We start from the raw sequence: 57,671 nt of genomic DNA on the forward strand, positions 1-57,671 counted from the left end.
AAATCGTGTCTTGACTTCCTTCTCATCGATTTCGGAATCTTTGTTCACCCGATTCAGCAAAATTTCCAAACGTCCTGCGGGATCTACACCGATCGTAGAGAAAAGACTTAAAGATCGATTGAGCATCCGCATCGACACTGTATCAGGGTTTAAAACATAGTAGATTCGGTCTGCTTCTTCGAGCGCTGTATATGTCAATGTTGTAATTTCTGTCGGTAGATCTACAAATATGTAGTCGTAGTATAAACGGGCTGCCCGAAGAACTCGCTCAACGTGTTCTTCCATAACCATTTCACTCACATCTACGTCAGCAGGGCTAGCTAACAATTCTACTTGCGAAAATGGCTCTACAACAGTCACACTTCGAAGGTGGTTATCGTTTAATTCGTGTAAAACGGGTGTTAAGTCCGTTAGATTGCGAGTGCTTTCTACTTTCAGATAAGTTTCCATACCACCGTACTGTAGATTCAAGTCAACTAAAAGGACACTTGAGCTTGAGTCTAACTGTAACGTTTGGGCAAGCGTTGAAGCGAGCAAACTTCTACCTGATCCCCCTTTACCACTGTAAAAAGCGATCACTTGTCCACGTCCCCAAGTAAAGCCTTTATTCCCATCATTTTCGGAGTCATCACTCTCTAAAGATTTAACTGCACGGGTGAGAACATCCTCAATCGCAGTGATTTCATCGGGGAAGAATAAAGTATCGAATGCCCCAGCTCTACTTACATCACGAATCCGTGTGGAGTCTCTTGACTCAGTAAAGTAGATGATTTCGACCTTTTCAACTTCATTCTGGATATACGGGATTAATTGCATCCCCGTAGCCTCACCACTTGACTCGTGAACAATCACTAAGTCAGGTTGTAACCGTGAAATTTCTCTACGAACTTCTTGAGGACTAATGTGAATAAACTGGGGAAATAGATGTTTGATTCGTTCTCGTATGTCTGAAGCAAGTGCATGATCATCTGTAACAACTAGCAGTTTTACATCTGGAAACATAGCTAAAAGAAGCCTCCCTACTCCAAATATCCATCTAAAGATATACACATTGATCTAAGTCCATTCTTGTAAAGCTGTGTGGTATTTCGTTTAGGGCGACTTAGTATGAAACTCTACAACGAATGGAATTAAAAATAGAACAAATGAAAAATCTCACTTTATTATGATTATTCCTTTGCTCCTATAACTATATTTCTCATAATTAACTTTAATTCTACAATAAATTACTTAACTACACTAATTTTAGCAAGTTGACACTCAATTGGCAACAGTCTAATTTACATAATTTCACCGCATATAACAAAATCGGGAATCAACTTCCCGATTTTGTCACATATTGGTCTTTACTACCTTTCCAGGGATAATTCCGAAAAAAATTGAAGATAATCACGACACTCAGGATATAGGCAGCAATAGGAATATATAGAAGGTAGATCAAGGATATGAATAAATATGATCCACTTCCAAATCGATCTTGCAAACGCTCAAATAAATAGGCAAAATCGGTTTTGGCAGTTTCACCTTGAATCTCTTTACGATAAATCCGATACTGAGGAGTTAATGCTGAAAGGAAATATAGGAAGGGTAAAGCTAGAAATAATCCGTTTAGCCAACTAGGATTTAACCAAAGAGTAATAATAAGTGCTATGGAACTAACCACAATAGCAGTCCAGCTACCCGCAAATTTCCGGCCCTTTTTCTTCGTAATATCTTCTTTCATCTGACTTAACTCTTCACTTAACTCGGGATCATCGACTGACAACGCTGCAGCTCGATTCAGATATACTTCTGCCATCGTCATATCCACCTGATCCGTTGGATAACGCCCTGCTGACAGATAAGGATGACCTGTTGAAATTACACGCCAACTACTACAAGCAGTAGACAGGTATGCCTTTGCTAATTCTTTTTTATAGTTTTGATTATCAGGTTCTTCATGTAAACACTGTTCCAACATCTTGATGCCATCTCGAATTCGCTTCGTTTTTACATATAATGAACCTAATGTATATTTATAACCAGTGTGAACAGGATCTAGCCCTAAAGCATGTTTATATTGCTCTTCTGCTCGATCTAACTTACCTAGCTTTTCGAATACTTGTCCAAGCACATAAGCAAACTTGGGGTTTTGTGGATCTAGGTCACTAGCTCGCACCATCGGTTGGATTGCTTCCTCTATTTCACCAAAATGAAAGCGTGCTTGTCCTAATAGAGCCCATGCATCTGCACGATTTTTCACTTGATCTGTGAGTTGAAGCGCTAGAAATAAAGCATCTGCAACTTTACCTTGTTCTAAGTGATCTTCTGCCAAACGCAGTTTTTCTTCCCATTCTTCTGTGACAATCCCTGAAGCTTCTTGATTATTTTCATGAATTCTTTCTTTATTGTTGCTCTCAACCATTGCTTGATGTAGGTCCAGATCATACTTTTTCTTTTTATCTTCATCAAGTAAGATCGTTTCCATCTCTTCAAGGATCTGCATCATTCGCTCTGCTTCTTGGCGCCGCTCAATCTGGGGTGCGTTTGTCCGTTGACTCCATAAACGCAGTTGCTGATGAATAAGCTTTTTAATCTCTTCTACAGAAGCTGATGGTGAGAGATCAAAAATCTCATAAAAGTTTTGCATGACTACAACGTTCCTTTATGTCAGTTTTTAGCTGATCGCTAACTTACCAACACGAATTTGTTTTTCTTTCACTTCTTCTTCCGTGAGGTTTGACTTCCGTTCAATATCCAGTTCACCTAGTAAGGTTTCTGTATTGGAATCAATCACTGATACATGAATAATTCCATCACTATCGTATTCGAAAATCACTTCCAGCGGTGCACCTTTGGGGTATTCAGGTAAATCGATCATTCCTTCACCCACGATTTTCACATATTCTAGTTCTGAGTCTTCTCCCTCAGTCACTTGAATGTGAAGTTTACTTTGTTGATCCACTGTTGTGGTATAATGACCGCTCACCTTACTTGGGATCACAGTATCTTTTTTGAGAACAATGGAGTTGACTTCTTCTCCCTGATCGTTGAGTGCCACGACCCCCATACTGTGGGAGTTTACATCTTGTACTTCTACGATGGGAAATGCTTGACTCAGATGCATGTCAACCTTTCCTTCTTTCAAGTGAAGGATGGTTCCTTGAATAGCTGCTCCCATCGATACTACTTCATCCGGGTTCACATCTAAGGATGGTTTAATCCCTGTAACCCGTTCAATCATTTCTGGAACCATTCGCATGCGTGTGGAACCTCCAACCATTAAAACACGGTCAATCTCATTCCACTCCAGATTGGCATCCTCAAGGACAAACTCCATGATTTTCTGAGTCTGGTGAAGCAAGCTAGCGGTCAACTCTTCAAACTTCTCCCTAGTTAAGGTGACCGAGACGTTTAATCCATTGGCAGACAAGAAAACATTGGTACGTTCCCGGGAAGATAAGGTTTTCTTTGCAATTTCAGACTTATCTCGTAAATCTTGTTCTAACATAGGATCATCGAGGAGGTCAATGCCACCTTGTTTCTTAAACTCTTCATTAAGATAACTCATAATTGTGTTATCCCAATCAAAACCACCTAGGTTTTTAGCACCACCTGTGGAGAGTACACGTAATCCCATTGGACTCAATTGCATGATGGTCACATCAAACGTTCCACCACCCAAGTCATAAACCAAAATCGTTTGCTCTTGATCCAATTTATCCAAACCATACGCCAGTGCAGCCGCTGTAGGCTCATTGATAATACGTAAAACATTTAAACCAGCAATTCTCCCTGCATCCTGAGTTGCTTTTCGTTGAGCGTCATCAAAATAAGCAGGCACTGTAACAACTGCATCATCAATTTTTTCGCCCAAAAGGGTTTCCGCATCTTCTTTTAAACGTCTTAAGATCATGGCAGAAATTTCTTCTGGTGTATATGCTTCAGCATTCTCTGTACGAAATTTCCACGCTTTATCTCCAAGTTGCCTTTTCACAAACTGAATCACATTAAAAGGACTTGCGACCGCCGAACGTTTTGCTATGCTACCAACGATGGGATCTTCTCCATCAAATAGAACGACAGAGGGGGTAATTCTCTCTCCTTCACGGTTAGTCAAAATTTCCGGTTTCCCGTATTTATTGACAATAGCGATCGCTGAGTAAGTGGTCCCCAGGTCGATCCCTACGACTCTGCCCATCACAATTCACTCCTTTATTCCTCTCAACCACTTTTTTATAGACGTAATAAGTCTAATAGTTGTTTTCTCTCTTCGATAATTTCTTTTGATAAACTTCCAGACTTTTGCATAACCACTTCACGAATCACTTTTCCACTTTTTTGTTCTGTTGCGACCACTTCAATCACACCGTTAAGGTCATATTTCAAAGTGACTTCGATCACTAATTCTCCAGCCTTGTGAGGCGGTAAGTCTGTAATTTGCACTCGACCAATTAAATCTATCTCTGGAGAGTTAGGATCTTCATGTTCTCCCTGTAGAACTTCGATCTCGACCTTTTGTTGATTATCTTCACTGGTAGCATAATAACGAGTACGTTCCACTGGGAGTGTTGTATAACGAGGAATGATAATGCTATTCACAAAACTTGATTGATCAGCAGTAAGAGCTTTGACACCTAAACTATGAGAAGCAATATCTTTAATAACGAGTCGTTTTAAGGTATCAGTTAACTCATTACTCACCCGGTTCTCACATTCATCTTCTGTCAAGATGAATGATTGAATGGCTGCTCCCATCGCTACACATTCGTCAGGATTAAGAGTACGGGCTGCCTCTTTACCTGTTACCCGTTTAATCATGTCCTGAACTACAGGGATTCGGCTTGAGCCTCCAGCAAGGAGAATGGTATCTACATCTTTCCATTCTAGTTGAGTTGCCTCTAATACTTTATTCATGTAGTCTTCAGTTTTTGTGACCACATCATGAATTAATTCACCAAAAGATTGTCGATCCAAGTCTACACGTAAAGCCTGGTCTTTGTGGACTAATGTGAGAGCCAGTTGATTGCGAAAAGAGAGATCTCTCTTCGCAATTTCTGCTTTATCCCACAAATCTTGCCTTGAACGACGATCTTTCCGTAAATCGATTCCATATGTATCGATAAATTCTTGAGCCAAATAATTAACAATACCTTCATCAACATCTTTTCCACCCAGATGAGAGTCCCCAATGGTAGCCAAAATCTCAAATCGATTACCATTGATTTTCATCAAGGTAACATCAAAGGTTCCCCCTCCAAAATCATATACCATCACATATTGTTTGGAGTGTTCACTTCGACCCATTCCATACGCAAGAGCTGCTGCTGTTGGTTCATTGATGATCCTCAATACCTCAAGACCGGCGATTTGACCGGCCTGTTTGGTGCATTCACGTTGCGCATCTTTGAAGTAAGCAGGAACACTGATCACCACTTTTTTGATTTCTTTCCCCAGATACTCTTCTGCATCATTTTTTAATTTCTTTAGCAACATCGCAGATAAATCCTCAGGGAAATAATCACGACCGTCTATATTAAAACGGTAAGAGGGATTCCCCATTTCCCGTTTTAAAAATTGTACGACTCGTGTAGGATCAGTCATGGCTAAATTACGAGCCTCTCTGCCCACTACAGGTGTTCCATCGTGCTCAAAGAAGATCATGGAAGGCGTGGTTCGTTCGCCTTCTCGATTGGGGATGATTTCAGATTTCCCATATGAATTGATATAGGCAATAGCCGAAAAGGTTGTCCCCAAATCGATTCCTACAACTAAGTCATGACTCAATGGAACGCACTCCTTTCGACTTCCACACAACTTTTACGGCTGGTACTTTTTAATGATAACTTCTGTTGGGCGTAAGATTAGTTCTTTTAATCTAAACCCGTGACGAACAATATCTACGATTCGATTATCTTCTGCTAGATTATTGGTTGGTTCAACTTTTATAGCTTTCTGGGTCTTAGGATCAAAGAATTCAGAAGTGGTATAAAGAGGCTCGACTCCACGACGATATAAAATCTCGATCAATTCGCCACTTAATGTCTTCAAAATCTCAGTAAGCTCTGGTGATACGGATCCATGGCGATAGATACTCTCCATTCGATCAAAATGCAAGATGAGATCAATGTACAATGGACGAAGTTGATTCAGTTCCTGATCTTGTTTTAACTCTTCCATCTCTTGATACAAGCGGTCAAAAGCTGCTTCTTTGGTTTTATCGTAACTCAACCGACTCGACACCACTTGAACCAGAGAAGAAAAGTTAGATTGTAGGTTATTCAACATAGATACAACCTGTGTGTTTTCTTGCTGTACCACTTGGGGTAGACTGTCTTGTCGAACCTCTCTTAGCGCACCACGGTCTTTCCCTAACTGAAGACGAGTATCAGTAAAAGAGAATGGCTGACTCTGCTCCGTAGTTCTTTGGTTCTCCTTCCTGGGTTTCATAGCTTTACCTCCTGATCTGTTTAAAAAATGAAACCTAGCAAAGTAAAACTATTAGTACTTATGAACATTGATTCATAAGATGCCATGGAATATATATCTGTCAATACCTCTTATATAATTTTACTAGTAAATGAAAGAGTGTCGCAAGTATATAGGGAAGAAGAAATCACATTTATCTTGTTATCTTCATAATATCTTTCCCAAAAGTAATGTTACAGATATAAATCCTCTCAACTAGCTAGTTCAAACACGAAGGAAAAATAGAGTTGAAAACTTGGCGAAGTGTAATGCGCAAAGGTTGTCCCGTTTTCTGTCTACCTTTGTTCATTGAATGATACGAATCTTTCTGATGGGGAAAATCGGAACAATTAGGGTGATTTTTCAAACCTAAAATTGGAAGAATGCTGCTCAACTTCCAACATTACCTCAGGGCAATTATAGTCTGTTTTATGTTGGAAAACAAGCAATATTTACTAATCGTAAAGATGTAGATTCACCTAATTTCATTAATAAAACCGCTACAACTGCGATCTTATGGAGTATGCTCATCACCTGCAATCCAATATTAGAGTATAGAAAAAGAGATCCCATTCTTTGTACATCATGAGACCTCATTTCCGTGCGAGCATGACTCCATTTGATTGAGTTCCCCAACTAAAGATCAGCTTAACTATTCATGCTCGTTTTCAACTTGATAATCTTCCAATCTTACTTCTTCATAACAGGAAGGGCAATAAAGCTTTCCGTTATGAAACCAAGGGCGATTCGTCTCTTCGTCACAACGACTACACGTCAATGAATTCATCGGTTCTCCTCCTAATCAACCGATTTAGTTAACCAAGTTTTTGATTAAAAACGGACTCATAATAGATGAAAAATAACATTTTATACCTTTTAAAAAATTATACAAGATTTGCTATTTCCCTCCTACATTTTTCAAGTTCGGGTCGATGACCCTTTTCCCTACTGCTCATTGTTGAAAACGCTTTACATCGAATTACTTGATATTAATGGGTGAAGGGGCACAGTAACAGCTTTCGATCTCAATATTTTTAAAGCTAAATTTTGCCGAAATCATACACAAAAGTCGTTCCCAAATCTATAACATAAGATAAAAAATGCAGTGATGCCCAAAAGCAACACCGCATTTTCAACAAGTTATGCACAAGAAAAGCATCCTTTGTGTATAACTTGTGGATAACTCGTTCATTTTTTTAACAAATTTGTAACATCAACATAGATACAAATGAGTTTAGTTACACTTCTCGCATATGAGGGAAAAGGAGGACATCACGAATGGAAGAACTGTTGGTCAACAACATGACCAATCGATCAATCCCAATGCCTAACCCACCAGTTGGTGGCATGCCATACTCTAACGCCTCGATGAAATCTTCATCCATTGGATGTGCTTCATCGTTGCCTTGAGCCCTTTCTTTTACTTGTGATTCGAAGCGCTCCCGCTGATCAATGGGATCATTCAGCTCAGTAAAAGCATTTGCATGCTCACGACCAACGATAAACAACTCAAATCGATCCGTAAAACGAGGATCTTCCTGATTCTTTTTTGCCAGTGGGGAAATGGCTACAGGATGACCATACACAAAAGTAGGTTGAATTAATGTTGCTTCGATTTTTTGCTCAAAGAACTCATTAACTACATGTCCGAAGCTCATGGTTTCTGCCACCTCAACCCCATGCTCTTTAGCCAAAGAACGAGCTTCCTCATCACTCATCTGTTGAGTAAAGTCAATGCCACAGTGTTCTTGAATCAGATCCGTCATCGATTTCCGTGTCCAACCAGGTGAAAGATCAATCTCTTCACCTTGGTAGTTGATCTGGGTCGTTCCTAAGACTTCTTGCGCTGCGTGAGAAACGATATTCTCTGTGAGATCCATAATATCATGGAAATCCGCATAAGCCTCATACAGTTCCAACATGGTAAACTCAGGGTTATGACGTGTTGAAATTCCCTCATTTCTGTATACGCGTCCGATCTCATATACTTTCTCGATTCCACCAATAATTAAGCGTTTGAGGTGAAGTTCGAGCGCGATTCGCATATAAAGAGTCATATCTAATGCATTATGATGGGTGATAAAAGGACGTGCCTCGGCTCCACCAGCAATTGGATGCATGGTTGGGGTTTCTACTTCCAAAAATCCTTGTTGATCTAAGTAGCGACGGATACTTGCAATAATTCGGCTCCGAGTGATAAAAGTATCTTTCACTTCAGGGTTCATAATTAGATCAAGGTAACGTTTTCGATATCTTTGTTCAACATCTTTTAAGCCATGATACTTCTCTGGTAGTGGACGCAAAGATTTACTAAGGAAAGTGACTTGATCCGCTTTTACACTCACCTCTCCACGCTTGGTTTTAAAAACAACACCTGAGATTCCAATGTAGTCACCGATATCAGAGGAGTGAAAAGTCTCATATTGTTCTTCTCCAACTCGATCTTTCCGTACATAGATTTGAATTTTTCCCGATCGGTCTTGAATATGGGCAAAAGAAGCTTTCCCCTGAACTCTTTTTGTCATCAACCGACCTGCGATTGTTACAGGTTCAGCCATGTCATCTAATTCTTCTTTACCAAACGGTTCATATTTGGACAAGATTTCTTGTGCTGTATGGCTACGAACAAATTTTTGTCCAAATGGATCAATTCCCCGTTGGCGAAGTTCATCTAATTTATCACGCCGTACCTGTAGTAATTCGTTTACTGGTTCATTTGTCATGCCTTATTTTCACTCCTTCATTTACAATAGGTCAGCCAATGATCACACGGCTCGAGCTTGATCAGTAGAAGAATCATCATACTGTTCCGCAAAGCCTAGTAATAACTGAGCCATACCATCACGGGTTTCCTCAGCATTAATCTGATCTTTTATCCGAGAAGCTCCTTTTAAACCTTTTAAATACCATGCAGCATGTTTACGCATTTCCCGTACAGCCACTCGTTCTCCACGAAGAGCAATCAGACGGTCCATGTGTAAAAGAGCAATCTTCATTTTCTCTTGAGCGCTCGGCTCTGGTAAGAGTTCGCCTGTAGTCAAATATTGAACAGTTCGATACAACATCCACGGATTGCCCAAAGCGGCCCGACCAATCATGACACCATCGCACCCTGTAGTCTCTAACATCCGTTTGGCATCTTCAGGAGTAAATACATCCCCATTGCCAATCACAGGAATATCAACAGCCTCTTTCACTTGCCGGATGATCTCCCAGTCTGCTTTCCCTTTATACATCTGAACTCGTGTCCGACCATGGACGGAAACAGCTTTACCACCCGAACGCTCAACCGCTTTCGCATTATCAACAGCATAGATATGCTCTTCATCCCAACCGATCCGCATCTTTACAGTGACTGGCTTTGAAACCACTTGAACGACAGCTGAAACCATTTCCTCAATCTTATTAGGGTCCAGCAACCATTTTGCACCTGCATCACAACGGGTCACCTTGGGTACTGGACACCCCATATTAATATCAATAATATCCGCATTGGTTTGCTGATCGACAACTTTAGCAGCCTCGACCAAATTTTCTTTGTCCCCACCAAAAATTTGTAAGCTGAGCGGCTTTTCCCGTTCATCAACAAATAACATTTCCTGTGTCCGCTTATTTCCATGTAAAATCGCTTTATCACTTACCATCTCTGCACAGACCAAGCCTGTTCCAAACTCTTTCGCAATTAAGCGGAATGCAGGGTTACATACACCTGCCATAGGGGCCAAAACCACTTGATTTTCCATTTGAATCTCGCCGATTTTAAGCATGTTTATATCCTCCCTTCTAACTCTATATGAGCATTTTCAGTCACATATAGATCCAGATTCTATTAGGTCACTATCTCTATTTCTCTGTCTCACTCTTGTAGCTGATCCACAAAAGTCGTTTGTCGGAGAAATATCTCCTTTGCTAAGTTCTTTGAATCAAGCCACCTGACTACCAGTTTATTCAGGTTGTATGGCTCAAGTCGAGTTCCTAATTGTTATGAAGTCGATACCATTCGTTTAAGTGATTTAAGTGGATAAAAACGAGTAATTGGAATGAAACTGCAGCTTGGATGGGAGCAACCTAATTTCTTGCTCTACTTGCAACTGAGCCGCCCGATGTCCTACAGTCTGATCCGAGTCTGGAATCATGATTTCAGAGTTAAGTTCTGCAAGCGGAACCATTACAAATGCTCGTTCTATCATCCGTGGATGAGGAATTTGCAAATCGTCATGCTGGATGATTCGTTGATCATAAAGTAATATATCGATGTCAATCGTTCTAGGTCCCCAACGCACCTCTCGTACCCGATGCATTTTCTTCTCAATCTGTAATAGTGAAGAAAGTAGCTGAAAGGGGGACAATGTGGTATGAACTTCAACGACCATATTATAAAAAGAAGGTTGGTCTTCATATCCGACTGGAGCCGTCTTGTACACAGATGAAATGCGTGTAACACAAATGCCATGGGTATAATGGATAGATTCAATCGCCTGTTGAAGCTGAGAGAGTGGATCACCTAGATTAGCTCCCAACCCTAAATAAGCAGTTACAATTCGACTCATGTCCGACTCCTTCGAATTTCTACACCTACCGCTTGATAATGACCTGGAATCGGTGGATCAGGCTTCGTCACCCGAACCATGATTTCTTCAATCGGGTATTGACTCAAACACTTGTCAGCAATTCGTTCAGCTAGAGTTTCAACAAGTTTCACCTGAGTCCCTTCTACTTCTTCTTTGACTGTTTGATAGATCTCAGCATAGTTGACTGTTTGCTTGAGATCATCAGACCGCCCTGCGGGACATAGATCAAGCCCTAGCTCCAAATCGACCATGAATCGTTGCCCCAATCTGTTCTCCTCGGGGAATGCACCATGATAGGCGTAAAAGTACATATGATTGAAAAAGATCTTGTCCATCACTTCGCCTCCAAAGATCCACCAAATAACATTGCATCCATCATCCGACAAACACGAACAATTTCTTTCACATCATGGACTCGAACGATTGAACATCCTTGTGCAACACCAAAAGCTACCGTTGCAGCTGTTCCTTCCAATCGTTCATCAGGAGGCAAATCCAAGGTCTTTCCAATCATCGATTTGCGCGAAGTCCCCAATAGGACCGGATATCCTAACTCAACCAATTGATGAAGATGCCTCATTACTGTTAGATTTTGTTCATAACTTTTAGCAAATCCAATTCCAGGATCTATAATAATTCGTTCTTCTTGTACTCCTGCTTCCTGTACAATCTGGACCGACTCTTCTAAGTCGTTCAATAGATCTTTCATCAGTGACTGATACTTAGCCTCTTTTCGATTATGCATCAATACGATGGGAACATCATACTGTGCAACTACAGATGCCATATCAGGGTCGTATTTAGCCCCCCAGATATCATTAATTACATGTGCACCCGCAATGATTGCTTGTCTTGCTACTTCAGCCTTATAGGTATCAACAGAAATCGGAAGATCCACTTCCTGCGCTACCCTCTCCACGACTGGAATCACTCGCTCTAATTCCTCTTCCAAAGAAACTGGTGTCGAAGTAGGGCGAGTCGACTCACCACCGATGTCGATCAAATCCGCTCCATCAGCCTGCAACTTTCTTGCATGCTCTACTGCTAAATCAAGCTGATGATATCTTCCTCCATCCGAGAACGAGTCAGGGGTTACATTGAGAATTCCCATCACTAACGTCCGACCGTGCCGAGGAAATTGATATTTACCTATTTGTAGATAAGATTTACTCATTGATTGTGTGCCTCCATGCACCAGTAAATTCGTTATATCATCATGTCCAATTTCCATAAAAGGAGGTGCCTTCATATGTTATATAAACTAACAGACGGCTCCTTGAAACACGAGGCTAAAAAAGTTAATCTATCAGACATCATAGCCATATATGCATCACTTTACTTCCATTTATAAAAAAGTCCCCAACCATGGACTTCATAGAAAGAAAAAAATTCGGGTATCAAAAGAAAATGTCTCATGGTGAAAAGTCATTTTTCCCTTCGCATGAATCGAATAGTTAGGAGCAAATAGCCATCAGTAGCGAGAAGCGGGGAAAGAATTTCATTATTATCAGTTTACACTTTTATCTATCAACGATTTACTCACTCAATATCGCCAAAATATCAAAACTCTTTTCTTCTCACGTAGATATTGAGCTCTATTATAAGTAAATCCATCATAATGTTCAATAAACATCTATTCATCACTTCTAATCACATTATTTTAACACATGGAAAATAAATCTTCATCCCAAAATATAGGGGGGAGTAGAACCCTCCTAAAATAAAAAGCCACCCCATGGTATTTGGGATGGCGGAGATTAATTTTATTCTTTTTCATCGAAATGATATAAAGGAGTAGTAAGATAACGTTCACCATTACTTGGAATCACTGCTAACACTTTTTTACCTGCTCCTAAACGTCGAGCCAGTTGGATCGCAGCAGAGACTGCGGCCCCTGAAGAGATTCCTCCTAATACTCCTTCTTCTTTAGCCATACGACGTGCCCATTTGAAGGCCTCTTCATCTTCGATCTTCATAATTTCATCATAGACATCTGTATTTAAAATGGTAGGAACAAATCCTGCACCGATTCCTTGAATCCCATGTTTACCTGGTTGTCCTCCAGACAAAACGGGAGAGGTCGCAGGCTCAACAGCTACTACATGTAAATGGGGAATTTTTTGTTTAAGAACTTCTCCTACACCTGTGATCGTACCACCTGTGCCTACACCAGCTACAAACCCATCCAATTTTCCATCCATTTGTTCAAGAATTTCCAATGCTGTTGTTTCAATATGGACTTTTACATTATCACTATTTTTAAACTGCTGAGGCATAAAATAATTGGGGTATTCTTTGGCCATAGCTTCTGCTTTATCAATCGCACCTTTCATTCCTTCAGCACCTGGTGTGAGAACTAATTCTGCCCCATACGCACGTAACAAATTACGACGTTCAATGCTCATCGTCTCAGGCATAACTAGAATCGCTCGATATCCTTTAGCAGCAGCCACCATCGCCAGACCAATTCCAGTGTTCCCACTTGTTGGCTCTAAAATGGTATCACCCGGTTTTAATTCACCTCGTTTCTCTGCTTCTTCAATCATGCTGAGGGCGATTCGGTCTTTTACACTACCTCCTGGATTAAAAAACTCCAGCTTCAAATAAATATCTGCATCTGACTTTCCAACGATTCTATTCAGTCGGACGATCGGTGTTTGTCCGATTAAATCTAGAATGTGATTAGCTACTCTCATGTATAGGCCTCCCTATTCCGAGTAATCGAGTAGGATTTAATGGCTTTATCATATCAATCTATAAAAGGAATTGTCAATTATTTTCTACAATTAGTTCCTGTAGTTCTGTTCGATTAAATACATATTGCTCATTACAAAAATGACAGGTCACTTCTGCTTGACCCAAGTCTTCGATTATGGATTGAATCTCTTTATCCCCCAGCCCTTTTAACATCGATCTAACCTTATCCCTTGAACAATGACATTGAAATTGAATAGATTTTCGCTCTAGAACATCTATATCATTTCCCATAATCTGTTGTAGCAAGGCTTCAGGAGTGATCCCTTCTTGTAAAAGATTTGTAATTGAAGTAATGGAACTGATCCTTTCCTCTAGTCTTCCAATTGTCTCATCAGATGCATCTGGTAAAACTTGGACAAAATAGCCCCCAGCCGTTAAAATTTGGTCACGATTGACAAGAACACCTAATCCGACTGATGAAGGAGTCTGTTCTGAGGTTGTAAAGTAATAGGTAAAGTCTTCAGCTAATTCTCCAGATATGATGGGAGATGTTCCTCGAGAAGGTTCCTGTAAACCTACATCTTTAACTATGTAGATAGATCCTTGTCCTACAGCTGTAGCCACATCGAGCTTTCCTTTTTGATTCAGAGGAAGTAAGACTTCTGGATGCTCTACATAACCTCTAACATTTCCTTTCCCATCTGCATCTACCATCATCTGTCCTAAAGGACCATCTCCACGCACATGAATGGTAAGATGATGATGTTCCTCTTTTAAAGTAAGCCCCATCATCGCTCCCATGGTAGCTGTTCTCCCTAGTGCAGCACTTGCTACTGGAAAGGTGGTATGTCTCCGTTGTAACTCCTGTACTAAGTGTGTGGTTGTAGTAGCAAAACCCCTTACCTGTTTATCTGCAGAGATTGCACGAACTACATAATCGCTCATACTATATTTCCTCCTCATTATATTGGGTCAGTAGTATCGATCTTTGCAAACAAAAAGGAAACCCCCATTTCAGCTAGGAATTTCCCCTCTATACATAAAACATTGGTAATCGACATGATTGATTCAAACAATCCACTATTTTTGGTTTCGCTCGTAGATCACCTTTAAACCTTCGAGAGTCAAATTGGAGTTGACATCATCAATCGTTTTTGCCTCCATACATAGAAGAGGTGCCAATCCACCTGTAGCGATGACTGTGGGGCGTTTACTAAATTGTTCTTTCATGCGTGATACGATCCCATCCACCAATCCTACATAACCATAGTAAATCCCAGACTGTACAGCTAAGATCGTATTTCTACCAATCACCTGCTCAGGCTTTACAATTTCTACTCGTGTTAATTTTGCTGCTCGTTGATAAAGAGCTTCTGATGAGATGGTCACACCTGGAGTGATCGCTCCACCTAAATAGCTCCCTTGTTCATCAACACAGCAAAAGGTAGTCGCAGTTCCAAAGTCGACAATGATCAGAGGAGCACCATAAATCTCAATCGCTGCAACAGCATTTGCGATTCGGTCCGCTCCCACCTCACGTGGATTTTCCACTTGAATATTTAATCCTGTTTTTACTCCTGGACCTAAAACCAGTGGAGTTTGATGAAAATATTTCTCTATCATTCGACGCAATACATTCGTTAGCGGAGGAACAACAGATGAGATAATGACACCAGAGATTTCATGAATCTCTAGTCCTACATGTTGGAGCAAGTTGGAAAGCTTCATTCCATACTCATCATCCGTCGCATTTCGATCTGTTTTGATCCGCCAGTGATGGTATAGATGATCCTGCTCATAACAGCCAAGTACGATATTAGTATTTCCTACATCCATCACGAGTAAAATGCTTTTTTTGTGCGACATCTTGCCACCTACTTTTCTGATGAATCATGTTTATCATATCAACCTTTAATCTTTTGTTACAAGAAAACTTTTATCCGAAGAACAGTAAAATCAATAAGGAAATGATTACTGATTCCCTCCAAAGAAAAAAAGAGACGTTAGAGAACGCCTCTTTTTTATGCTTATTCAGGTTTCTTTTTATCAGAGTCAGAGTCTTCTTGCTTAGGTTCTTCGTCTGCTTTTTGATCAGTTGCTTCTACTGATTCTGATTTAGGTGCTTCCGTAGGTAGAGTTTCTGGTTTAGATGAAATAGTTGGAAGATCTGAAGTTGAAGGTTGACTTTCACTGTTTTCCTCTTCCTTCGCTTCAGTGTTTGACTCATCCTTTCCTTGGATGTTCACTTTCACATCTTTCGGAGGATCTACAATTTTCCCTGTTTCGAGCAATTGTTTAATTTGCTCTTCATCCAACGTCTCTCGAACAAGCAATGTTTGAGCTAAAAGCTCCAGTTGATCACGACGCTCGAGTAGCAAGTTTTTCGCACGATTGTAGCAATCACGGATCATCTCTTGCATTTCCATATCGATCTCGTAAGCAACTTGATCACTGTAATTTTGTTCATGTCCTAAGTCTCTGCCAAGGAAAACCTGTCCTTGCGATCGTCCGAACAACATGGTGGCTAACTTATCACTCATTCCGTATTCGGTAATCATCGCCCGAACAATTCCAGTCGCCTTTTCAAAGTCATTGCTAGCTCCTGTACTAATCTCACCAAAAATAATCTCTTCGGCTACACGACCACCTAGAAGACCTGTTACTCGATCTAAGAGCTCGCTCTTAGTGGCTAAATAGCGGTCTTCTTTTGGTAACATCATCGCATATCCGCCGGCTTGACCTCTTGGTACGATCGTAACTTTGTGAACCACATCAGCATTTTCCAGATAGAAACCAGTAATCACATGACCTGCTTCATGATAAGCAACGATATTACGCTCTTTTTCACTGATTACACGGCTCTTTTTCTGTGGTCCGGCAATGACGCGGTCAATCGCTTCATCGACCTCTTCCATCGTAATGACCTTCTTGTTCCCACGAGCAGCTAATAAGGCCGCCTCGTTTAATAGGTTTTCAAGGTCAGCACCAGAAAAGCCAGTGGTGCGTTGAGCTACTACACTCAACTTCACATCATCAGCAAGCGGTTTATTACGTGCGTGAACTTTTAGTACAGCTTCACGTCCTTTGACATCTGGACGATTCACTAAAATTTGACGGTCAAAACGACCTGGACGAAGTAACGCAGGGTCTAAAATGTCAGGGCGGTTGGTAGCTGCGATCATGATAATACCAGCGTTTGCATCAAATCCATCCATTTCCACCAATAACTGGTTCAATGTTTGTTCACGCTCATCATGACCTCCGCCTAAGCCAGCCCCCCGCTGACGACCAACAGCGTCAATTTCATCAATAAAGATAATACATGGTGCATTTTTCTTCGCTTGTTCAAATAAGTCACGAACACGGGACGCACCCACACCTACAAACATTTCAACAAAATCGGAACCACTAATGGAGAAAAACGGAACTTTTGCTTCACCCGCAACGGCACGAGCAAGTAATGTTTTCCCTGTACCTGGAGGTCCTACAAGTAAAACCCCTTTAGGAATTCTTGCACCGATCGAAGCGAAACGGCGATTATCTTTTAGGAAATCGACGATTTCTACAAGTTCAGCTTTCTCTTCATCAGCACCTGCTACATCATCAAAGGTGACCCTCTTCTTCTCTTCGTTGTATAACTTAGCTTTGCTCTTCCCAAAGTTCATCACACGACTACCGCCGCCTTGTGCTTGATTGAGCAAGAAAAAGAATAGAAGAATAATAATCACAAAAGGCACAATGGATGTAAAGACAGTTAACCAGATTGAATCACTCTTCTGTGGTTCAACTCTGTATGCTACACCTGCGTCTTTAAGATCACGAATCGTTGTTTCTTCACTATATAGACCGTGTGTAACAAATTTTTTATTTTTTTCGCTTGTTATTGTACCCTCAATATAATAAGTACCACCATCCGGACGAACAACTATGTCGGACAACTCTTTATTTTTAAGCTTGGCGACATACTCATTGTATTTGAGGTCAGTCGTACCTTCAGCTGTATTGGCGACCATATTGATTACGCCAAGGGTTACCAGGATGAGGATTAGATATAGTACTCCGTTCCTGAGGAAGAAGTTTTTCATCCCTAGCCTCCTCTCAGTCCACTTTTTTCATTGTATCATAGTCTTTCTTTGACTAACAATAGACCAAACTATGAACGGTATACCTCTTCCTTAAGAACGCCGATATAAGGGAGGTTTCTGTATTTTTCATCATAGTCAAGCCCATATCCTACTACAAAATCATCAGGAATCGTAAAACCACAATAATCTGGCTTTAATCCAACTGTCCGACGTTCAGGCTTATTGAGTAAGGTAACAACTTTGACAGATGCGGCTTTTCTTCCTTTGAGTAAATCGATGATATAACTGAGGGTAAGACCTGTATCAATAATATCTTCGACAATCAAAACATGGCGTCCTTCGACCGTTGTATCCAAATCTTTTAAAATCCGGACAACTCCAGATGATTGCGTAGAGGAACCATAGCTTGATACTGCCATAAAGTCGATCCCTAAAGGAGTGTCTATTTTTCGAATAAGATCTGCCATAAATGGTAAAGCCCCTTTTAAGATACAGATACAAAGAGGATTCAGATCTTTATACTCCTCTGTCAAACCTTTTCCTAACTCTTCAACTTTTTTTTGAATCTCCGCTTCTGTGAAAAGTATTTCCTTCATTTCGTGATGCATGGGCAGCCTCCTAAGATGAGATCTCACTATTATAAGTAAAGGCAACTGTGATCATTCCACAATCCAACGCATGGTTAAATAGGACTTCGTTTTAGACGTGATTTGTGCATCCTTTGAGCGTCGGATTCCCGGCACCCAGATGATCGTCTCTCCTGAAAGGACTACTGGGTGAACATGACGATGTTGACGCGGAATCTTGGCTTCCATAAATAAGTTCTTTAGCTTCTTCGTTCCATCCATACCTATACACGTCATACGATCCCCAGGTTGACGAGATCGTACATATAATCTGTCTAGTAGTTGCTCAGCATCGAAAACAGCCCAATCACAACAGGAATCTATCTCAGAAAGCGCCTTATTGGAAACGATTACTTCTATTTTACCCAATAACCCCTCTAGTGAAGTCACACCCGGTATCGAAAGAGAGATTTTATCATGGACACTTTTCGAAGCAGATACACGTTTTCCCTTTGTTTTCTTTTGAAGATGCAGTACTTGATACTCTTTCTGTGCAACCCAGTCTCCCGGAAGATGTACAGTAACTGAAGGATGGTTATGAGCCGCGACATATCGAACTTGTTCAACAGATTCGAGGGTTGCCTCATGAACTCCTTGCCTTAAATAACAATTTAATATTAGTTTAACTGTTCGTCGTTGTAAAGCAACAGGGAGTTGAAGAAAAGGTGTCAAAGCAATTGTTATGTAATCCTTTTCCTTTTTCAAGAGAATTTCTGATAATGATTTTTGTACAAGATCATCCCAAACTTCCTCTTCATCTCTGACCAGATCGCTCAGTTGTAAGATTGATTGCTTCATCTGAGGATTATAAGACTTTAATAAAGGTATAAGTTCTAAACGGACACGATTTCTAGTATATTCGGTAGATAAATTACTTAGATCCATACGTGGTTCGAGAAATTCTTGTTCACAATAATTTTCAATCATTTCTCGAGATACGTGTAAGAGGGGACGAACGAGCCGAAGACCACGCCAATGTCGAACTTGCTGTATTCCTGTTAATCCTTGAACTCCTGTTCCCCGAATCAGGCGCATCAAAACCGTTTCCACTTGATCATCTGCATGATGAGCCAAAACGCAAGTATGTATATCCCATTTTTTAGCTACTTGAAGAAACGATTCATACCGTAATTTCCTTGAAACAGCCTGTTTATTTTCTCCCGTTTGCTGAACCTGTTTCACCACATCGATTCGATCAACGGCATAAGGGATATTCCAGTCTTTACATTTTCGACAAACATACTCTTCATCCTGCTCACTGTCAGCTCCTCGTAACTGATGATTGACGTGAACTACAAACAACTTCCAATCATTTTGCCTGCTTAATTGATGTAATCCATACAGAAGCGCCATTGAATCAGGACCGCCGGATACGGCTACTAATAGTTTCTCACCATGATTAAATAATTGTTGCTGTTCAATTTGTTGCTTCAATTGCTCGAGAAACACCTGCTCAGCCCCTTAAAAATAAAAACCCGGCAGTCGCTCCGGGATCACAAAATCTATAGATTTCTCCCAACATAATCTTATTCCTTTTAACAACAAGAATCAAACTTCAAATCGCTGGTTGGGAACGCTCGATCCGATGAACACCTGGAAGTCGAATCGTAGACCACTCAGGTGCATGTCGTTCTACTTTAGATACAACAACAGTCATATCATCTCCAATATTTCCTTCACGGTGTCGAACTACTTTCTCTAACAAGAGATCCGCAAAGTCTTGAGGGTCTTTCGTGTCAATCTCTGTAATCATACGCTTAATAAAAGCATCTTTATTTTGCGTATGACGTGGAGCATCATAAATTCCATCTGTCATCATAATGACAAGATCACCTGGTTCCAATTGCATCTCAATCGGGTCAATATCAATCTCCTTTAAGATCCCAATCGGTGGATTAGCTGCTGAGACCATGTGCACTTGATTGCCCCTTTTGATAAATCCTGGGGTCGAACCCACTTTCATAAATCGGCCATGGGCTGTATTTAAATCAACCATTGCTAGATCAACCGTAGCAAACATCTCATCAGCTGTCCGTAAGCTAAGAATCGAATTCACTGTATCAACTGTTCGATCTTCGCTCATCCCTGACTGGAGCAAACGACGAAGTAGTTTTAAAGCGGCATTACTCTCATCCTGCGCACGCTTTCCATTCCCCATCCCATCACTAAGAGCTACGGCATATTTACCTGTACCCAGATTCATATAACAGTAGCTATCACCCGATACGAATCCTCCTCCTTTAGCAGCTGTAGCTGCACCTGTTTTTAATTCAAATCGTTGTGCAGAACCTAAGGTGATCGTCGCTGATGGAGAGCCATCTGTGACAACTTTCCGAAAAACTTGGATCGGTTCACCTAAAATCTCTGTCAATAAAGGAGCCACCAATTTCCTACACTCATCTAAGCCATCTCGGTGAGGCATCACCACTTCAATTTCTACTTTTCCCTCTTCTAGGTTGATGATATCTACTCGAGTAATAGATAAACCAAGCTCTTCTAGAGACTCATGAATCTGTTCTTCCTGTGCAGATAACACCTGTGTCTCATGTCTAATTTCCCCTGCTAACTTAGACATCACCTCCGCCATACCTGCTAATTGATCCGAGACGAGACGACGTGACTCTTTCATCTTCTCTCTCCAAAAAATATGTTGCTCGAGATCTAGATACTGTTCTTGAATCGATTCGATCACCTGATTGGGTCGTACACAATAATTCTCCCATAAAGGCGGAGCTGAAACGGGTTGCGATTTTCCATCCGTTTCAACCAAAGCCATTAAATCAGTCATTCCTTGATAGGTTTTCATCACATTTTGTTCCCAACAAGCTTCATATTTTCGGCAACCCTGACACGATTGGGAGATGACTTGTGATAAGATCTGTTCCACTTGATCTTCATCTTCTTGTCGATGCTTACCTGGATCCTCGCGGAAGCTAAATGATAATTCTTGAAAAAGTTCTCTAAATTGCTCAACTTTAGCAGCTGTTACATCACGTAATCGCTTGATATATTCTTGCTGAGCGTTTTGATTTTCTAATGTGCCTGGTATATACCTTTCTATCATCTGGAACAATAATCCAGGTGTGATCATAAAAAATGCAATGGCGATCAAAGACTCTTTGGAAGACATCCAGACTGCAGATGTTCCACCATCATAAAGGGTTAAGATCACTGATCCTAACATAAACCCGATCGAAACTCCAATTCGTCGTCCCTCTTTAAATAAACCAGCCAACAATCCAGCAAATGCAAGCAAACTGATTTGTAGAATGGCTTCTGGATTGGAAAGACTTAAGATCAATCCAGTGACGACCCCCATCGAAGATCCCAATAACCCACCACCAACTAAGGCAAGAACCAATATGAAATAACGTGATAGGACATGGGCAACCGATAAATCACCAACAGTCATACCCATAGCCCCAGTTAACACAGAGCCAACTAAAATAACTAAGCAAACAATCTCTTCATGTCGTAGAGAGATTCGTTTTTTTCGAACCGTGAAAATGGGGAGCGAATGGACAAAGATAAACGTTAAAATAAAACTAAGTATGAGATCTACACCAATCAAAAGTCCTTGGTACCAATCAAATGTTTGATAGTCACTGATTCGTAATAGGTGGGCCACGCCACTGCTTAATCCCACTACAAAAGGGGCATAACTAATCTGACCTTTCCCCATCCATTGAAAAACTTTTTGCATAAATAATACGCAAATAAGAGCTACCGCAATATGAATCGCATGTTGGGTGTTTACGGTCACGGCTCCCAAAATTAAGCTCCCCATAACTGCCAACCACTGTTTACGAGCCAGATGAAAAATAACAGCTAAATAGGCGATTGCAAACGGCGAGACACTATCTAGGATCGTAGCCCTTCCTAATAAGAAACCCATCCCAATCACTGGAAGATTCCATTTATAAATCATTTGATCAAACCAACGTCTTTGGCGAATCGTGTTCCAAGTGGGCTGCTTTTTCTTCATCCAACCTAACCACTTTCCTTTTTGAACGGTTTCTTGCATGACCGCCACCCCATTTCTCATTTTGTGACCCATTATAGCGAGGTGCAAACAGAAAGTTTGTCAAAAAGGCTGATTCCATAAAAGTTTTTTCCGACATTTTTTTAAAAGCAATCAATCATGATCTCATCAGTCAAACAAGCCCAAATCGTTGTAAAAAAAAGAGAAGTGCGTCCCCACTCCTGGTTGGGGACGCACTTCTCTTTTCGTCTAGGCTTGTCAAGATATGAGGAAATTAAGGGTCCGTGTGACAAAAGTTCCTATTCGATACCATTTTTTAAAAAACAACTTGGACACTCATCCATGAATAATAAAAATTAACGGTGAGATGAGGCATCAAGTGGAAACATGGTTGCCTCATGGATAAAAGGAGGAATCATCTTATGTTCTGTTTGTAACCGGATCATCGTATCCAATGTCCGTAATGCGTGAACTTGCTGCCTTCGTTTCAACTTTCCTTTTTCTACAGAGTCAGCAAACTCATCTATATCAATCAATTGGTAATGTCCATCTGAGTGGATAATTAAATCAAACAAAAGGTCTACCATCACATATCGTAATCGACCAACCTGATGCATCTCCATCACATCACAGTAATAGTAGAGAAATTCTCCCGATCGAGTAAATACTTTGGAGATCGTATATCCCTTCTTTACAAAATAGTAGGTGAGGAAAATTCTTTTCCCATCAGGATTGGGATATTGGGTAGCAAAACAATGACGACCTCGCCAATCGCGAACCAGTTCATTATAAGTTTTATTTATCGTTGTAAACTTAATTTTTTTAATGATAACATTCACACAACCACTCCCCACCCTTAAAGCCATTCTTTCGTCAAATGCATAAAAAAAAGGCGAATCTGTGTCCTACAAAGGACTCCTGTCGCCTTCTCCTCTATATGGTAGCGGCGGAGGGCCTCGAACCCCCGACCTTACGGGTATGAACCGTACGCTCTAGCCAACTGAGCTACACCGCCAAGATGGTTGCGGGGGCAGGACTTGAACCTGCGACCTTCGGGTTATGAGCCCGACGAGCTACCGACTGCTCCACCCCGCGTCATTGATTATTTAACTCTTGTCGTCGCCAACAAATATTATTATATACAGATAGGATAGTTAAGTCAATAGATTTTACTAAAAAAATTATAAGCTATTTTCACATGTTGTTTTTTGATTTGAAACGCCAGGGAATCCTTATCAAAACCAAACTTTCATGTAGTGATCACTCAACACTACTGTAAATTGAGATATGGTTGTTGTCAATGAGCATAGTCAGATTGAGATGACTCTGATTTCAGTGTTGCCCATTCACCATACTCCTACACCTGATCCGAATAATGAACATCTTGTTTGCTAGAATAAAAAACATCTTCGATCCATATGGATGGAAGATGTTATCTAATTGCCTTCGATGATATAATTTTGCTCACCTGGTTTGCTGTAACCAAGTCGATGTGCAAGCTCCAATAGATAATCTTCACTTTTCAATTTTTGAATAGCCTCTTTTAAACCAATGGTTTCTTTTTGCACAACGACTAATTCTTCTTGCTTCAAAGTCAGTTGCTCTTGTTGATCCCAGATTTGAAACTGTTGGATAATCATTTGAATACAAGCCCAACCTACAAAAACAACCATACTCACAAGCCAAATCAAGCGCCGACGTCGAACCGATGGATGTAATTTAGGCTTTTTTGTTCTCTTTTTTTCAAGAACAGGATTGGCTTGTGAGGCTCCTTGACGAAAACGAAGAATTTTATCCGCTTGATGGTGAACAGGCATATTACTCATCCTTTTTACGAAACTTTACCCACAACGTTCGAATCTTATAGAAAAACTTTTTTAAACCGCCAATCAATGGTGTCATCCAAGGAGATAACCAATGATAGAAAGGACGGAATAGCCACTTGAATGGAATAAAAATTTTCAAAGATACTTTCCCTAGAACGAACAACAGACTCCATAACCACTTGAGTAACTGAATCACCCAACGACAAATTTGGATGAGAGGTAGCCAGATGAAAGTCTGGATGACCCTCAAAATTCCCAAGATCAATTTTTCAATCACAGATACGATCCAGCGAATCCCTTGAATCACCTGTCTACTAAGCCATTGATAATATAGAAAGAGTCCCGTACAAATGGCTACGAATATATAAAACCTTAGCTCTCCCCAATTACTCCACATTAGTAAACTAAAAACTAAAGCAGCTGAAACAGTCCAATACAAAAGATCAATCAGTGAAACAACCCAGCCTCGAAGTCGAAAACGCGTTTTTAATACTCGATAGGTATCTAAAATCACTCCTAACAACAGTCCCGAACTCAGCATCAGCGCCATTGTGATCCACTGCATTTGGAGCGTCACCGAAACAACCTACCCAGTAAATTTTTTGTTTTTTCTGTTCGAGGCATGGACAGATCCAAATAGCTAAAATCTATAAAATGACCTTCGATCGCAACACGACCTTGATCTAGATCTAAGCTCTTTATATGTAACTCCTGTCCCCGAATCCCTAAAAACCCATATTCGGTTTGGAGTAAAAACTCTTCACTATCAAAACTCTCCACACTAACAACGCCTGTAACTTCAAGTGAATTTCGGTTTGTTAGTATAATTTCATGTTGATTGTTTTGATTAGATACAGTCTCTTCAACCATCATCATGTACCTCCTCCCTTGGTACATGATATGGACAAAGCCTAACAGTTAGAACTAAAGGATTCCCCTTGCTTGACGTACTCTTCCTTCAAAATAGTAAACATGCCACCAGCATCTTCTTTCTTCACCGTTTCAGATAATCTCTCCACACGTGCTACAACGACTTTATTTCCAAAACGAATCGTAATCTCATCGCCCACACTAACAACCGTCCCTGCTTTAGCTACTTTTTTATTGATCTGCACCCGACCTTGGTCACATACTTCTTTAGCTAATGTTCGGCGTTTAATCAACCGAGACACTTTTAGAAATTTATCAAGTCTCAATCCGTTCACCACTTTTCTATTTGTTGCCCTATTGATCACTTAGACTATTGATTTCGGGGTTTCCTCTTAAATTCCTGCTAAGGAATCCTCCAAGTTCATTTTCTAATAGAATTCCAGCTCTCTATAGGAATTAATAATTATTCCTTAATCATCACTTTCAGCTTCTAACTTCTTCGCTTCATTCCACCAAGTATCTAGTTTCTCCATGGAGTAATCATTAAATGACCTCCCACTTTGCATAGCTTGTTCTTCGACATATCGAAAGCGTCCTTCAAATTTACGAATGGATCGAATCAAGGCTAATTCAGGATGGACCTTCATAAAACGTGATAAAGAACCAATCAGAACAAAGAGGAGGTCACCCAACTCATCTTCCCGCTCTTCATCAGTCTGTGCCGCCATTAATTCCTGTAGCTCTTCTTCTACCTTTTCTACTACTTCTTCCGTTCGATCCCAATCAAAGCCCATTTTAGCTGCTTTCTTACTAAGCTCATACGCCTTTAAAATAGCAGGTAAGCCTTTGGGAATCTGGTCTAATTCAGATGAAGGGGAAATCGCTTGATCAGAACGCTCTTTTTTCTTGATCTGTTCCCACTTTTGTTTTACATCTTCGGCAGTTTCAGCCACTTGATCTCCAAATACATGTGGGTGACGACGGATCATTTTATCTGTCAGTCTCTCAATCACTTCATAGATATCAAAAGTACCTTCTTCGCTTGCAATTTGCGAATGTAACATCACTTGGAGTAAAACATCTCCCAATTCATCCGCCATTGCTTCTACATCTTGATCGGCGACAGCCTCTAAAAATTCATACGTCTCTTCAATCAGGTAAGGACGTAAACTTTCATGTGTTTGTTTTCGATCCCAAGGACAACCCTCTGGACTTCTCAGATGAGCAATCACTTGTGTAAGAAAATCAAAGCGACCATACAAATCTTGTTCCTGTTGCACTGGAGGAACATAGACAGATGTCAGATCTGTAAAGTCATCCCGATGATCTAGTTCATAGAGCGGAAGAGATTCGATTCTCTCCAGTGTTGGAACTCCTAGTCCTGTAGCCAGTTGAATGGGATGGTCCTCAGGGTAAGCATCCATCAATGATAACTTTAATTCTGAAGCTACTAGTCGATCATATACTTGACCCACTAATATATGTACACGTGGGTCAATTCGATCCCCATGTAATTCAGAAGCATCTACCAGTTGAAATCCTTCGATCGGATCAAAACCGAGTCGAGCAAAGGCAGTATCCAAAAAACTACCTCCACCACGAACCTCAATCTCGATCCCCTGTTGCTCTCCTTCTGCTAAAAGAATTTGTACTGCTTTTTCGGCAACCATTGGATGACCTGGAACGGCATAGATCAATATCGGTTCCTTTTCTGCGATCTGAAACAAACGATCTGCGATTTCCCGATAGACAGCTGCGAAGTTAGAATGGTTCTGATAGACAGAGTCAAACGTTTGGAACGATACCCCCTCGTTTCGTAACCATGAAACTACAGGGTGTTTTTCAGTACGCAACCAAATCGATGTATGTTGTTTGAATAACTTTAATGTGCCAAGTGGCAAGGCATCTTCGTCACCTGAACCTAGACCCACAATGACAATTTTATTTTTCGCCTCTTTCATTTTTACCCACCCCTATGAACGAAGTAAACGCCATTTCTCTAAAATCGGTAATAATTTAGCTTGTAGTTTAGGCACCTTCTCTATATCTTCTCTTGTTAATATCCCCAAGTAAAACAAAGACCAAAAATAAATGATTCCTCCCACTGCCACAGAGACCAACGATGTAACAGCCATAGCTGGGCGGTAAGACAGGAATGGTACAGTCATCTTTTGAATCAACCAGACAGAAGCGAAGGTGACGATCGCCATCCAAACCACCGCTATACAAATCCTCCCGATTTCTCGTAAGGTAATTGATAAATTGACTACTTTTAACAATGCAAATAAATTAAGAATCGTAGCAACTGCATAGGCTGCTACAGTCGCAATGGCGGCTCCTCGAATATCCCAGATCGGAATAAGCCATAGATTTAATCCCAACTTAACTAACACACCAATCAATAAGTTCCATGCAGGCAAATAGAGTCGTCCCGCTCCCTGTAAAATCCCTGTGGAAACAGCTCCCAACGTAGAAAAGAGAGTCGTAAAAGCAAGGAGCATCAAGGCCTCAGAGCCTGTTGCATCTTTAAATAACATCACATTGGTAGGTAAAGCTACCACGGCTAGCCCAATGGATGCTGGCACCCCCACGATATAAGTGAAACGAATAGCCAGTGTTGCCCGATCATCCGCTTCTTTTTCCCTTTGCTGTGCTTTAGCTTCAGCAATCGCAGGCACTATGGATAAAGAGATAGCCGTTGCAAAAAATGCAGCAAACTGAATCAAGGGTTGACCTCGGTCATAAGCCCCTTTTAAACTAATCGCTTCAGAACCCCAACCCCATTGTTCTAATAAATTAGCAACCGTAAAAGAGTCGACAAGTGAAAAGAGAGGAAGTGTCAATGCTCCCAGACAAATGGGTAGTGAAACAGCGATCAACTGGGAGATAATTTTACCCGTGTGTTCAACTGGCTCAAAGTCCTCGGTGGTTGTTTGAAGTTGAAGTGAAGAACGTTGTTTCATTCTAAAATAAAGGAGAATGATGAAAGAGCCAACAGCTCCAGTCACAGCACCGAAGATAGCACCTGCTCCTGCATAAACAACGCCATAGCCAAACTCCATAAAATACCATGCACTTATCAAAATGGTCGTGACTCGAATCAATTGTTCAACCACTTGCGATGTAGCCGTAGGAATCATATTCTGATATCCCTGAAAATAGCCACGAAAAGCGGCTAACATCGGAACGATTAAGAAAGCAAATGAAACAGATTGAATGGGAAGGGTTAATAACTCTGGTTTTCCCATCCAACCAGCAATTGAACCTGCTCCAAAAAACAATAATAAAAAAAAGATAAAACCTGTAAAAAATAACATCACTGAAGAGACACGAAATATTTTTCGAGCGGCTTGAACCTGATTAGCAGCCACCTTCTCAGAAACTAATTTCGAGATCGCTATGGGGAATCCAGCTGTTGCCAAAATTAAAAGGGTACTGTATAAGGGATATACTTGTTGATACACATACATCCCATCATCCCCAGTAATATTTTGATAAGGAATCCGATACACAGCACCTAGAATTTTAGTAATAAGAGCAGCAATCCCTAAGATCACTGTACCTTTCACAAACGTTTGTTGATCTTGTGCCATGATTTTCCCCTTTCCAACACAATGCACTGATTTTCATTATACAAAAGTGCAAGAGGTTGGCAAAGAAAAAGCAGGCAATGCCTGCATAGTGATTATGAGATGATATAATTCAAGCAGGTTCTAATGTGGATAAGATTCACTCAGAACCTGCTTGTGTTGTGAGGACGTAATCATAGATGGCTACTGTTCCATTTGTTTTCCTAGAAAGGCTGCAGCCGTACCTGCTAATTTCGTCTCTACTTCTCCCATTCGCTGTCCATCTTTTTTGGATAAAAGGATGACAGCTCCGATCGGGTCTCCTCCTGCATTAATAGGTACGATAATGTAGGATTGATACTCTTCAGGGAATCCTTTAATGATTTCAGCGCTTATCAAGGAAAATTCAGTATGCGTTCTTCTTTGTTCCATGCATGACTCTACGAGATCACTAATCGACTTTTCTAAGTACTCTCTTTTTGAAGCTCCTGCCACTGCAATCACACTATCACGATCGCAGATGAGTGTAATATGTTGGATATTTTCATAAAGTGCTTCTGCAAACTCTTGCGCAAAATCCCCTAATTCACCGATGGGAGAGTATTTTTTCAAGATCACTTCTCCATCACGATCGACAAAGATCTCTAAAGGATCCCCCTCCCGGATGCGAAGCGTCCGGCGAATTTCCTTAGGTATGACGACACGCCCGAGATCGTCGATCCGACGAACGATGCCGGTTGCTTTCATAAATGGCACTGCCTCTCTTTCATAGTAAGATTATTTCCAATCAGACCCTTGGTTCTTATTGTCCTAACGCCCATAGTATTGTTCTGCTTCCAATTTATTATTCGACAGTGATAGGTATAAAAAAAAGCAAGGCTGGAATCGCCCTGCTTACAATACTTATTTTTTGGCCGGTTCTGGTTTTGGCATAAAGGATTCATAATGAACTTCCTTGTCCAAAATCTCCATAAAAATATCCTGGCTCTTTTTACCTTTATATTCATCAGGAGCTTGTGTTACACTCTCTTTCTTCCGTTCGATCACTTTCAAAATATGATAACCATAATCCGTTTTAACTAAACCACTCACTTGATTCAAAGGCAAAGTTTTAGCAGCTTGTGCAAACTCTGGAACAAACTGATCAGCAGCCCCTTCAATTTTTCCACCTTGGTCTTTACTTCCAGGATCATCGGAGTATTCCTTTGCCAACTTAGCAAAATCGCCACCTGCATCCAATTTTTTCTTCACTTCTTCTGCACGTTTCTTAGCTTCAGCATCGGTACGGAGTGGCTCTTTCGTTTGTGCATTTTCCAAGGCAATTAAGATATGATCCACCTTCACTGCATCATATTGTTCCTTTTTAAACTGTTCATCATAATAAGCACGAAGTTGAAAGTCGCGTGCAATAAATTTGCGTAATTCCTCTTTATTGAAACCTTTACCTTTAATTGCTTCATCTACTGATTTCGGACCTTTGGGGTCTTGTGTAGCAGCCGTTTTAAATTCTTCATCAAGTTCTTTTAAAGTCTCATCAGCTTTTTTAAAATAAGTTTCTTCGTCTTTCATTTTACTTGAGATGTATAGCTGACCTGCGTATTCTTTAGACAATTGTTCTTTAATTTCACTTACCTGTTCACTCATCTCTGAGGCTGTCAACATCATACCAATCTGTGGAGAAAAGAAACTAAAAATATTGATGTAACGGTTCAGCTCACCTTCAGTGATCTGTCCTCCTTGATACTTGGCCACAACTTTTTTACTCGTTGTACTTAAGGGCTTAAATTCACCTGAGTCTTCTTGACCTTGTTGATTTTTTATATCTTCTTTCTCATCAGTACTACAACCTGTTAATAACATAGAACCGACTAGAACCGCTGATAAAAGTCCAGCCAAAATCCTTCTTCTACTCCAATGCCGCATTTTGAATTGCCCCTTTCCGTTTTGGAACCGTTTCATATTTTACCAAAAATTGCTCTACCATCGCTAGTGCAGCTTCCGGTTTCAAGCCTTTTGTTTTAAATGTGATCCCGACTCGCTGACCGGACGAAAGACGAATTCGACCTGGATATTGATTGACAAGCTGAAATAATGCCTGACCATCAATCTGATCATTCTGATCAGGAGACAATTTCATACTAATCTCACTACCTTTTTGCTCAACCACTTCAATATTGTAGTTCACTGCATAAGCTTTAATTCTCGAGACACGCAACAACGTTTGAACAGGCTCTGGTAAATCACCAAAACGATCTTCAATCTCTTCCTCTAGATCTCGAGCTTCTTGGAGTGTAGAAACAGCACGAATCTTCTTATATAATTCAATCTTTTGCTTCTCATCTTGAATGTATTCTGAAGGTAGATAAGCATCTACATTTAGTTCTATCTGTGGTTCTGCTTGCTGTTCATGCTCCACTTTCCCTTGTAACTCTGCAACAGCTTCTTTCAACATTTGACTATATAGTTCAAATCCAACGGTAGCAATGTGTCCATGTTGTTCAGCTCCTAACAGATTCCCCGCACCACGAATCGACAAGTCACGCATCGCGATTTTAAACCCAGATCCTAATTCAGTAAATTCTTTGATCGCTTGTAAACGCTTTTCAGCAGTCTCTGACAACACTTTATCCCGTTGGTAGGTAAAATAAGCATACGCAATCCGGTTGGAGCGTCCTACTCGTCCCCGTAACTGATACAATTGGGATAAGCCCATTTTATCAGCATCATAAATAATTAAAGTATTCACGTTGGGAATATCTACACCTGTTTCAATAATCGTCGTGCTGACTAATACATCATACTCCCCATCGAGAAAATCTAACATCACTTTCTCTAGTTCAGCCTCTGCCATTTGTCCATGTGCCACAGCTACTTTCGCATCAGGCACCAGCATTCGAATCTGATCCGCCATCTGATCAATGTTATGAACTTGGTTGTATAAGAAATATACTTGACCACCGCGAGCCATTTCTCGTTCTACAGCTTCACGAACCAGTGCGGCCGAATATTCCAAGACATAGGTCTGTACTGGAAAGCGATTTTCAGGTGGTGTTTCAATCACTGACAAATCTCTGACCCCCATCATCGCCATGTGCAAGGTACGGGGAATCGGAGTCGCCGAAAGAGTAAGAACATCAATATTATGTTTAATCTGTTTAATTTTCTCTTTATGTTTGACACCAAAACGCTGCTCTTCATCAATAATTAACAATCCAAGGTCTTTATAAACAATATCTTTAGATAAAAGACGATGAGTTCCGATCACAATATCAACAGTACCGTTCTTAAGCCCTTCAGTCGTCTCTTTAATCTCCTTACGAGAGCGGAATCTACTTAGCACTTGGATCTGTACCGGATATTCGGAAAAACGCTCTCTAAAAGTCTCGTAATGTTGTTGAGCCAAAATCGTAGTCGGTACAAGTACAGCTACTTGCTTGCCTTCCATGGTTGCTTTAAACGCAGCACGAATCGCCACTTCCGTCTTTCCATAACCCACATCTCCACAGAGTAAACGATCCATCGGTTGAGAGCGTTCCATATCTATTTTAATCTCATCAATCGATCTCAATTGATCAGGTGTTTCCTCATAAGGAAATAAGGTTTCGAATTCTTTTTGATAGGGAGTATCTTTAGAAAAACTATATCCCTTGGCCTCTTGTCTTCGAGCATATAACTCGATCAAATCTTGAGCAATGTCTTGAACGGATGAGCGAACCTTATTCTTTACCTTACTCCATTCACTTCCACCCAAGCTATATACCTTAGGAAGCTTCTCTTCGCTACCCACATACTTCTGAACTTGGTCAATCTGTTCGACAGGAACATAAAGTTTATCATTGCCCGCATATTGAACATGAAGATAATCTTTATGCATGCCTCCTACATTCAGTGTTTCAATCCCTGCATATCTTCCAATTCCATGGTTGACATGAACGACATAGTCACCTGGCTTTAACTCTTGATAATCTTTAATTTTTTCTGCATGATCCATTTTAACATGACGACGAGTCCGACGTTGTTTTTGTGTGAAAACTTCTCCCTCTGTCACTACAACTAAGCGAACCCCTGCCATTTCAAAACCATTTTGCAGCATCCCTACTCGAATGACAGGATGGCCTGGCAATGGTGGCTGATGAGAAGAGTCACGAGTCACTTCCATCTCATAATCAGCAAGAACCCGTTCTAGCCTTTCCAGTCGTTCTTCACTACTCGCAACAAAAACAACCCTCATGTTCGACTTATTCCAACGGTCCCACTCCGCTTTAAGAACATGCATCTGCCCATGAAACTGTTGCATTCCTCGACAAATCATTTGAATAATATTCTGTGGTTGGATTCCAGGAATCTGCCTCATAAAAAGGGAAAGATAAATTCGTTGATGTTCTTTTTTGATCACGACATCGTCATAGGAAAGAGAAATTTGTAGTTGAGGTAAAAACTCTCCCTGTTGTAAGAGAGCGGTTTGCCACTCCCCTTCCTCTTTCTCCATTTGTTTTGCACTCTCCGCAATTCGGGTTGGCTCATCTAAAATAAGGATCGAATTTTTTGGCATATAATCAAGTAAGCTCTCACAATCGGGGTAAATCTGGGAAATATACTTATAGATTCCGGTAAATAATACACCTGTCTTTAACTGTTCAATATCCCAACTGATCGCTTCTGTTAGCTTTTGTTTTAATGCAGGATCCTTGACTGTACGAAGTCGTTCTTCTAATAACTTCTCTACACGTTCTCCTGCATCATATAGAAGTTTGTCATCAGCAAATAACTCCTGTGCAGGAGGAATGACCGCTTGTTGCCATTTGGCAATGGAGCGTTGATCCGAGACAGAAAAGGGGCGAATCGAATCGACCTCATCATCAAACCATTCGACCCGGATCGGTTGAGAAAAAGCTGGAGGGTAAACATCCGCAATTCCTCCACGAATACTAAATTCACCTGTTTTTTCTACTAAATCAACCCGTTGATATCCAATTTTGACTAACCGTTCAGCAACCTCTTCAATCGGTGCGACTTCTCCCACAGTTAGATGGAGATGGCTATTTGCTACTATTTTTTTTGGAGGAAATAGTTTTCTAAGTCCTGCAAATGGAACAATTAGCACACCAGAAAACCCTTGGGATAACCGTGATAATACATCAACTCGTTCTCCCAAGGTTTCTTGCCCTGCCAATGCAATCTCTGTGGTGACCAGCTCATTAGCGGGATAAAGAAGAACATTTTCCTTTGGTAATAACTCTTGTAAATCCTCAGCTGCTTTTTGCGCTTGATTGAGGTTATGAGTAACCAATAAGATGGGGCGCTCTGTTTCCTCTACTAAGGCAGCTATATACAACATCCTCGCTGTACCTGTTAATCCCGCAACTAACTGTTCTTTTAATTTTTGTTGAAGTCCGACCACCGTTGACTGAAAATCACGATCCTGTTTTAATATATGAATCAACGGTCCCAATAGTTGTTCCTCCTCTGCGCCTCTTTATTTTCATCTACCCATATAAAAGAAGCCTTAGCTTCCAACAGCCAAGGCCGTTTTCCGTATAGTCAGAAAAAAACGGAATGATTCCTTATGATCAATGAAATAAATAAGGCTGTAAAGATAGTTCAGGAGTTCTTTCAAGTACTTCTTGACATGACTCACACACAATTCGAACTCGCTGATTTCCATTCGTATCAATGGTTATTATATCTTTCCGTTCCTCTGGGGTCAACTGATCAAAGCCTAATTGTGACTCTGTCAGATCACTTGATTCCAGTTTTCCCACCGTTGCATGACAGTAGCGACAGACATACTCAATCGCCATCTTGATGCCCCCTAATAAAAAATATTCGTTCCTAGTATCACCAGAACGAAGAAAAACATTCCTATCGAAGGCGATCAAGTGGTAGAAAAAATCATTGTAAATCAGTTTTTCAAGTCATCAATTAAGCATTGTATACATTCATCACTTCCAAAAAAGTAGAGTCCAGCCAACGATCCATGGCTTTTGCAGATCGATCCACTGCATCATCGATGGTAATTCTCTCATCCTGGTTAAAATGAGATAACACATAATCGGGTACAGGGATACGCCCCGTTGGACGTCCAATCCCAACTTTTAATCGCTTAAATTGATCCGTGCCCAAATGCTGGATGATCGACTTCATCCCATTGTGACCCCCTGAGCTTCCCTTTAAGCGAAGGCGAATTTTACCTGGTGGCATATCCAAATCATCATAAATAACACATAAATCATCCAGGTCAGCTTTCAGCCAATCCATCGCAGGGCGAACCGATTCTCCTGATAAGTTCATGTAAGTGAGTGGTTTGATCAATATTACTTTTTCACCATTGACCACACCTTCTCCCACTTCTGCTTTCCATTTTTCTTTCGAAATAGAGATTCCCCAGTGTTGACTTAACAGGTCAATCACCCAAAAACCTACGTTATGGCGAGTCAATGCGTACTTCATTCCTGGATTCCCTAATCCTACGATTACCTTCATAGTAGCCTCCAATCTACGAAGAAAAAGACGCAACAACGGGGTTGCGCCTTATGATAAGATTTTTTATTCTTCTTTTTTAGGTTCTCCTGCTTCAGCCGTAACCTCTTCAGCTGGTTCTTCAGCTTGAGGTGGAACGATCGAAGCAACAACCGTTTGTGGATCAGTAAGTAACTCAAGCCCTTTAGGTAATGAGATATCTGCTAATAAAAGTGTATCTCCAACCTCAAATGAACGAATATCAACCGTGATCTCTTCAGGAAGCTCATTAGGGAGACCTCGAACCATCATCTCACGAACGGGCTGTTGTAAAATTCCACCTGCTTTTACACCCACAGCTTCTGCTTCTCCGACAAGAACCACAGGTACTTCAGCATCGATCGGTTGGTTTAACTGTACTTCTTGAAAATCAACATGAATAATACTTGATTTCAATGGATCTCTTTGTACGTCTCTAACAATTACATGGTGATTCTTTCCGTTTATGTTCAACTCAACGAGACCAGTCAAATGTGATAAGACCTTACGAACCTCATTTTCTTCTAATTGAAGAGATGCAGATTCTTTTCCTTTTCCATAAACAATAGCAGGTACTCTTCCAGTGTTACGGAGCTTTTGTAGTTCTCCTCGGGTTAAATTTGTTCGTTTTTCTGCTTTAATGGTGACAGACATAGTTTAAAATCCCCTTTCTCTAACCACCTAATATGGGTTATATCCTATTTCAAGGGGATTCAAACATACAAACCTATGAACAAACTTTTAATCAAATAGTTTACTTACAGATTGTTCATTATGAACTCGAATAATCGCTTCCCCAATCAGTGGAGCTACAGAGAGGATTTTCGTTTTATCAAGCTGCTTGCTTTTGGGTAATGGAATCGTATCTGTTACAACCATTTCGGTAATATTAGAATCACGAATTCGGTCTATAGCTGGTCCCGATAAGACCGGATGTGTACAACAGGTGTATACTTCTTTTGCACCATGTTCAATTAAGGCATTGGCTGCTAAAGTTATCGTTCCAGCAGTATCAATAATATCGTCGATAATGATGGCTGTTTTCCCTTCCACATCACCTACGATGCTCATCACTTCCGCTACGTTTGGTTCAGGTCTCCGTTTATCAATGATAGCGATTGGAGCTTCCAAGCGCTCTGCAAGGCGACGAGCACGAATCACGCCACCATGATCTGGAGAAACCACGACCACATCTTTAAGCCCTTTTTCGCGGAAATATTCACCTAAAATAGGAACTCCCACCAAGTGATCGACAGGAATGTTAAAAAAGCCTTGGATTTGTGTAGCATGTAAATCCATGGTAATAATTCGATGCGCTCCTGCTGTTTCAATTAGATTGGCTACAAGCTTAGCTGTGATCGGATCGCGAGCACGAGTTTTACGGTCTTGACGAGCATAACCATAGTAAGGGATCACGACATTAATTGTTCCGGCTGATGCTCTTTTTAGGGCATCCACCATCACAAGAAGTTCCATCAGATGTTGGTTTACAGGATCACAGGTAGACTGGATCACGTAAACATCGGAACCACGAACACTCTCATTTAATTTAACATGTATTTCTCCATCACTAAACTTTCCTACTTGAGCATCACCCAGAGGGATCCCGATATGCTCACAAATACTCTCGGCTAGTGTTGGATTTGAATTACAGCTAAAAACTTGTAATCGGGTACGTGACATGGGAACAATGCGCCTCCAGTGTTATTCAGACTTAGAACTATCTTCAAATTTAGCCATTAACTTAGGTACGTAATCAGGTTTTGTGGTTTGACGTTCTCTTGCAATCGCAAAAGCATCAGCAGGAACATCATCCGTAATGGTTGAACCTGTTGCGATATAGGCTGACTTCTCAACTTTAACAGGTGCAACTAGGTTCACATTACATCCCACAAAAGCATGATCTTCAATCACTGTTTTATGTTTATTTTTACCATCATAGTTAACAGTTACTGCACCACAACCAATATTTACATGTTCGCCAACTTCAGCATCTCCTACATAAGCGAGATGTGATACTTTTGATCCTTTACCAATATCAGCTTTTTTTAGATCAATAAAGCAACCAATTTTCACTTGTTCAGAAAGATGTGTATGTGGACGAATATAGACATAAGGACCGACTTTTACTTGAGAGTCAAGTTGACTTTTCTCTATAACGGTATATTTAACTTTGACATCATCTTCAATACGTACATCTGTGAAGTCAGCTTGAGGACCGATCTGGCAACCTTCACCAATGATCGTCTGTCCACGTAAAAAAGTACCAGGGTGTATGACTGTATCAGATCCTATTTGGACATCGGCTTCAATATAGGTATTGGAAGGGTCTATAATCGTCACACCATTGATCATATGCCTACGCAAGATGTGCTGTCTCATATATGATTCTGCTTCTGCTAGTTGAATACGATCATTGACCCCCATGGCCTCATTGGGATCAGAGATGACTTCTGCACTAATCCGTTCTCCTTGACTATTTAAAATAGAAAGGACATCGGGTAAATAATATTCACCTTGGACATTATCATTATTAACCAAACGTAACGCTTCGAAAAGTTTTTGATTATCAAAGCAAAATGTCCCTGTGCTTACTTCCTGAATCAAACGCTCTTCCTCGGTCGCATCTTTATGTTCAACAATGCGGTCTACGCCACCCTCATCGTTACGCACAACTCGACCATACCCTGTAGGATCATCAAACCGAGCAGTTAAAACAGTGGCTGCTGCTTCCGTTTTTAGATGCTCTGCTACTAATTTTGTAAGCGTTTCCCCTGTAAATAGTGGGTGATCCCCATTTAAGACTAGTGTGATTCCCTCTTCTTCTTCGAGTACAGGTGACGCTTGCATGACTGCATGGGCAGTCCCTAATTGTTCGGTTTGCTCAACAAAAGAAACTTGATCTCCAAGATGCTCTTTGATACTCTCTGCCAAATGACCAACAACCATCACTGTTTTAGTAGTTTCAATCTCCTGAAGTACCCCGACAATATGATCGATCATTGGTTTCCCGCATACAGGATGAAGAACCTTATGTTTTTTAGACTTCATTCTCGTTCCTTTTCCTGCTGCTAGAATCACCGCATACAGATGTTGCATAGTTGAAGTGCCTCCGTTTCCTCGCAAACTTCCTTTTCGAATATATCCCAAAGTATGTAGGATTGCAACCGAAGCTCCTTTGATTATCGCATAAAAAAAGACCTCTAGTTGTATAGAGATCATATTTACTATAAATGGTCTTTATACTAAGACAAAATCAGTGGTGGATATAATGATTACCAACCTTCTAGAACGTCGGCGGCTCGATTTTCACCTTCCATAAGTTTGCATCTTACCAAGAAGAGAAGGATCGACTCCTAACTTGTGATAAATCGACACTATTGATGCTTAATAAATTCTTCTATGGGAATAATCATCCCATGATCGTTATCTATGTAGATCCCTCTTAAGAAATCATTTTGTAGCAGAGTTCTCATCATTAATGTTTCAGAGGTATATGTCATTGTAATAAAATGGGGGGACGCAAAAGGAATCTGAAGTAACTCTTCTTCATCGTACTCGTCAATTATGTCAGCTATAAAATCATAGTAAATATGCCCATCTTCAAACTCAACCACATACCTCGTCTTATTTAGCATATATCCTTTCACATTTCCAGCATGGGAAACTTGAGTAACCGATTCAATACCAAAATTCTCATCCCCAATTAATATAATTGAATGCATACCTAAAACCCTCACTTTTCCTTCTATTTCTCAATAAACTCTAATAGGTCCTCAAGATTATTAATTACTGCAAAACCTTCTTTTTGTGCTCCCTTTATTACAGATGGTTTAATATTGAATAACAGGGCATGTTTGGTATATAGCTCCAGTCCAATGACTAGAGCTATATACCAAACATGCCCTATGTAAAATCAACACTTACTAAATTGGTGACTTGATGATCACCTTTCTATCCATTAAGCATCCATCGAGATGGCTCGTTCTGAGCTTTCATTCTCATCCGTTTTCCGATACTCTTCCAAAACAGCTGATTCGATCTTTTGCCGGCTTCCTGGAGAAATCGGATGAGCAATATCTCGAAAGTCCCCATCAGGAGTACGCTTACTTGGCATAGCAACAAACATGCCGTTATTCCCATCAATCACTCGAATATCATGGACTACAAATTCACTATCAATGGTTATCGAGGCAATTGCGCGCATGCGACCTTCACGATTCACCTTACGAAGTCGAACATCTGTAATTTCCAACTGGTTACACCACCTATTTCCAAAGATGACTTGAAATAAGTATTCGAGAGCGATGAAACCAATTCCTCCTATAATTAGGGGTTTATTGGAATTTTGTTTCGACCCATACAATTTCCAATCCATAAAAAACTTTTGCCTGATTTAAGTTATTTGTTAACCCGTGCGATCACTTCCATCTCAATCAGAACATCTTTGGGTAAACGGGATACTTCTACACATGAGCGTGCAGGCTTGTGTTCGGAAAAATACTTTCCATATATGGCATTGATTTGCTCAAAATGTCCTAAGTCTTTAACAAAGAGCGTTGTTTTGACAACATCCTTCAACTGGCATCCAGCTGCCTCTAAGACCGCTTCAACATTTCTGAAAGTCTGATGGGCTTGTTTTTCAATATCTGGTTCGACTAACTCACCCTCTGGAGTTAAAGGAATTTGCCCCGAAGTAAAAATCCATTCACCCATCTGAATCGCTTGAGAATAAGGTCCGATTGCTTCTGGTGCATGTTTTGTTTCAATTCTTTTCAAGATCGCTCCTCCTTTTCCATAAATAGATTTCCCAAACCCACAGAAATCTCCCTTTTTTTGACATCCACTTCCGTCACTTGAGTGAGAGAGACAAATCCGTCTATGAGTTGTTCTTCCGCAGGTGTTTCGACCATCACACCCACTCCAACCACTTTCGCTTTAAATTCAGCAAGCAAATCGATCATACCTCTAACCGTTCCCCCAGCTTTCATAAAATCATCGATGATTAGCACATGAGAACCCTCTTCAAGACTTCGTTTGGATAATGAAAGCTGTTTCATCCGCCGACTGGACCCAGAAACCGTATTCACCGTGACGACAGAACCTTCTGTGACCCGATAGTCATAACGAACAATCACTACAGGCACCTGAAGATATTGGGCCGTCGCATAAGCCAAAGGAATCCCCTTTGTTTCAACGGTCATGATGGCATCGATTTTTTTACCAGCAAAAGCGGTAGCAAAAATTTTCCCGATATGACTCAACAACCAAGGTTCTCCCAATAAATCCGAAAGGTATAAAAAACCACCTGGTAAAATCCGCTCAGGGTTTGCTAATCGCTCACAAATTTCATCAAGTACTTGTCGAGCATGGTCAAGATCCATTTGGGGGATGTACCGAACTCCCCCAGCCGCTCCTGCCACAGTCTCCAGTCGCCCACTTCCCTCACTACTAAACACTTCATGGATAATAGCCAAATCTTCACTGATCGATGATTTGGCGGATTGATACCTTTCCGCAAAGGTAGTGAGTGGAACTAGGCGATACGGTTGGGAAAGTAATTGTTGCGTCATATCAACCAATCGTGCACTCCGTTTCCACTTTTCCATTGGGTACCTCCGAAAAAACCGAATATCATGACCGAAATATATCATTTTGTCCGGGTTTTATCAAGAACACTGTCATTACGCACACCCAGCATTCGGACTGCAAACACTTGCTGACAAAATCCCCGTAAACTATTAACGATCCTTTTCGCTCGTGATTCCCTCTTTACTAGACAAAAAACGGTTGGACCACTACCAGACATTAAAGCACCATCTGCACCGAATTGAATCATCTTTTCTTTTATCTTTCGTACTTCCGAGTACATTTCCATGGTCACAGGTTCAAGTACATTCCCAAGCATCTGCACCATCAGATCGTAATCTCTCTCTTTTACTGCCTGAATCATCGCTTCTGTCTGGGGATGCTTTTGGATCTTATTGACTCGTAAGCGTTGAAAAACATCAGCAGTGGAGACTCCATGAGTAGGCTTTGCTAAAACAACCCAACAAGGGGGTGGAGGTGGGATTGGAGTTAACAATTCTCCTCTACCTTTTGCCAAAGCCGTATGAGAATAAACACAAAAAGGAACATCTGATCCAATTTCAGCTCCCATATCTGCTAACTCCTGATCGCTTAGTCCTAGTTTCCATAAGCGATTTAACCCACGTAAAGTAGCAGCTGCATCACTGCTTCCTCCGGCTAATCCTGCAGCAACAGGAATTTTTTTGTCAATGTAGATTTGTACGCCTCGTTTAATCCCAGTTTTTTCTCTGAGTAGAGCAGCCGCTCGATAAGCCAAATTCCTCTCATCTTGAGGGACTAATCCTGAACTACTTACCAAGGTAATCGAAGAGGACTCTGTACCGATCAGATCGATTCGGTCCGCTAAGTCGATGGTGGTCATCACCATTTCCAACTCGTGATAACCGTCCGTTCGTTTATGTAACGCATCTAATGTTAAATTAATTTTTGCGGGTGCTTTTTCTGATATGTACAAAACTCTTCCTCCCATCTGCACCTTCTCTGGTTCTAGTTGTGTATGACCGCCTATCCCCGAACGAAACGAACAGAGTGTTTTTCTTATTGTATCATTTTCATAGATAAATAAACTACTTCCAATGACATCTAAAAAAGGCTGAGAGAACACCTCTCAGCCTCCAACCCCAACTCTTGCTTGAATATTTTATTGTCGTTGAGCCATCCGTTCTTCTGCCAACTGGATTGCCCGCTTGACCATGTTTCCTGCATCTCTTGCTTTGATCCCGCCCCAACCTTCTTTTTGGACGACATCGTAAAAACCCAGTTCCTTGGCCAACTCGACTTTTAAGGATTCCGACATGACACCACCACGACGTGCCAAAAAATCGCCTCCTTTAATTTTCAAGCAGAATTGAAAAGGCACTTCTAGTATGGTCTTAAGATTGAAATCGTATGTACTCAATTAGGTGGTTCTGTCCAGTCAACAATAGCAAAAAAATAGAACACAACGAGTGTGTTCTATCTATTGCGGAGATTTTACATATTTTACGGGGACTTGCTCATTTTCACTATTGAAAATGGTCAACTCGACCGACTCAGTTAAAACATCCGCGTAACTGTATGATACACGGTTAAACGCGTGTTGTTCTTCATCTAACTTCACAACGAAAACGGATGGGTAAGTCTCTTCTAATATACCCGTTCGTTCAATGGTCTTGCGGCGTCCGCTATTAGCTTTCAAACGGATCTTCTGCCCGATGTAACCGTCAAGGGTTAGCTTAATCTCTGATAGCGCATTTTTGCCCATTTGTACGACCACCTCACTTGTAGAAGATTATACTACAAATGGGTGCGAAAAGTCAAATGTAGATATTATAGCAGTGAGACAAACCACTTGTCAACGAAAAGCTTTCGTATTTTTTTAGACTGTAACATATTGGCTGCCACTGATGATGAGTTCAGTTTATGGGAATTGGCGGATCATTATTTCGTAAAACGATCCGCAACTGCACTTGCTGCATAAGATTCTGGTTTGATTTTAGCTGTATACCCTACAGAAGTTACCCAGCCAACTACTTCTTGAATTAACTTTCTGGTTTCTCCTTGTTGCCCAACATCTAAATGAATTTCCATAGGAACATCGACAGAAAAGCTAAAAAATCCTTGTTCCTTAATCAGTTCAACACATTGCAAACTATATTCCGTTTCACGGTAAATCCGGTAACGCAAATCTTTCATCGCTTTATGTCTATACTTGGTATAAAAGAAAATAGCCCCTTTTCCCATACGCTGAATAATAATGGCAGTTACAAAGGTCGTCTCAGCATCACGCGTCTGTGAATCGGTTCCAATGACAATTTTATAATCAGATTCTCGATCTTCATGGATATAGGACTGAATTTGAGCCATCACTTCTTCTAAGCTACATTGACCTTTTCGCGGATGAAAAAATATCACGGAAGTACCTCCAAAGGTAGGATGTCATGCTTTTCCTAAGCGTCGCTTCCTATTCTTTAATAGGTTTTCTGTTGGATCACCTGTGTCAATTGAGCAAATTCAGCTAGGTCTAAAGTTTCACCACGTCGTTTAGGATCAATCCCTGCTTCTACAAGCCACTGTTGTACTTCTTCTTTCGAAAATGAAGAAAGTAACCGGGCATGAAGCGTGTTTAATAACGTCTTTCTACGCTGTGCAAAGGCAGCTCGTACCACCTTAAAAAACAACTCCTCATTTTGCACATCAACAGCGGGTCGTTGGCGTAATGTCAATCTTGTTACAGCAGAATCTACTTGAGGACGCGGAATGAACACATGACTCGGAACACGTGCCACCGTTTCGGCTTCAGCAAAATATTGAACAAACACTGACAGTGAACCATAATCTTTGGTACCTGGTTTAGCTCCCAAGCGATCTGCCACTTCTTTTTGTATCATAATGACAATATTAGTTAAGGGTAAACGAGCTTCGAGTAAACGGATAATAATTGGAGACGTGACATAGTAAGGCAGATTTGCCACTACATGAATCGAATCAACATCTTGAAAATATTGATCAAATATCTCTGTAAGATCAATCGTAGTTGCATCACCATGGATAATCTCTACATGGCTTTGCTCTTGAAACAGTTGCTTGAGAACTGGAACTAAACGTTGATCCAGTTCAACTGCCACCACTTGAGAAGCTACTTCTGCTAGTCGTTCTGTCAAAGCGCCAATTCCTGGACCAATCTCTAACACTCCTGCGCGTTTGTTTAACTGTGATGCTTCCACAATTTTATCTAACACATGAGGGTCGGTGAGAAAATTTTGTCCTAAGCTCTTTTTTAATTGAATCCCATATTGCGCTAAAATATCTCGGGTACGTAGTGAAATGGGTTTACGATTCATCAGCTGTTTCCTTTCCGACCTTCTCCATCGCCTTGATTAGTTCTTCTTGTGAAATTCGTAAAACATGTAATCGGCGATAAAACTGTTTTGCATTTCCGTAGCCAATCTGGAGCACGTCGGCGATTTGCTGACGGTAACTTGCAGAATTAGGGGAACCGACAAAGCCTAAGTCAACATAATCCTCCCAAGTAAGTGGAGGAGCTTCTTCTTTACTTTCAGATCGAACCTGGGCAAGAGCTTGAATGATAGAGGTAGGTGAAGCATGTTCTACACCAATCTTATGTTTACCACGTGCTTCCTTCTGTGATAAAAAAGCATGCTTGACACCTGAGATCTCCTTAGATATGATCCGACGGATTCGCTCTCCTGCTTGGTCGGGATCTGTAAAAACAATGACTCCCCGTTTCTGTTGAGCGCGACGAATTTCTGCTAACACATGATCACCAATGGCTGACCCTCGGGTCTCAATCGTGTCTGCATCCACCGCACGTTGAACGGCCACTGTATCATTTCGTCCTTCTACCACTATGATCTCCTTAATTTTAGTCAAAAACAATAGAAATACCTCTTTCTTGAAAAAACTTAAAAATGATTATTACCAAAAACGATCACTGTCACCCATTCTCATCATTTTTCCCTTTTTTTACTATTATTCAAACACCTAAGTGTAGGGTTATTACATACCTTCCATCTTAAATAACCGCTTAGCATTATTAGTAGTCAATTGGGCAAGCTCTTCAAGAGAGAGTCCCCGAATCTGGGAGATTTGCTCAGCAACTAAACGGACATAACCAGTCTCATTTCTCTTTCCTCGATATGGGTGAGGAGCAAGATAAGGACAGTCTGTTTCCACTAAGAGGCGATCTTCTGGAACTTGGGCAGCGATTTCTTTTGGCAGATGAGCATTTTTAAATGTAACTGGACCACCCAAGCCAATCATAAAATCCAGCTCAAGGCATGCATTCATAAAATCCAGATCTCCACTAAAGCAATGCATCACACCGCCAACTTCCTCTGCATGCTCTTCTTTTAAGATCTGCAAAACATCCTCATGGGCATCACGGTCATGGATGATGATCGGATAGCCAGTCTCCTTCGCAATCGCGATCTGTTTGCGGAACACTTCTTGTTGTACTTCCTTTGGCGATGTATCCCAGTAATAATCCAATCCCATCTCCCCAAGCGCAACCACTTTCGGATGTTTAGTTAATTCACGAATCCAATTCAGATCCTCTTCCGTACAATCTTTCGCATCTTTGGGATGCCAACCCACAGAAGCATAAATAAAGTCATATTTATCGGCAAGCTCCAAAGTTGAAAGAATCGTTTTCCGATTAAATCCAACGTTTATAATCGTCGACACCCCAAACTCCTCATGGGCTCTTCGAATCACTTCATCTCGATCTTCAGCAAATTGTTCATCATTTAAGTGTGCATGACTATCAAATAACATTGTTCGATTTCCCTCCCATAAAAGCCACCTGTATCAATCGTAAGGAATCATCTGGAATCGCTCAAATGGTAACAGGATAAGATCTGCCCGTCCAACAATTTGACTGATTGGAATCGTTCCAATCACACGACTATCTGAACTGTGATTACGATTGTCTCCCATGACAAATATCTCTCCTGTTGGAACTAGCTGATAGAACCATTGATCATCATCCATTTGCTCATTCAGATAAGATTCCTTTAATAATACCCCATTGCGATATACTTTTCCGTTTTTTATCATGATCTTATCACCCGGTAACCCAATGACACGTTTAATAAAATCAATCTCTTGATCCGTATGAAAAACAATAATATCACCATATTCTGGGGGATGAACACGATATATCCATTGATTAACAATTAACAACTCACTTCCATGAAGGGTGGGTTCCATGGAATGTCCATACACCTCATACGGTGCATAAAAAAAAGTGCGAGTGATTACAGCAACGATGAGTGCAAGTACAATAGAAACAAGCCACTCAAAAGCTATTCTCCTCTTCCCCACCATGCGAGGTTCCTCCGTTGATCTCAGACATTGATACTTATTATTCTCATGAACCTTAATAAAAAACAAGTCTCCCCTGTTAGAAAAGGGAGACTTGTGAAAAGCACTTATTTGACTCGGGCACCATTCGGGATTTCTCCTGAAACCGTAGATAAGACTAACTTACCATTATCAGAGGCTGCTAAAATCATTCCTTCTGAAAGCTCACCACGTAATTTGACTGGCTTCAAATTAGTCACACAGATCACTTTTTGTCCCACTAACTCTTCAGGTTTGTAATGTTCAGCAATTCCAGACACGACCTGTCGTTGTTCAAACCCTAGATCCAGTTGGAGTTTGAGAAGGCGGTTTGCTTTTTTTACTGGTTCTGCTTGGAGAATCTCTGCCACATGTAGCTCAACTTTAGAAAAATCATCTATGCTAATAGTTTGTTTCTCTTCCATCTCTTCTTTTTCATCCTTTTGTTTTTCGTCTGGCTTTGTGGACGTAGACTGAGAAGCTCTTTCCATCATTTGAACAATCTCTGCCACTTCTTTTTCAGTATCAAGGCGTGGGAAGATGGGCTTTCCTTTGTGAATTTGAAGACCTGCTGTAAGATTTCCAAACCGCCCTAGACTGTCCCAAGTAGTGAGAGACTTATCCGTAATCCCTAATTGTTCCCACATTTGTCCTGGTGCTTGCGTCATAAATGGCTGAATCATCACACTCGCAAAACGAAGCACCTCCAAGAGATGGTATTGAACAGAGCCTAAAATCTGCTGTTTTTCGGGATCTTTAGCTAGATTCCAAGGTTGTGTCACCTCAATATAACGATTCCCAGCCCGTACTAATTCCCAAATCGCAGTTAAAGCTGCCGAAAACTGTAGTTCTTCCATCGCCTTTTCGACTCGGACAACCGTATCTTTCGCTAGCTGTTGTAAAGCTGCGTCGTGTTCTGTTGCATCTGCAACCATTGCAGGAATCGTTCCACCCAAGTACTTTTCCACCATGGTAAGAGTTCGATGGAGTAAATTCCCCAAATCATTGGCTAGGTCGGCATTCGTTCTCTCCACAAAAGATTCAGGGGTAAACACACCATCTGATCCAAAAGGAACCTCACGTAGTAAGAAGTAGCGTAACGCATCTAGACCATAGCGTTCAATTAGCGGAACGGGATCAACCACATTTCCTTTCGATTTGGACATTTTCCCATCTTTCATTAAAATCCAACCATGAGCAAATACTTGTTTTGGAAGTGGAAGCCCTAGTGCCATTAAAATAATCGGCCAGTAAATGGTATGGAAACGTACAATCTCCTTACCCACAAGATGAACATCAGCAGGCCAATATTTTTCAAAACGAGGAGCTAACTCCTTATCTTCTGACAAATAACCGACAGCAGTTAAATAGTTGCATAAAGCATCAATCCAGACATAAACAACATGCTTAGGATCATTCGGGACAGGGATTCCCCAGTCAAAAGTAGATCGTGACACACTTAAGTCTTCCAAGCCTGGCTTAATAAAGTTTTGGATCATCTCATTCTTACGAGAAACAGGTTGAATGAAGTTTGGATTCTCTTCGTAGTACTGCAAAAGACGATCTGCATACTTGCTCATACGGAAGAAATAGCTTTTTTCCTTGATTTTCTGGATGGGGCGTCCACAGTCTGGGCAAATTCCTCCTTCCGCTTGACGATCTGTAAAGTAAGATTCACAATCGACACAATACCAACCTTCGTACTCACCAAGGTAAATATCATCTTGATCAAGCAAACGTTGGAAGACTTTTTGAATGAGATTCTTATGACGATCTTCTGTTGTCCGAATATAATCATCATACGAGATGTCTAATTTTCCCCAAAGTTCTTTAATTCCTTTTACGATTCCATCAACAAACTCTTGTGGATGTTTTCCAGCTACTAATGCCTTTTTTTCGATTTTCTGTCCATGTTCATCTGTTCCTGTTAAATACATTACATCATAACCACGTAGTCGCTTATAACGAGCCATTGCATCACCAGCCACCGTAGTATAAGCGTGTCCGATATGAAGTTTCGAACTTGGATAATAGATCGGAGTGGTAATATAAAATGTTTTTTTCTCACTCATCATGAACAACTCCTTTCAAATCAAATTAAAAAAATCCCGTCCCCTGATTTGGGGCGAGATTTGTTCGCGGTACCACCCAATTTTAGCAAGAACAACAAAGAAATGTTCTTACTCTCTGGTTAAACCCAATAACGCGGGTATACGTTTTTTCCTACTCTCCAAAGGGGTTCAGAAAAAAGTCTCAAGGGCCATGTTCATCAGGTTCATCTATACTGGCTTTCACCGATCCCAGCTCTCTGTTGATAGATTCGTCTAACTACTCTTCCCTCTCGAAGACGATTGGTTATTCACTTATCTAAGTTCAACAGTGTCAAAGGTGAAGATCAAGATCCGACGCTCTCAGATATTGATAATAATTACCTCAAGACACAATAGATTTAAGTTAGCTTGTATTATACACGATCCATTTAAATTTGCAAGATTTAGTAGTTGAATCCCTAATTATCTTTTCTTTTTTGTTCGTCGAGCAGTCATCTCTTTCCAAATCGCTGGAAATACCTTCTTTAAATAGACCACTCCTCGGATAAATGATTGACCTGTTTCCCTTACTTTATAGTGTATGGGAACCTCAACCATTTGATACCCTTGGCGGATAATATTCAGCGTCATTACTTGTGCATAGTTATAATCATGAACAATCTCTAAATCACGTAGCACTTCTCGGTTGAAGGCGCGGAATCCTGACTGACCATCCCAAATCCATTTACGTAACAGAACCATCTGTAAGCTAGTAAACGCCATATTAGCAAGACGACGATGCCATTTCATCCCCTGAATCTTCCCTTTAAATCGAGAGCCCATCACATAATCTACATCACCAGCTAAGATCGGGGCTACAACTTGAGGAATCTCCTCTGCTGGATACTCATCATCAGCATCAATCATCACTGCGAGATCAGCCCCCCGCTCATAAGCTGTTTTTAAACCTTTTCTTACAGCAGCTCCAAGTCCCTGATTAGTGGGAAAAGAGACAATCTCATCCGCACCTGCTTCCGTTGCCCGTTGAACAGTTTGATCACTGGATCCATCGTTCACCACCAGCACAACTATTTGCACCTCAGGATCAAAATAACGTGGAACTTTCTTGATCACCTTCCCAATCGACTCTTCTTCATTCCATGCAGGAATCACGATATAACACGTCTTCATTTTTCAAGCTCCTTGATTGCTTCAGTCAACACAGGTCCACGTGAATGATCCGGGTATGGGGCTCCTAGTAAATAACAAAATGTAGGAGTGATTGAGGTCAGATTTCTTAATTCATGCACTTGATGTCCTTCTTTAATTTGTGGACCATGCATGATAAACGGCACAAACCGTTCCCCTTCATCGAGATGTGCATGTCCCCCAATGCCATCTGACTGACCGTGATCTGCGCAAACCATGAACACAGTATTTTCCATCATTCCTTGTTGCTTCAACCAGTGATAAAACTCCTCAATAAGTCGATCTGCTTCTTCAATTTTTTGCTTATATTCCTCATTAAGTGGACCTCGACTATGCCCTGTCTGGTCAACCGCAATCAATTGAATAGCCATCAGCTCTGGATTCTTTTGTAACATAATCTCTTTCGCTCTTGCCATAATGTTAGCATCAGCTTGCTCGTTATTCATCACAGCAGAGACCGTATCTACATCTTTCCCAAATGCATCCACCAAGTGAGCAATCCCCAATAGTCGTCCTTGTTTCCCTACTTTTCGTAACTGATCAAATACACTTTGACAACGAACGCCTAGCTTCCATACCATGTTACTTTTAATTCCATGATCTCGTGGATATGCTCCAGTAAAAATGGTAGAAAAACAAACAACTGTCCGTGCTGGGTAGATAGTCTCCATCGAAGTATACTCGGTTCCTGTTTGTTTCAACCAGTCAATAAATGGCGTGTCTGCTTCAGCCAATCGATCTTTCCGGCACCCATCAATCACCACCATCACCACTCGTTGTGCAAGCGCTTTTTCAGGTAAAGGCTCTTCTGTCAATCGATCAGGCTCTGCAGGCCTCCAATCAAACAAAGCTCGATGCATAAGGAATGTATAGATGCCAAAGCCTACAACGAAAAGAACATAAGCTAAAACTTCTGTGGATGGAAAGCCAACTCGCTGATAAGCCCCTTGCATCACTGTTAACAGAAGTAAAAACTTAGGGATCTGCTCCTGTGCATTCCCACTTGTTGAGTCACTATGTACCATCACCATTTTCCAAAATCTTTTGTAGTTATCCAGAGGGGTCCCAATTCGCCAATGATAATAAAAAGTGCCCCAGAAAAAGATAGTAAAAAAAAGATAGATCGCAAGTGCTAATAAACTTAAGCCCAGATTCCAATGATCAAAAATCCCTATATACAAAACAAGGGGAAACCAGAGTAACCACCGTAGCTTCAAAGGAAAGTCATAGATATACATCAAAACTAATAAAGGTAAAGTCCAAATAATTGCAGTTACAAATGGAACGATCTGAAATTGTAACGTAATCAGTTGATACAAGAGAAACACAGCAATCACAAAAACGGGAGTAAAACTTTTTCCTTCATTCACGACATTCCACACACGTGCCGCCGATTTCTCAATTTTAGAAGCTTGTCTCATTGTCACACCCCTCTCTTTTGAATTTTGAACCAGTCAACAAAACGCTCGATTCCTTGCTCAAATGTCATTGCTGGTGCATAACCTAACTCTGTGTTCACTTTTGAAAGATCAGCCCAAGTATGAGAAACATCCCCTTGTTGTGCGCCACAGATTTCTATTTCCGGGGAAATATGTAGCTGTTTCGCCAAACGTTGTACCATATCTAACAGTGAAATCGGATGACCTGAACCCACATTATACACTTGATAGCCAGTGCCCTGATTCATCGCTAACCAAATTGCTTCCACCATATCCTCTACATATGTGTAATCACGGGTTGATTCTGGCTGAAAAAGTGGTAGCTTCTCTCCTGCCCACATCAGATCCGCAAACTTTCGAATAGCCATATCAGGTCGTTGCCCAGGTCCATAAACCGTAAATGGGCGTAAAGTCGTGCAATGAAATCCATACAGTTGATGGAAAGTGCGACAAAATCCCTCTGCAGCCCACTTAGCTGCAGCATAAGGAGATTCTGGAGTCTCTTTCATCATCTCTTCGCGTAGTGCAACTCCTTGAGGCTGCTCCCCGTATACAGAAGATGAAGAAAGGAAAATAAAATGAGGAATTTTCCTCTGTCCCGTCAAGTGAAGCAGTTGGACAGTTCCTTTTACATCTACTTCCACATAATGAACCGGATCAATCAAAGAAGAGCGCACACCTGGAATAGCTGCTAAATGAAGCACACAATCCCATTCATTACTTGCAAAGATGGGCCTCAATGACGCTTCGTCGCAAATGTCTGCTTCAAACCAAGTCACTTTAGGGTCGTGTTCCCATCCTTTGATGCGACTTCGTTTCAAACTGGGATCATAGTATGGATCTAAGTTGTCAATCACCGCAATCTGATCCACTTGACTTTCTTTTCGCAATCGATTAACCAATGTGGCTCCAATAAATCCAGCACCACCTGTAACAATCACGTTCATCTAATCACTTCCATCTCTACTCATTAAAGATAGGCAAAAAGCTAAGAAAGAAGTCTCTTTCTTAGCTCCCCATTCTTTATTGTTTACTCTAAATGAGCATTTCCAGTTACATATTTATCCAAATTATGCCAGGTTGATGTTTCTCTATCTCACTCTCGTAGCGTATACGCAAAAGTCGTTCGTTAGAGAAACATCTCCCCTCCTAGGTTTTCTGGATCAAGCCACTTAGTTTCCAATCATTCAAGTGATTTTGCTCAAGTCGAGTTATTTAGCAAAATAAGCTTTCGTTTGCACCAATTTGTCTTGAATCACTTTCGCTTCTTGCTTCGCTATGGTCTGATCACCCTTTTGAGTTGCCTCAAAGAACTGAGTGGCACTTTGGAAAAGTTTCTCTTTTTCCTCATGACCCAGTGCTTTTTCCAAATCTAACTCAATCGCTTTGAGAAACATGTTTGCCTCAAAAGCTTGTTCTGTAGCTTGATCTCGATTTTCCCAAGACTCACCCAATACTTTTGTGATATATCCTTCCACTTTTCCACTAAAAGTAACTACAAAAGATTGTTTTATGATCTTTGCATTGACGCCTTGGGGATTTTGATCAGGAGAAAACATGTGACCAATTTGCTCTGCAGCTTTAGCGTCTCCTTTAGATAGAGATTCTTGAATCGCTTGGTAAAATGCAAACCCTTCCAATTGTTGTACTTTCGCTTTGGCTGGATCTGTCTTTACCGTTTCAGACACTTTTGTCGCATAAGCGTCCGTGGATAGATAAAAGACACGAAACATTGACTTATCTATAATTTGCTTTTGAAGTAGGTAGTCTAGTTTCTTTTGTGATTGAATTGCTTTTTCTGCATCTGCAAAAGCTGTATCAATCTCGGTAGCAATTGTGGTCTTCAATTGAGAGTCTCTTTTTTCTGCCGTCCCACGTAAAACATCATCATAGAAGACTTTTCCCTGTGCCAACGCAAGTAGTGCCTCATCTTTATTTCCGAAATTCTCGGTCACTTTTTCTTTAATGTTTGATTTCATTTCTTCATAAAAATAATGTTGTAAACTTTTCATTACAATCTGTTTTACCTCAGGAGCTTTGGCTTGCCCACCTTGTCCCGCATTGATATACGTATCAACCAGTTGATCAATTTCTGGTTGTGCTCCTTGTACCTGTGCTCTTAATTCTTGATCATAAACGGAACGAACGACTCCGAGATCAGGTTGATCTTTTTGCCACTCATCATCTAGCTTTTGATAAGCTTGCGTAAGCTTTTTTTGACTAGATAGATCAAGCTTCTCTTGACTCACTTCCTGTTTTGTCTCTGTTGGAGTTTGACCACACGCAGTCATCGTTCCTAATGCGATGACCATTGGGATAACAAGCCATTTCTTCATTGTGAAACTCTCCTTTAAATGTTTAGTTTACGATTAGTTACCAGTCATATCACTCATATATAAAAGATCAATATTCATCCTTCATGAGCTTGCGCCTTGCGAAGAAGTGGATAAGTCCGCTCTTCCCTTCGATTCCATGAGAAGACCAACGGTGTAGCACTTTAATAAAGAGTTCTACTCTTATCCTCTTCGAAGGGTTCCACTAAGGATCAGTACAAAGTCATTTCGTACGAATCATCGATTCCTAGACTAGAGTAAATGGATACACCTCATCAGCGTTTTTGATCCGCTCAGAAAGCCTTTACAATGACTGAAGTAAAGCCTTCGTATCCAATTGATATAAACGAATGTGATAATATACAGGATCAATCCGCCGACTTCCTTGGAAAGAAGTAATTTCATGGAGATAGGGTTGGATCCAGCTTCTTTCGCTGCCTAATCCATCCACAACTGCACTCGTTAAGAGAATTTTTTCTTTATCTTGATGCATCAGAATCGCTCGCTCTAAGAAAGTCCTGCTCCTTAACATCTCCACCTGATAGGAGGGAGCAACTACTTGCATGACCCGCTCTTCTTCGTGTGTAATGACCAAGACCTCATCTGGTGGAACATGTTCTTTCAAATAAAATGCAAGTTGTAAAACGGGTGGGGGGTCAAATCGATGTTCTCGAACGACCTGCCAACCGACCCAGCCTTGTATCAACAAAAGAGAAGTCATGAGTATGATGATCCCTTTTTTCCATTTGAGTAATGAAAAAAGACGACTCATTCCGATCATGGCGACTAACAGAATCACAGGTAGTAAAGGTAGCAAATGACGAGGTTTATCTATGTTTTGTCCCCAATAGGTCCATAATCCAAATGATAAAACCCAAATCACCAGAAACCAACGTTTAGAAGCCGATTGCTTCACTGTCCAACCCAGTCCAACCAAAAGGATGAAGAAACTTGCTCCCAATATATAAATTCGAGGCTCTTGATCAAGCGGTCCTCCAAAAATGGAAGTCCACCAACCCCATTCCAACCAAGCAAGTAACCTTTCTAAAGTCGTTGGCTCTGCTAAAGCTGTACCTCCCCACTCAGTGAAGTGTCCAACTGTAAACTGCTTACCCAGTTCCAGGAATTGAGCTATACTTCCTTCACCTAGACTAGCAACCCAAAGCCAAATTCCCGTACCACTGATCGCTAGCATCAATGATAAAAACAGATAGCGTAATCGTTGCAAAGAAAAGTCCCATCGATCATCAACCTGATGCCATTTCATCAAAGGGATAAGTAGGATGGCAACAGCCGGCCAATAGGAAAGGCGAATTCCTAGTAAAATGGAATATAGGACTCCTCCCAGTACCAAAGACATCCCGTGCCATCTCGCCCCATTTGGGAGACTGAGACTTCGACTACTTAGCCCAATCATGAAAAGAGCCACCAATAACCCCAGACTATCTGACATGGGTTGTGTCGAAGTGAGCCAACTAAGAGGATGAATGATCATCCAGACAGCCCCCACTGTAGCCCAAAAAGGGGAAAGCCATTCTCTAGCGATGAAATAAAAAAGAACGACCGAACCTGCCCCTGCCAGCACACTTACTAATGATAAAGAAAGATAATCATTCTCAATAAAGAATGAAAAAAAATGTCCGCACAAGATAAATATAGGATAACCCGGGAAATGGGGTTGCATCGCTCGCACATCATACTCATTAAGCGCAAGGGCAAAATCGACAGAGTCCCAACTTTCTGGAACACGACCCGCGAAAGGAAGTCGAAGGGCGATCGAGAGGAAAAATAGACTGATAGCCACCCAACGGTCACGCTTTTCCATTTTTCCTCTTCCCTAAATACATAAATACAACTACAGAGATCAAGATCACTCCCACGATCACTAGCAAGGGAACCCACTTCGCCAAGGGATTATCACTAGCTGCTTTGACCCCGCTAGATTCCCCAACTTTTACATGTCCTTTTCCACCACTTGCTACTGTTTCATTTTGAGGAATATACTCTTGGATCAGTTCATCTTTTATTTTCTTAGAGGATTGTATAAATAATGGCTGATCAGCGGCTTTTTGTCCTACACCAAATAAGCCAGGATTCCCCAAAGCGGTTAGGGCATTCTGAAACTCAGTGTCCAACTCTTTGGCCAATGAGGGATCTTTCTGTTGCAAATGGAGGGCTAGCACTTGATAAGTACCATTGGCTTTAGCAAGCAGTACTTTATTATTAGCAAAGTCATCAAAGTTTCTCTCTACGTTGTTCAAACGTCTTTCAATATTACGCACCAACACTTGTCTCCAATAGTAGAGAGCCTGATCACTATTTTCTTGTTCAAGTTGCTGAGAAATCGCTTCAGCAAGCCCAGGTCCCATCTCTGCGTGTTGTTCAATCTCTTTACGTACCGTTTGTAGCTCAGCCTTAGCAGTCTTAAAATCAGGCTGATCTTTAGCTAAAGCTGCCGCCGCTTTTTTATAAGCTTCTGCGATGGGTTCTTCATCAGGTTTACCATATGAGTAAGCCGAAACGGGGGACGCCGATAACATCCATACCATCAGCATGGTTACACAGCTAATCAAGACTCTTTTCAAAGCTTCACCCCCTCAATTGAATTGCGCCTGTGCTTGTTCACTGTTTCCTTTTGCTTTTTCCACTTTTACTGGTTGGCTTTTATGGCGAATCCAACCAAACACGACCACAAAGTATGCGATGTAAATTAATATCTGTTCAATCGATGGATTGTGCGTATATCCGATCAAAGCATTGAAGAAAATCCCTACATTTCCGCTAATTAACGGTGCATATCCATGTTCACGGATAAAGTGTTCCTCATCCACCGGATTTTCTGGCATCAGCCAAGAAGTATCATATACATGTAAATAGGCGCTAGGTACATGCCCTAAATCCTGTAACATTCCAATCGCTGATACCAAAAAGCCCGCAGCGATCAAAAAGATCATCGCACTCGTGATCCGGAAAAAGGTTTTCAAAGAAAAACGAGTCGTTCCACGGAAAAATAGGATTGCTAAAAGGATTGCGGCACCCATCCCAAGCAACGCCCCCCAACTGGACAACACTTGATCAATCTGCCCTTTCGAGATTGCAGCAAAGAAAAAGACGGTTTCAATCCCCTCACGAAGAACCACTAGAAAAGCATGAATAATCATCCCCAAAATACTTCCTGTAGTTAAAATAGCATCTAGTCGCTTCTCCATTTTCCCTTTCATATCTTTACTTTGCTCTGCCATCCATAAAACCATTTGGGTTAACAAGATACTAGAAACAACCATAATTCCAATCTTTAAATAAATTTCACTTCCCATCGCCGCATAACTGGTTAAAACGACTTGGAAAAGTAGCGCAACCAAAAAGCTCACCAAAACCCCGGCACCCGCTCCAGTCCAAACCCATTTATTAAACCGTTGTTGATTGAGCCGCTTTAAATAGGAAGTAATTAAACCCAAAATTAACATGGCTTCAAGGACTTCTCGAAATGTGATTAAAAAAGCTTGCACGTCCAGTGATGCTGACACTTGGTGACACCCCTTCCTAACCCCGGAATGATAATTGTTATCATTGATTTCCATTCTCAATTATAAGAGTAACCTCTGATTCCGTCAATACGTAAAAGGGGATTCATGTATTTGTAAGAAAAAAGAGAGCAGGGAAAAGCTGCTCTCTTCTCATCTATAAAGCTATATCAATCAAACTCGATCATAACGTGTCGTAAATGGAGTATCTATTTTCTTAATCATTCCCTCCGTAGCTAAGCGATTCAATTCTTGCTTGAAGCGTGCAACATCCCAACTAGATCCACACTCCCGATTCACCTTTGATACCGATTGAACGAGGTCAGTATCGAAGAGAGGAAGTAATTCTGAGATAACAGCTACAAGTTTTTCATCTCTCTGCTCACTTACTTGCTTTAATTCATCAAATGGATTGGACAGATGAGGGCTTTGTGTATAAGCACAGCGAACTCGGATAAAAACCGTTCTTCCAAACACGGCTGAGGAGACAAAAGTATCTCCAGATCGCAAATAGGGGAGTCTTTTTCCTTCTTCAGGTGTTAAATCCGTTTCTTCACGAAGAGTGGCAATATCCGTCCCCCTCACGGTTCGGAAAACGAACTTGGTATTCAACTGAGCAGTAATCGTCTCATCCAAAAGTGTAGGGCGTTGTGTCGCTAAGAATAGAAAAACACCATATTTACGTCCTTCCTGCGCAATCTCTTTTAAAATCGACTTGGCAGGAGATTCGATCGCTTTAGGAGCAAAGTTATGTGCTTCATCAGTGACAATCACAAAAGGTGGGAAAAAAACGCCCTCTTCTCCATTCATTCGGGCATCCTTATACTCTCGTCGTTTCCGATATAAAGCACCAATCACATAGGTAGCAAATACTTGCAAAATCCAGGTGCTACCTTGAACGACAACTAATTTTCCTTGCTCCAATGCACGTTCAATCATTTCAATATCATGTTGGAACAATCCTGCCTTTTCAAGACGATGAAGACGCCAATGAATTCCCTTTACAGAAGCAGGAGGCAAGCTTCCATATTGA

55 protein-coding genes, 2 tRNA genes and 1 other annotated feature (2 of these 58 cut by a window edge) are annotated in these 57,671 nt (G+C 41.0%); all 57 genes read right to left on the reverse strand.

Features of this window, described 5'->3' with window-relative positions:
* On the reverse strand, positions 1-1,002 hold the 5' portion of the coding sequence (locus tag EDD58_RS09390; protein ID WP_131924805.1) for a CpaE/TadZ family protein. It extends 198 nt beyond the left edge of the window; the window shows 1,002 of its 1,200 coding nt (coding positions 1-1,002); the start codon lies at positions 1,000-1,002; the stop codon falls past the left edge of the window.
* A gap of 313 nt (positions 1,003-1,315) precedes the next feature.
* The gene (locus EDD58_RS09395) at positions 1,316-2,629 is read right to left on the reverse strand and encodes a J domain-containing protein (protein ID WP_131924807.1); all 1,314 of its coding nucleotides are present in this window, start codon (positions 2,627-2,629) and stop codon (positions 1,316-1,318) included.
* Between the two features lie 27 nt (positions 2,630-2,656).
* The gene (locus EDD58_RS09400) at positions 2,657-4,180 is read right to left on the reverse strand and encodes an Hsp70 family protein (RefSeq protein WP_131924810.1); all 1,524 of its coding nucleotides are present in this window, start codon (positions 4,178-4,180) and stop codon (positions 2,657-2,659) included.
* 35 nt (positions 4,181-4,215) lie between these two features.
* Positions 4,216-5,766, reverse strand: coding sequence for an Hsp70 family protein (locus EDD58_RS09405; protein ID WP_165875908.1), 1,551 nt, complete (start codon positions 5,764-5,766; stop codon positions 4,216-4,218).
* A 33-nt stretch (positions 5,767-5,799) separates the two neighbouring features.
* Positions 5,800-6,429, reverse strand: coding sequence for a nucleotide exchange factor GrpE (locus EDD58_RS09410; RefSeq protein ID WP_131924816.1), 630 nt, complete (start codon positions 6,427-6,429; stop codon positions 5,800-5,802).
* 447 nt (positions 6,430-6,876) lie between these two features.
* Complete coding sequence (locus EDD58_RS14880; RefSeq protein WP_165875909.1) at positions 6,877-7,020, reverse strand: hypothetical protein; 144 nt, start codon at positions 7,018-7,020, stop codon at positions 6,877-6,879.
* Positions 7,021-7,099: 79 nt separating this feature from the next.
* On the reverse strand, positions 7,100-7,234 hold the full coding sequence (locus EDD58_RS15270) for a hypothetical protein (RefSeq protein WP_279389107.1): 135 nt from the start codon (positions 7,232-7,234) through the stop codon (positions 7,100-7,102).
* Positions 7,235-7,685: 451 nt separating this feature from the next.
* Positions 7,686-9,170, reverse strand: coding sequence for a lysine--tRNA ligase (gene lysS, locus EDD58_RS09415; protein WP_131924819.1), 1,485 nt, complete (start codon positions 9,168-9,170; stop codon positions 7,686-7,688).
* A gap of 42 nt (positions 9,171-9,212) precedes the next feature.
* Positions 9,213-10,214 carry a tRNA dihydrouridine synthase DusB gene (gene dusB / locus EDD58_RS09420; protein ID WP_131924822.1) on the reverse strand — a complete coding sequence of 334 codons (1,002 nt, stop codon included), beginning with the start codon at positions 10,212-10,214 and terminating at the stop codon, positions 9,213-9,215.
* Positions 10,215-10,460: 246 nt separating this feature from the next.
* Entirely contained in the window at positions 10,461-10,988 is a 528-nt protein-coding gene (folK, locus tag EDD58_RS09425; protein ID WP_131925001.1) for a 2-amino-4-hydroxy-6-hydroxymethyldihydropteridine diphosphokinase, read from the reverse strand.
* Between the two features lie 5 nt (positions 10,989-10,993).
* A complete protein-coding gene (gene folB, locus EDD58_RS09430) occupies positions 10,994-11,353 on the reverse strand; it encodes a dihydroneopterin aldolase (protein WP_131924825.1) in 360 nt (119 codons plus the stop codon).
* Positions 11,353-12,192 carry a dihydropteroate synthase gene (folP, locus tag EDD58_RS09435; RefSeq protein ID WP_131924828.1) on the reverse strand — a complete coding sequence of 280 codons (840 nt, stop codon included), beginning with the start codon at positions 12,190-12,192 and terminating at the stop codon, positions 11,353-11,355. The genes folB and folP overlap by 1 nt, the downstream gene beginning before the upstream one ends.
* Before the next feature lie 589 nt (positions 12,193-12,781).
* Positions 12,782-13,714 carry a cysteine synthase A gene (gene cysK, locus EDD58_RS09440; RefSeq protein WP_131924831.1) on the reverse strand — a complete coding sequence of 311 codons (933 nt, stop codon included), beginning with the start codon at positions 13,712-13,714 and terminating at the stop codon, positions 12,782-12,784.
* A gap of 73 nt (positions 13,715-13,787) precedes the next feature.
* On the reverse strand, positions 13,788-14,660 hold the full coding sequence (gene hslO, locus EDD58_RS09445; protein ID WP_131924833.1) for an Hsp33 family molecular chaperone HslO: 873 nt from the start codon (positions 14,658-14,660) through the stop codon (positions 13,788-13,790).
* A 135-nt stretch (positions 14,661-14,795) separates the two neighbouring features.
* Positions 14,796-15,563 carry a type III pantothenate kinase gene (locus EDD58_RS09450; RefSeq protein WP_131925004.1) on the reverse strand — a complete coding sequence of 256 codons (768 nt, stop codon included), beginning with the start codon at positions 15,561-15,563 and terminating at the stop codon, positions 14,796-14,798.
* 179 nt (positions 15,564-15,742) lie between these two features.
* Positions 15,743-17,800 (reverse strand): ATP-dependent zinc metalloprotease FtsH, encoded by a 2,058-nt coding sequence (gene ftsH / locus EDD58_RS09455; RefSeq protein ID WP_131924836.1) that lies wholly within the window; start codon positions 17,798-17,800, stop codon positions 15,743-15,745.
* A 68-nt stretch (positions 17,801-17,868) separates the two neighbouring features.
* Positions 17,869-18,408, reverse strand: coding sequence for a hypoxanthine phosphoribosyltransferase (hpt, locus tag EDD58_RS09460; protein ID WP_131924839.1), 540 nt, complete (start codon positions 18,406-18,408; stop codon positions 17,869-17,871).
* Positions 18,409-18,459: 51 nt separating this feature from the next.
* A complete protein-coding gene (gene tilS, locus EDD58_RS09465) occupies positions 18,460-19,875 on the reverse strand; it encodes a tRNA lysidine(34) synthetase TilS (RefSeq protein WP_131924841.1) in 1,416 nt (471 codons plus the stop codon).
* A 106-nt stretch (positions 19,876-19,981) separates the two neighbouring features.
* Positions 19,982-22,450 carry a stage II sporulation protein E gene (gene spoIIE / locus EDD58_RS09470; RefSeq protein WP_165875910.1) on the reverse strand — a complete coding sequence of 823 codons (2,469 nt, stop codon included), beginning with the start codon at positions 22,448-22,450 and terminating at the stop codon, positions 19,982-19,984.
* A 314-nt stretch (positions 22,451-22,764) separates the two neighbouring features.
* The gene (locus tag EDD58_RS09475) at positions 22,765-23,247 is read right to left on the reverse strand and encodes a ribonuclease FAU-1 family protein (protein WP_165875911.1); all 483 of its coding nucleotides are present in this window, start codon (positions 23,245-23,247) and stop codon (positions 22,765-22,767) included.
* Positions 23,248-23,346: 99 nt separating this feature from the next.
* Positions 23,347-23,423: transfer RNA gene (locus EDD58_RS09480), tRNA-Met, on the reverse strand.
* Between the two features lie 4 nt (positions 23,424-23,427).
* Positions 23,428-23,503 (reverse strand) — tRNA-Met (locus EDD58_RS09485).
* 341 nt (positions 23,504-23,844) lie between these two features.
* A complete protein-coding gene (locus tag EDD58_RS09490) occupies positions 23,845-24,225 on the reverse strand; it encodes an FtsB family cell division protein (protein ID WP_165875912.1) in 381 nt (126 codons plus the stop codon).
* Position 24,226: 1 nt separating this feature from the next.
* Positions 24,227-24,799 carry a spore cortex biosynthesis protein YabQ gene (yabQ, locus tag EDD58_RS09495; protein WP_131924855.1) on the reverse strand — a complete coding sequence of 191 codons (573 nt, stop codon included), beginning with the start codon at positions 24,797-24,799 and terminating at the stop codon, positions 24,227-24,229.
* 8 nt (positions 24,800-24,807) lie between these two features.
* The gene (gene yabP / locus EDD58_RS09500) at positions 24,808-25,104 is read right to left on the reverse strand and encodes a sporulation protein YabP (RefSeq protein ID WP_131924858.1); all 297 of its coding nucleotides are present in this window, start codon (positions 25,102-25,104) and stop codon (positions 24,808-24,810) included.
* Between the two features lie 41 nt (positions 25,105-25,145).
* Positions 25,146-25,430: an RNA-binding S4 domain-containing protein gene (locus EDD58_RS09505; protein WP_131924861.1), complete on the reverse strand. Its 285-nt coding sequence runs from the start codon at positions 25,428-25,430 to the stop codon at positions 25,146-25,148.
* Between the two features lie 144 nt (positions 25,431-25,574).
* A complete protein-coding gene (yabN, locus tag EDD58_RS09510) occupies positions 25,575-27,065 on the reverse strand; it encodes a bifunctional methyltransferase/pyrophosphohydrolase YabN (protein WP_131924863.1) in 1,491 nt (496 codons plus the stop codon).
* Between the two features lie 12 nt (positions 27,066-27,077).
* Positions 27,078-28,697, reverse strand: coding sequence for a putative polysaccharide biosynthesis protein (locus EDD58_RS09515; RefSeq protein ID WP_131924866.1), 1,620 nt, complete (start codon positions 28,695-28,697; stop codon positions 27,078-27,080).
* A 180-nt stretch (positions 28,698-28,877) separates the two neighbouring features.
* On the reverse strand, positions 28,878-29,420 hold the full coding sequence (gene spoVT, locus EDD58_RS09520) for a stage V sporulation protein T (RefSeq protein ID WP_131924869.1): 543 nt from the start codon (positions 29,418-29,420) through the stop codon (positions 28,878-28,880).
* 156 nt (positions 29,421-29,576) lie between these two features.
* Complete coding sequence (locus tag EDD58_RS09525; protein WP_165875913.1) at positions 29,577-30,596, reverse strand: peptidylprolyl isomerase; 1,020 nt, start codon at positions 30,594-30,596, stop codon at positions 29,577-29,579.
* Entirely contained in the window at positions 30,580-34,125 is a 3,546-nt protein-coding gene (mfd, locus tag EDD58_RS09530) for a transcription-repair coupling factor (RefSeq protein WP_131924875.1), read from the reverse strand. The genes EDD58_RS09525 and mfd overlap by 17 nt, the downstream gene beginning before the upstream one ends.
* A gap of 118 nt (positions 34,126-34,243) precedes the next feature.
* On the reverse strand, positions 34,244-34,474 hold the full coding sequence (locus EDD58_RS09535; protein WP_131924878.1) for an anti-sigma-F factor Fin family protein: 231 nt from the start codon (positions 34,472-34,474) through the stop codon (positions 34,244-34,246).
* A gap of 121 nt (positions 34,475-34,595) precedes the next feature.
* The gene (gene pth, locus EDD58_RS09540; RefSeq protein WP_131924881.1) at positions 34,596-35,156 is read right to left on the reverse strand and encodes an aminoacyl-tRNA hydrolase; all 561 of its coding nucleotides are present in this window, start codon (positions 35,154-35,156) and stop codon (positions 34,596-34,598) included.
* Positions 35,157-35,219: 63 nt separating this feature from the next.
* Positions 35,220-35,825 carry a 50S ribosomal protein L25/general stress protein Ctc gene (locus tag EDD58_RS09545; RefSeq protein WP_131924884.1) on the reverse strand — a complete coding sequence of 202 codons (606 nt, stop codon included), beginning with the start codon at positions 35,823-35,825 and terminating at the stop codon, positions 35,220-35,222.
* Between the two features lie 87 nt (positions 35,826-35,912).
* Complete coding sequence (locus EDD58_RS09550; RefSeq protein ID WP_131924887.1) at positions 35,913-36,854, reverse strand: ribose-phosphate diphosphokinase; 942 nt, start codon at positions 36,852-36,854, stop codon at positions 35,913-35,915.
* Between the two features lie 21 nt (positions 36,855-36,875).
* Positions 36,876-38,270: a bifunctional UDP-N-acetylglucosamine diphosphorylase/glucosamine-1-phosphate N-acetyltransferase GlmU gene (gene glmU, locus EDD58_RS09555; protein ID WP_131924890.1), complete on the reverse strand. Its 1,395-nt coding sequence runs from the start codon at positions 38,268-38,270 to the stop codon at positions 36,876-36,878.
* Between the two features lie 278 nt (positions 38,271-38,548).
* Positions 38,549-38,896: a hypothetical protein gene (locus tag EDD58_RS09560; protein WP_131924893.1), complete on the reverse strand. Its 348-nt coding sequence runs from the start codon at positions 38,894-38,896 to the stop codon at positions 38,549-38,551.
* A gap of 236 nt (positions 38,897-39,132) precedes the next feature.
* The gene (spoVG, locus tag EDD58_RS09565) at positions 39,133-39,426 is read right to left on the reverse strand and encodes a septation regulator SpoVG (RefSeq protein WP_131924896.1); all 294 of its coding nucleotides are present in this window, start codon (positions 39,424-39,426) and stop codon (positions 39,133-39,135) included.
* Between the two features lie 146 nt (positions 39,427-39,572).
* A complete protein-coding gene (locus EDD58_RS09570; protein ID WP_131924899.1) occupies positions 39,573-39,950 on the reverse strand; it encodes a RidA family protein in 378 nt (125 codons plus the stop codon).
* Complete coding sequence (purR, locus tag EDD58_RS09575) at positions 39,947-40,780, reverse strand: pur operon repressor (RefSeq protein WP_131924901.1); 834 nt, start codon at positions 40,778-40,780, stop codon at positions 39,947-39,949. Before purR ends, EDD58_RS09570 begins: the two co-directional genes overlap by 4 nt.
* Before the next feature lie 41 nt (positions 40,781-40,821).
* Positions 40,822-41,715, reverse strand: coding sequence for a 4-(cytidine 5'-diphospho)-2-C-methyl-D-erythritol kinase (gene ispE, locus EDD58_RS09580; RefSeq protein ID WP_131925007.1), 894 nt, complete (start codon positions 41,713-41,715; stop codon positions 40,822-40,824).
* Positions 41,716-41,901: 186 nt separating this feature from the next.
* Entirely contained in the window at positions 41,902-42,078 is a 177-nt protein-coding gene (locus EDD58_RS09585; RefSeq protein WP_131924904.1) for a small, acid-soluble spore protein, alpha/beta type, read from the reverse strand.
* A 141-nt stretch (positions 42,079-42,219) separates the two neighbouring features.
* The gene (veg, locus tag EDD58_RS09590; RefSeq protein ID WP_131924907.1) at positions 42,220-42,504 is read right to left on the reverse strand and encodes a biofilm formation stimulator Veg; all 285 of its coding nucleotides are present in this window, start codon (positions 42,502-42,504) and stop codon (positions 42,220-42,222) included.
* A gap of 176 nt (positions 42,505-42,680) precedes the next feature.
* A complete protein-coding gene (locus EDD58_RS09595) occupies positions 42,681-43,154 on the reverse strand; it encodes a ribonuclease H-like YkuK family protein (protein WP_131924910.1) in 474 nt (157 codons plus the stop codon).
* Positions 43,155-43,210: 56 nt separating this feature from the next.
* Positions 43,211-44,083, reverse strand: a complete 873-nt coding sequence (rsmA, locus tag EDD58_RS09600) for a 16S rRNA (adenine(1518)-N(6)/adenine(1519)-N(6))-dimethyltransferase RsmA (protein WP_131924913.1) — start codon at positions 44,081-44,083, stop codon at positions 43,211-43,213.
* Entirely contained in the window at positions 44,073-44,633 is a 561-nt protein-coding gene (rnmV, locus tag EDD58_RS09605) for a ribonuclease M5 (protein ID WP_131924916.1), read from the reverse strand. The genes rsmA and rnmV overlap by 11 nt, the downstream gene beginning before the upstream one ends.
* A 126-nt stretch (positions 44,634-44,759) precedes the next feature.
* Entirely contained in the window at positions 44,760-45,536 is a 777-nt protein-coding gene (locus EDD58_RS09610; RefSeq protein WP_131924919.1) for a TatD family hydrolase, read from the reverse strand.
* Between the two features lie 33 nt (positions 45,537-45,569).
* Complete coding sequence (gene lepB / locus EDD58_RS09615; RefSeq protein ID WP_243648694.1) at positions 45,570-46,085, reverse strand: signal peptidase I; 516 nt, start codon at positions 46,083-46,085, stop codon at positions 45,570-45,572.
* Between the two features lie 107 nt (positions 46,086-46,192).
* Positions 46,193-48,175, reverse strand: coding sequence for a methionine--tRNA ligase (gene metG, locus EDD58_RS09620; protein ID WP_131924925.1), 1,983 nt, complete (start codon positions 48,173-48,175; stop codon positions 46,193-46,195).
* Positions 48,176-48,221: 46 nt separating this feature from the next.
* Positions 48,222-48,457, reverse strand: a binding site (T-box leader).
* Between the two features lie 159 nt (positions 48,458-48,616).
* On the reverse strand, positions 48,617-49,324 hold the full coding sequence (locus EDD58_RS09625) for a glycosyltransferase family 2 protein (protein WP_131924928.1): 708 nt from the start codon (positions 49,322-49,324) through the stop codon (positions 48,617-48,619).
* The gene (locus tag EDD58_RS09630; RefSeq protein WP_131924930.1) at positions 49,321-50,763 is read right to left on the reverse strand and encodes an alkaline phosphatase family protein; all 1,443 of its coding nucleotides are present in this window, start codon (positions 50,761-50,763) and stop codon (positions 49,321-49,323) included. Before EDD58_RS09630 ends, EDD58_RS09625 begins: the two co-directional genes overlap by 4 nt.
* 2 nt (positions 50,764-50,765) lie before the next feature.
* On the reverse strand, positions 50,766-51,728 hold the full coding sequence (locus EDD58_RS09635; protein WP_131924933.1) for a GDP-mannose 4,6-dehydratase: 963 nt from the start codon (positions 51,726-51,728) through the stop codon (positions 50,766-50,768).
* 264 nt (positions 51,729-51,992) lie between these two features.
* Entirely contained in the window at positions 51,993-53,117 is a 1,125-nt protein-coding gene (locus EDD58_RS09640) for a hypothetical protein (protein WP_131924935.1), read from the reverse strand.
* Positions 53,118-53,418: 301 nt separating this feature from the next.
* On the reverse strand, positions 53,419-54,939 hold the full coding sequence (locus EDD58_RS09645) for a protein O-mannosyl-transferase family (protein WP_131924936.1): 1,521 nt from the start codon (positions 54,937-54,939) through the stop codon (positions 53,419-53,421).
* Entirely contained in the window at positions 54,926-55,699 is a 774-nt protein-coding gene (locus EDD58_RS09650; protein ID WP_131924939.1) for a hypothetical protein, read from the reverse strand. Before EDD58_RS09650 ends, EDD58_RS09645 begins: the two co-directional genes overlap by 14 nt.
* Positions 55,700-55,711: 12 nt before the next feature.
* On the reverse strand, positions 55,712-56,629 hold the full coding sequence (locus EDD58_RS09655; protein ID WP_131925009.1) for an FTR1 family iron permease: 918 nt from the start codon (positions 56,627-56,629) through the stop codon (positions 55,712-55,714).
* A 183-nt stretch (positions 56,630-56,812) separates the two neighbouring features.
* On the reverse strand, positions 56,813-57,671 hold the 3' end of the coding sequence (locus EDD58_RS09660) for an ATP-binding protein (protein WP_131924941.1). It continues 980 nt past the right edge of the window; 859 of the gene's 1,839 nt are visible here — the last part of the coding sequence; its start codon lies beyond the right edge, outside the window; it ends in the stop codon at positions 56,813-56,815.

Source organism: Hazenella coriacea, assembly GCF_004341825.1.
Taxonomy (GTDB): Bacteria; Bacillota; Bacilli; order Thermoactinomycetales; family Thermoactinomycetaceae; genus Hazenella; species Hazenella coriacea.

Excerpts from the sequence above, each read along its gene's own strand:
- spoIIE (WP_165875910.1), bottom strand. The coding sequence starts at position 22,450 with ATGCAAGAAACCGTTCAAAAAGGAAAGTGGTTAGGTTGGATGAAGAAA.
- lysS (WP_131924819.1), bottom strand. The coding sequence starts at position 9,170 with ATGACAAATGAACCAGTAAACGAATTACTACAGGTACGGCGTGATAAA.
- purR (WP_131924901.1), bottom strand. The coding sequence starts at position 40,780 with ATGGAAAAGTGGAAACGGAGTGCACGATTGGTTGATATGACGCAACAA.
- EDD58_RS15270 (WP_279389107.1), bottom strand. The coding sequence starts at position 7,234 with ATGAATTCATTGACGTGTAGTCGTTGTGACGAAGAGACGAATCGCCCT.
- EDD58_RS09395 (WP_131924807.1), bottom strand. The coding sequence starts at position 2,629 with ATGCAAAACTTTTATGAGATTTTTGATCTCTCACCATCAGCTTCTGTA.
- EDD58_RS09535 (WP_131924878.1), bottom strand. The coding sequence starts at position 34,474 with ATGGCGATTGAGTATGTCTGTCGCTACTGTCATGCAACGGTGGGAAAA.
- yabQ (WP_131924855.1), bottom strand. The coding sequence starts at position 24,799 with ATGCAGTGGATCACAATGGCGCTGATGCTGAGTTCGGGACTGTTGTTA.
- EDD58_RS09545 (WP_131924884.1), bottom strand. The coding sequence starts at position 35,825 with ATGTCTGTCACCATTAAAGCAGAAAAACGAACAAATTTAACCCGAGGA.
- ftsH (WP_131924836.1), bottom strand. The coding sequence starts at position 17,800 with ATGAAAAACTTCTTCCTCAGGAACGGAGTACTATATCTAATCCTCATC.
- EDD58_RS09490 (WP_165875912.1), bottom strand. The coding sequence starts at position 24,225 with ATGCCTGTTCACCATCAAGCGGATAAAATTCTTCGTTTTCGTCAAGGA.
- glmU (WP_131924890.1), bottom strand. The coding sequence starts at position 38,270 with ATGCAACATCTGTATGCGGTGATTCTAGCAGCAGGAAAAGGAACGAGA.
- rsmA (WP_131924913.1), bottom strand. The coding sequence starts at position 44,083 with ATGAATCGTAAACCCATTTCACTACGTACCCGAGATATTTTAGCGCAA.
- EDD58_RS09630 (WP_131924930.1), bottom strand. The coding sequence starts at position 50,763 with ATGAGACAAGCTTCTAAAATTGAGAAATCGGCGGCACGTGTGTGGAAT.
- EDD58_RS09525 (WP_165875913.1), bottom strand. The coding sequence starts at position 30,596 with ATGCGGCATTGGAGTAGAAGAAGGATTTTGGCTGGACTTTTATCAGCG.
- hpt (WP_131924839.1), bottom strand. The coding sequence starts at position 18,408 with ATGCATCACGAAATGAAGGAAATACTTTTCACAGAAGCGGAGATTCAA.
- EDD58_RS14880 (WP_165875909.1), bottom strand. The coding sequence starts at position 7,020 with ATGGGATCTCTTTTTCTATACTCTAATATTGGATTGCAGGTGATGAGC.
- yabN (WP_131924863.1), bottom strand. The coding sequence starts at position 27,065 with ATGAAAGAGGCGAAAAATAAAATTGTCATTGTGGGTCTAGGTTCAGGT.
- cysK (WP_131924831.1), bottom strand. The coding sequence starts at position 13,714 with ATGAGAGTAGCTAATCACATTCTAGATTTAATCGGACAAACACCGATC.
- veg (WP_131924907.1), bottom strand. The coding sequence starts at position 42,504 with ATGGGCAAAAATGCGCTATCAGAGATTAAGCTAACCCTTGACGGTTAC.
- EDD58_RS09625 (WP_131924928.1), bottom strand. The coding sequence starts at position 49,324 with ATGAAGACGTGTTATATCGTGATTCCTGCATGGAATGAAGAAGAGTCG.
- EDD58_RS09635 (WP_131924933.1), bottom strand. The coding sequence starts at position 51,728 with ATGAACGTGATTGTTACAGGTGGTGCTGGATTTATTGGAGCCACATTG.
- EDD58_RS09610 (WP_131924919.1), bottom strand. The coding sequence starts at position 45,536 with ATGTTATTTGATAGTCATGCACACTTAAATGATGAACAATTTGCTGAA.
- pth (WP_131924881.1), bottom strand. The coding sequence starts at position 35,156 with ATGAAGGTAATCGTAGGATTAGGGAATCCAGGAATGAAGTACGCATTG.
- EDD58_RS09640 (WP_131924935.1), bottom strand. The coding sequence starts at position 53,117 with ATGAAGAAATGGCTTGTTATCCCAATGGTCATCGCATTAGGAACGATG.
- EDD58_RS09645 (WP_131924936.1), bottom strand. The coding sequence starts at position 54,939 with ATGGAAAAGCGTGACCGTTGGGTGGCTATCAGTCTATTTTTCCTCTCG.
- metG (WP_131924925.1), bottom strand. The coding sequence starts at position 48,175 with ATGAGTGAGAAAAAAACATTTTATATTACCACTCCGATCTATTATCCA.
- EDD58_RS09400 (WP_131924810.1), bottom strand. The coding sequence starts at position 4,180 with ATGGGCAGAGTCGTAGGGATCGACCTGGGGACCACTTACTCAGCGATC.
- yabP (WP_131924858.1), bottom strand. The coding sequence starts at position 25,104 with ATGGTTGAAGAGACTGTATCTAATCAAAACAATCAACATGAAATTATA.
- spoVT (WP_131924869.1), bottom strand. The coding sequence starts at position 29,420 with ATGAAAGCAACCGGCATCGTTCGTCGGATCGACGATCTCGGGCGTGTC.
- folB (WP_131924825.1), bottom strand. The coding sequence starts at position 11,353 with ATGGACAAGATCTTTTTCAATCATATGTACTTTTACGCCTATCATGGT.
- EDD58_RS09515 (WP_131924866.1), bottom strand. The coding sequence starts at position 28,697 with ATGGCACAAGATCAACAAACGTTTGTGAAAGGTACAGTGATCTTAGGG.
- EDD58_RS09550 (WP_131924887.1), bottom strand. The coding sequence starts at position 36,854 with ATGTCACGTACCCGATTACAAGTTTTTAGCTGTAATTCAAATCCAACA.
- folP (WP_131924828.1), bottom strand. The coding sequence starts at position 12,192 with ATGAGTAAATCTTATCTACAAATAGGTAAATATCAATTTCCTCGGCAC.
- hslO (WP_131924833.1), bottom strand. The coding sequence starts at position 14,660 with ATGAGCGATTATGTAGTTCGTGCAATCTCTGCAGATAAACAGGTAAGG.
- EDD58_RS09560 (WP_131924893.1), bottom strand. The coding sequence starts at position 38,896 with ATGCATTCAATTATATTAATTGGGGATGAGAATTTTGGTATTGAATCG.
- dusB (WP_131924822.1), bottom strand. The coding sequence starts at position 10,214 with ATGCTTAAAATCGGCGAGATTCAAATGGAAAATCAAGTGGTTTTGGCC.
- EDD58_RS09410 (WP_131924816.1), bottom strand. The coding sequence starts at position 6,429 with ATGAAACCCAGGAAGGAGAACCAAAGAACTACGGAGCAGAGTCAGCCA.